This window comes from Streptomyces sp. NPDC091271 (assembly GCF_044757505.1).
Taxonomy (GTDB): Bacteria; Actinomycetota; Actinomycetes; order Streptomycetales; family Streptomycetaceae; genus Streptomyces.
Genome location: NZ_JBIVVD010000005.1, coordinates 328,352 through 386,022 on the forward strand (window position 1 = coordinate 328,352; position 57,671 = coordinate 386,022).

The 57,671-nt window shown below is 71.2% G+C and carries 47 protein-coding genes and 1 riboswitch (1 of these 48 cut by a window edge); of the genes, 16 read left to right on the forward strand and 31 right to left on the reverse strand.

Features of this window, described 5'->3' with window-relative positions; translation table 11 throughout:
- Positions 1-162 precede the first annotated feature (162 nt).
- A complete protein-coding gene (gene dnaE, locus ACIQM3_RS22645) occupies positions 163-3,699 on the reverse strand; it encodes a DNA polymerase III subunit alpha (RefSeq protein ID WP_401626994.1) in 3,537 nt (1,178 codons plus the stop codon).
- Between the two features lie 169 nt (positions 3,700-3,868).
- Here dnaE and ACIQM3_RS22650 point away from each other — a divergent pair, with 169 nt between their 5' ends.
- The 4 genes from ACIQM3_RS22650 (at position 3,869) to ACIQM3_RS22665 (ending at position 8,654) form a co-directional block, all read left to right on the forward strand.
- On the forward strand, positions 3,869-5,194 hold the full coding sequence (locus ACIQM3_RS22650) for a DUF2252 domain-containing protein (RefSeq protein ID WP_401626996.1): 1,326 nt from the start codon (positions 3,869-3,871) through the stop codon (positions 5,192-5,194).
- A gap of 83 nt (positions 5,195-5,277) precedes the next feature.
- The gene (locus tag ACIQM3_RS22655) at positions 5,278-6,003 is read left to right on the forward strand and encodes a hypothetical protein (protein WP_401627439.1); all 726 of its coding nucleotides are present in this window, start codon (positions 5,278-5,280) and stop codon (positions 6,001-6,003) included.
- Positions 6,004-6,050: 47 nt separating this feature from the next.
- A complete protein-coding gene (locus ACIQM3_RS22660; protein ID WP_401626998.1) occupies positions 6,051-6,866 on the forward strand; it encodes a thioredoxin domain-containing protein in 816 nt (271 codons plus the stop codon).
- A gap of 123 nt (positions 6,867-6,989) precedes the next feature.
- Positions 6,990-8,654, forward strand: a complete 1,665-nt coding sequence (locus ACIQM3_RS22665) for an alkaline phosphatase D family protein (RefSeq protein WP_401626999.1) — start codon at positions 6,990-6,992, stop codon at positions 8,652-8,654.
- 55 nt (positions 8,655-8,709) lie between these two features.
- Here ACIQM3_RS22665 and ACIQM3_RS22670 read toward each other — a convergent pair whose 3' ends face one another.
- Positions 8,710-9,288 carry a dienelactone hydrolase family protein gene (locus ACIQM3_RS22670; RefSeq protein ID WP_401627001.1) on the reverse strand — a complete coding sequence of 193 codons (579 nt, stop codon included), beginning with the start codon at positions 9,286-9,288 and terminating at the stop codon, positions 8,710-8,712.
- 37 nt (positions 9,289-9,325) lie between these two features.
- On the opposite strand from ACIQM3_RS22670, the gene ACIQM3_RS22675 reads away from it, so the two are divergent.
- The gene (locus tag ACIQM3_RS22675; RefSeq protein ID WP_401627003.1) at positions 9,326-10,468 is read left to right on the forward strand and encodes a mechanosensitive ion channel family protein; all 1,143 of its coding nucleotides are present in this window, start codon (positions 9,326-9,328) and stop codon (positions 10,466-10,468) included.
- Between the two features lie 24 nt (positions 10,469-10,492).
- Here the strand turns inward: ACIQM3_RS22675 and ACIQM3_RS22680 are convergent, their stop codons facing one another.
- The 5 genes from ACIQM3_RS22680 to ACIQM3_RS22700 all read right to left on the reverse strand — a co-directional run bounded on the left by ACIQM3_RS22680 (position 10,493) and on the right by ACIQM3_RS22700 (position 15,218).
- Complete coding sequence (locus ACIQM3_RS22680) at positions 10,493-12,079, reverse strand: Na+/H+ antiporter (RefSeq protein WP_401627005.1); 1,587 nt, start codon at positions 12,077-12,079, stop codon at positions 10,493-10,495.
- Positions 12,080-12,196: 117 nt separating this feature from the next.
- A complete protein-coding gene (locus ACIQM3_RS22685) occupies positions 12,197-12,673 on the reverse strand; it encodes a GNAT family N-acetyltransferase (RefSeq protein ID WP_401627007.1) in 477 nt (158 codons plus the stop codon).
- The gene (locus tag ACIQM3_RS22690; protein ID WP_401627009.1) at positions 12,670-13,611 is read right to left on the reverse strand and encodes an RluA family pseudouridine synthase; all 942 of its coding nucleotides are present in this window, start codon (positions 13,609-13,611) and stop codon (positions 12,670-12,672) included. Before ACIQM3_RS22690 ends, ACIQM3_RS22685 begins: the two co-directional genes overlap by 4 nt.
- Positions 13,612-13,634: 23 nt before the next feature.
- Positions 13,635-14,249, reverse strand: a complete 615-nt coding sequence (gene lspA / locus ACIQM3_RS22695) for a signal peptidase II (RefSeq protein WP_401627011.1) — start codon at positions 14,247-14,249, stop codon at positions 13,635-13,637.
- A gap of 204 nt (positions 14,250-14,453) precedes the next feature.
- The gene (locus tag ACIQM3_RS22700; RefSeq protein ID WP_401627012.1) at positions 14,454-15,218 is read right to left on the reverse strand and encodes a TraR/DksA family transcriptional regulator; all 765 of its coding nucleotides are present in this window, start codon (positions 15,216-15,218) and stop codon (positions 14,454-14,456) included.
- 576 nt (positions 15,219-15,794) lie between these two features.
- Here ACIQM3_RS22700 and ileS point away from each other — a divergent pair.
- On the forward strand, positions 15,795-18,944 hold the full coding sequence (gene ileS / locus ACIQM3_RS22705) for an isoleucine--tRNA ligase (RefSeq protein WP_401627014.1): 3,150 nt from the start codon (positions 15,795-15,797) through the stop codon (positions 18,942-18,944).
- Positions 18,945-19,249: 305 nt separating this feature from the next.
- Here the strand turns inward: ileS and ACIQM3_RS22710 are convergent, their stop codons facing one another.
- The 16 genes from ACIQM3_RS22710 to rsmH all read right to left on the reverse strand — a co-directional run bounded on the left by ACIQM3_RS22710 (position 19,250) and on the right by rsmH (position 37,252).
- On the reverse strand, positions 19,250-20,407 hold the full coding sequence (locus ACIQM3_RS22710; RefSeq protein ID WP_401627015.1) for a DivIVA domain-containing protein: 1,158 nt from the start codon (positions 20,405-20,407) through the stop codon (positions 19,250-19,252).
- 49 nt (positions 20,408-20,456) lie between these two features.
- A complete protein-coding gene (locus ACIQM3_RS22715; RefSeq protein WP_104789816.1) occupies positions 20,457-20,753 on the reverse strand; it encodes a YggT family protein in 297 nt (98 codons plus the stop codon).
- A gap of 68 nt (positions 20,754-20,821) precedes the next feature.
- Complete coding sequence (locus ACIQM3_RS22720; protein WP_401627016.1) at positions 20,822-21,433, reverse strand: cell division protein SepF; 612 nt, start codon at positions 21,431-21,433, stop codon at positions 20,822-20,824.
- 127 nt (positions 21,434-21,560) lie between these two features.
- Complete coding sequence (locus ACIQM3_RS22725; protein WP_401627017.1) at positions 21,561-22,280, reverse strand: YggS family pyridoxal phosphate-dependent enzyme; 720 nt, start codon at positions 22,278-22,280, stop codon at positions 21,561-21,563.
- A gap of 6 nt (positions 22,281-22,286) precedes the next feature.
- A complete protein-coding gene (gene pgeF / locus ACIQM3_RS22730) occupies positions 22,287-23,018 on the reverse strand; it encodes a peptidoglycan editing factor PgeF (RefSeq protein ID WP_401627018.1) in 732 nt (243 codons plus the stop codon).
- A gap of 17 nt (positions 23,019-23,035) precedes the next feature.
- Positions 23,036-24,250: a cell division protein FtsZ gene (ftsZ, locus tag ACIQM3_RS22735; protein ID WP_401627019.1), complete on the reverse strand. Its 1,215-nt coding sequence runs from the start codon at positions 24,248-24,250 to the stop codon at positions 23,036-23,038.
- A 276-nt stretch (positions 24,251-24,526) separates the two neighbouring features.
- The gene (locus tag ACIQM3_RS22740) at positions 24,527-25,321 is read right to left on the reverse strand and encodes a cell division protein FtsQ/DivIB (protein WP_401627021.1); all 795 of its coding nucleotides are present in this window, start codon (positions 25,319-25,321) and stop codon (positions 24,527-24,529) included.
- Between the two features lie 49 nt (positions 25,322-25,370).
- On the reverse strand, positions 25,371-26,465 hold the full coding sequence (murG, locus tag ACIQM3_RS22745; RefSeq protein WP_401510424.1) for an undecaprenyldiphospho-muramoylpentapeptide beta-N-acetylglucosaminyltransferase: 1,095 nt from the start codon (positions 26,463-26,465) through the stop codon (positions 25,371-25,373).
- Between the two features lie 6 nt (positions 26,466-26,471).
- Positions 26,472-27,938: a putative lipid II flippase FtsW gene (gene ftsW / locus ACIQM3_RS22750; protein ID WP_401627023.1), complete on the reverse strand. Its 1,467-nt coding sequence runs from the start codon at positions 27,936-27,938 to the stop codon at positions 26,472-26,474.
- 129 nt (positions 27,939-28,067) lie between these two features.
- Positions 28,068-29,501, reverse strand: coding sequence for a UDP-N-acetylmuramoyl-L-alanine--D-glutamate ligase (murD, locus tag ACIQM3_RS22755; protein WP_401627025.1), 1,434 nt, complete (start codon positions 29,499-29,501; stop codon positions 28,068-28,070).
- Complete coding sequence (mraY, locus tag ACIQM3_RS22760; RefSeq protein WP_401627026.1) at positions 29,483-30,553, reverse strand: phospho-N-acetylmuramoyl-pentapeptide-transferase; 1,071 nt, start codon at positions 30,551-30,553, stop codon at positions 29,483-29,485. The genes murD and mraY overlap by 19 nt, the downstream gene beginning before the upstream one ends.
- Positions 30,550-31,968, reverse strand: a complete 1,419-nt coding sequence (murF, locus tag ACIQM3_RS22765) for a UDP-N-acetylmuramoyl-tripeptide--D-alanyl-D-alanine ligase (protein ID WP_401627028.1) — start codon at positions 31,966-31,968, stop codon at positions 30,550-30,552. The genes mraY and murF overlap by 4 nt, the downstream gene beginning before the upstream one ends.
- A 4-nt stretch (positions 31,969-31,972) precedes the next feature.
- A complete protein-coding gene (locus ACIQM3_RS22770; RefSeq protein WP_401627029.1) occupies positions 31,973-33,703 on the reverse strand; it encodes a UDP-N-acetylmuramoyl-L-alanyl-D-glutamate--2,6-diaminopimelate ligase in 1,731 nt (576 codons plus the stop codon).
- 16 nt (positions 33,704-33,719) lie between these two features.
- Positions 33,720-35,711 (reverse strand): penicillin-binding transpeptidase domain-containing protein, encoded by a 1,992-nt coding sequence (locus tag ACIQM3_RS22775; protein WP_401627030.1) that lies wholly within the window; start codon positions 35,709-35,711, stop codon positions 33,720-33,722.
- Between the two features lie 4 nt (positions 35,712-35,715).
- Positions 35,716-36,237 (reverse strand): septum formation initiator family protein, encoded by a 522-nt coding sequence (locus ACIQM3_RS22780; protein WP_401627031.1) that lies wholly within the window; start codon positions 36,235-36,237, stop codon positions 35,716-35,718.
- A 49-nt stretch (positions 36,238-36,286) separates the two neighbouring features.
- Positions 36,287-37,252, reverse strand: coding sequence for a 16S rRNA (cytosine(1402)-N(4))-methyltransferase RsmH (rsmH, locus tag ACIQM3_RS22785; protein WP_401627033.1), 966 nt, complete (start codon positions 37,250-37,252; stop codon positions 36,287-36,289).
- Positions 37,253-37,661: 409 nt separating this feature from the next.
- On the opposite strand from rsmH, the gene ACIQM3_RS22790 reads away from it, so the two are divergent.
- The 4 genes from ACIQM3_RS22790 (at position 37,662) to ACIQM3_RS22805 (ending at position 43,248) form a co-directional block, all read left to right on the forward strand.
- Entirely contained in the window at positions 37,662-38,225 is a 564-nt protein-coding gene (locus ACIQM3_RS22790) for a beta-class carbonic anhydrase (RefSeq protein WP_401627035.1), read from the forward strand.
- A gap of 189 nt (positions 38,226-38,414) precedes the next feature.
- Positions 38,415-39,458, forward strand: coding sequence for an AAA family ATPase (locus ACIQM3_RS22795; RefSeq protein WP_401627037.1), 1,044 nt, complete (start codon positions 38,415-38,417; stop codon positions 39,456-39,458).
- Positions 39,458-40,831, forward strand: coding sequence for a DUF58 domain-containing protein (locus ACIQM3_RS22800; protein ID WP_401627039.1), 1,374 nt, complete (start codon positions 39,458-39,460; stop codon positions 40,829-40,831). The genes ACIQM3_RS22795 and ACIQM3_RS22800 overlap by 1 nt, the downstream gene beginning before the upstream one ends.
- Positions 40,828-43,248 (forward strand): DUF3488 and DUF4129 domain-containing transglutaminase family protein, encoded by a 2,421-nt coding sequence (locus tag ACIQM3_RS22805; protein ID WP_401627040.1) that lies wholly within the window; start codon positions 40,828-40,830, stop codon positions 43,246-43,248. Before ACIQM3_RS22800 ends, ACIQM3_RS22805 begins: the two co-directional genes overlap by 4 nt.
- Before the next feature lie 205 nt (positions 43,249-43,453).
- Here the strand turns inward: ACIQM3_RS22805 and ACIQM3_RS22810 are convergent, their stop codons facing one another.
- From ACIQM3_RS22810 to ACIQM3_RS22820, 3 genes are all read right to left on the reverse strand, one after another.
- On the reverse strand, positions 43,454-43,858 hold the full coding sequence (locus ACIQM3_RS22810) for a DUF3040 domain-containing protein (protein WP_033303312.1): 405 nt from the start codon (positions 43,856-43,858) through the stop codon (positions 43,454-43,456).
- 302 nt (positions 43,859-44,160) lie between these two features.
- Positions 44,161-44,919 carry a class I SAM-dependent methyltransferase gene (locus ACIQM3_RS22815; protein WP_401627042.1) on the reverse strand — a complete coding sequence of 253 codons (759 nt, stop codon included), beginning with the start codon at positions 44,917-44,919 and terminating at the stop codon, positions 44,161-44,163.
- Positions 44,920-45,021: 102 nt separating this feature from the next.
- The gene (locus tag ACIQM3_RS22820) at positions 45,022-45,561 is read right to left on the reverse strand and encodes an SAV_6107 family HEPN domain-containing protein (protein WP_393755675.1); all 540 of its coding nucleotides are present in this window, start codon (positions 45,559-45,561) and stop codon (positions 45,022-45,024) included.
- Positions 45,562-45,728: 167 nt separating this feature from the next.
- On the opposite strand from ACIQM3_RS22820, the gene ACIQM3_RS22825 reads away from it, so the two are divergent.
- The 5 genes from ACIQM3_RS22825 to ACIQM3_RS22845 all read left to right on the forward strand — a co-directional run bounded on the left by ACIQM3_RS22825 (position 45,729) and on the right by ACIQM3_RS22845 (position 51,697).
- The gene (locus tag ACIQM3_RS22825; RefSeq protein WP_401627044.1) at positions 45,729-46,502 is read left to right on the forward strand and encodes an ATP-binding cassette domain-containing protein; all 774 of its coding nucleotides are present in this window, start codon (positions 45,729-45,731) and stop codon (positions 46,500-46,502) included.
- Complete coding sequence (locus ACIQM3_RS22830; RefSeq protein WP_401627046.1) at positions 46,474-48,561, forward strand: YhgE/Pip family protein; 2,088 nt, start codon at positions 46,474-46,476, stop codon at positions 48,559-48,561. The genes ACIQM3_RS22825 and ACIQM3_RS22830 overlap by 29 nt, the downstream gene beginning before the upstream one ends.
- A gap of 29 nt (positions 48,562-48,590) precedes the next feature.
- Positions 48,591-49,202, forward strand: coding sequence for a TetR/AcrR family transcriptional regulator (locus tag ACIQM3_RS22835; protein WP_401627048.1), 612 nt, complete (start codon positions 48,591-48,593; stop codon positions 49,200-49,202).
- 349 nt (positions 49,203-49,551) lie between these two features.
- A complete protein-coding gene (locus ACIQM3_RS22840; RefSeq protein ID WP_401627049.1) occupies positions 49,552-50,169 on the forward strand; it encodes a DUF4126 domain-containing protein in 618 nt (205 codons plus the stop codon).
- A 31-nt stretch (positions 50,170-50,200) separates the two neighbouring features.
- Entirely contained in the window at positions 50,201-51,697 is a 1,497-nt protein-coding gene (locus tag ACIQM3_RS22845) for a phytoene desaturase family protein (protein ID WP_401627050.1), read from the forward strand.
- A 52-nt stretch (positions 51,698-51,749) separates the two neighbouring features.
- On the opposite strand, the gene ACIQM3_RS22850 is transcribed toward ACIQM3_RS22845, so the two are convergent.
- The 5 genes from ACIQM3_RS22850 to ACIQM3_RS22870 form a co-directional block, all read right to left on the reverse strand.
- Positions 51,750-52,661, reverse strand: coding sequence for a hypothetical protein (locus ACIQM3_RS22850; protein ID WP_401627051.1), 912 nt, complete (start codon positions 52,659-52,661; stop codon positions 51,750-51,752).
- Between the two features lie 50 nt (positions 52,662-52,711).
- On the reverse strand, positions 52,712-53,629 hold the full coding sequence (metF, locus tag ACIQM3_RS22855) for a methylenetetrahydrofolate reductase [NAD(P)H] (protein WP_401627052.1): 918 nt from the start codon (positions 53,627-53,629) through the stop codon (positions 52,712-52,714).
- A 119-nt stretch (positions 53,630-53,748) separates the two neighbouring features.
- Complete coding sequence (gene thiE / locus ACIQM3_RS22860; protein WP_401627053.1) at positions 53,749-54,399, reverse strand: thiamine phosphate synthase; 651 nt, start codon at positions 54,397-54,399, stop codon at positions 53,749-53,751.
- A 148-nt stretch (positions 54,400-54,547) separates the two neighbouring features.
- Positions 54,548-54,913 carry an Rv2175c family DNA-binding protein gene (locus ACIQM3_RS22865; protein ID WP_103513527.1) on the reverse strand — a complete coding sequence of 122 codons (366 nt, stop codon included), beginning with the start codon at positions 54,911-54,913 and terminating at the stop codon, positions 54,548-54,550.
- A 62-nt stretch (positions 54,914-54,975) separates the two neighbouring features.
- Positions 54,976-56,214 carry an NAD(P)/FAD-dependent oxidoreductase gene (locus ACIQM3_RS22870; RefSeq protein ID WP_401627054.1) on the reverse strand — a complete coding sequence of 413 codons (1,239 nt, stop codon included), beginning with the start codon at positions 56,212-56,214 and terminating at the stop codon, positions 54,976-54,978.
- Between the two features lie 145 nt (positions 56,215-56,359).
- Positions 56,360-56,472: riboswitch (TPP riboswitch) on the forward strand.
- Between ACIQM3_RS22870 and thiO the strand changes: the two genes are divergently transcribed.
- Positions 56,470-57,671, forward strand: partial view of a glycine oxidase ThiO gene (gene thiO, locus ACIQM3_RS22875; protein WP_401627055.1) — the 5' portion only. Its footprint extends 13 nt past the window's final position; the window shows 1,202 of its 1,215 coding nt (coding positions 1-1,202); it begins with the start codon at positions 56,470-56,472; its stop codon lies beyond the right edge, outside the window. It overlaps the preceding riboswitch by 3 nt.

The window sequence follows — 57,671 nt, forward strand, 5'->3', positions numbered from 1 at the left end:
CCCCACCCCCCCCCCCTGCCCCGGGCGCCGGCCACCCCGGCGGCGGGCGCGCCCACCCACCTCACGGGCTGCCCCCCCCCCGCCCGGGGGCCGGGGGGGGGGGGGGGGGGGGGCCCCCCCCCCGGGGGGGGGCCGCCCCTCTCGTGGGTGCGGGGAGGACCGTCAGCCGGCCAGGCAGGACGGGCCGAGCAGCACCTTCAGGTCGCCGAAGAGGGCGGGGTCCGGCTTGACGCGGTGCCGGTCGAGCCGGAGCACGGTGGTCTTGCGGGGGCCCTGGAGCCTGATGCGCACCTCGGTGTCGCCGCGGTGGTTGCTGAGGACCTCGCCGAGCCGGCTGACCATGGGCGGGGTGACCCGCACCGTGGGGATCGTCAGGACGACGGGCGCGTTGGACCCGGCGTTGGAGATGTCGGGGACCTGCATCTCCATGGCGACGAGGCGCGGCACGTCCTCACGCTTGTCGAGGCGTCCCTTGACGAAGACGACGGTGTCCTCGACGAGCTGGGTGGAGACCAGCTGGTAGGTCGCGGGGAAGAACATGCACTCGATGGAGCCCGCGAGGTCCTCCACGGTCGCGATGGCCCAGGCGTTGCCCTGCTTGGTCATCTTGCGCTGGAGGCCGGAGATGATGCCTCCCACGGTGACGATCGCACCGTCGGAGTGCTCACCGCCCGTGAGCTGCGAGATCGCCGCGTCCGACTTGTCGGACAGGACGTGCTCAAGGCCGAAGAGCGGGTGGTCGGAGACGTACAGCCCGAGCATCTCGCGCTCCTGCGCGAGCAGGTAGGACTTCTCCCACTCGATGTCCGAGAACTCCACGTCGAGACCGAAGCCAGGCTCGTCGCTCGTCTCGTCCCCTCCGCCGAAGAGGTCGAACTGTCCCTCGGCCTCCTTGCGCTTGACCTGCACCACGTTGTCGATCATCGGCTCGTGGTGGGCGACGAGCCCCTTACGGGTGTGCCCCATCTCGTCGAAGGCGCCGGCCTTGATGAGCGACTCGACGGTGCGCTTGTTGCAGACGACCGCTTCGACCTTGTCGAGGAAGTCGGGGAACGTGGAGTACTTCCCCTTCGCCTTGCGGCACCTGATGATCGAGTCGACCACGTTCGTCCCGACGTTGCGGACGGCGGTCAGGCCGAAGAGGATCACGTCGTCGCCCTGGGCGGCGAAGTTCGGCTCGGACTCGTTGACGTTCGGCGGGAGCACCTTGATGCCCATGCGCCGGCACTCGTTGAGGTAGACCGCGGACTTGTCCTTGTCGTCCTTGACGGAGGTCAGAAGGGCCGCCATGTACTCGGCGGGGTAGTTCGCCTTGAGGTAGGCGGTCCAGTAGGTGACCAGGCCGTACGCGGAGGAGTGCGCCTTGTTGAACGCGTATCCGGCGAAGGGCACCAGGACGTCCCACAGGGCCTTGATCGCCGCGTCGGAGAAGCCGTTCTTCTTGGCGCCCGCCTCGAAGAGGACGAAGTTCTTCGCCAGCTCGTCGGCCTTCTTCTTGCCCATCACGCGGCGCAGGATGTCGGCCTCGCCGAGCGAGTACCCGGCGACGATCTGGGCGGCCTTCTGCACCTGCTCCTGGTAGACGATCAGGCCGTAGGTGAGGCCGAGGACCTCCTTGAGGGGCTCCTCCAGCTCCGGGTGGATCGGGGTGATCTCCTGCCGGGCGTTCTTGCGCTCGGCGTAGTTCGTGTGCGAGTTCATTCCCATCGGGCCCGGCCGGTAGAGGGCCGAGACTGCGGAGATGTCCTCGAAGTTGTCGGGCTGCATCTGGCGCAGGAGCGAGCGCATCGGGCCGCCGTCGAACTGGAACACCCCGAGCGTGTCGCCGCGGCAGAGCAGTTCGTACGTCTTGGGGTCGTCCAGCGGCAGGGAGAGCATCTCCAGGTCGACGCCCTTGTTGGCCTTCACCATCTTGATGGCGTCGTCCATGATCGTCAGGTTGCGCAGGCCGAGGAAGTCCATCTTCAGCAGGCCGAGCGACTCGCACTGGGGGTAGTCCCACTGCGTGATGGTGACGCCGTCGGTGTGCCTCACCCAGACCGGGGCGTGGTCGACGATGGGCTCGCTGGACATGATCACGCCCGCTGCGTGCACACCCATCTGCCGGACGAGGCCCTCGACGCCCTTGGCGGTGTCGATGACCTTCTGGACGTCCGGCTCGTTCTCGTACATCCCCCGGATCTCGCCCGCCTCGCTGTAGCGCGGGTGCTTGGGGTCGGTGATGCCGCTGAGGTCGATGCCCTTGCCGAGGACGTCGGCGGGCATGGCCTTGGTGAGGCGGTCGCCCATCGCGTAGGGGTAGCCGAGGACGCGCGCGGAGTCCTTGATGGCGTTCTTGGCCTTGATCTTGCCGTAGGTGCCGATCATGGCGACCTTGTCGGCGCCGTACTTCTCGGTGACGTACCGGATCACCTCGACGCGCCTGCGCTCGTCGAAGTCGATGTCGACGTCGGGCATGGAGACGCGCTCCGGGTTGAGGAAGCGCTCGAAGATCAGCCCGTGGGTGATCGGGTCGAGGTCGGTGATGCCCATGGCGTACGCGACGATCGAACCGGCGGCGGAACCACGGCCGGGGCCGACCGCGATGCCGTTGTTCTTGGCCCACATGATGAAGTCTGCGACGACCAGGAAGTACCCCGGGAACCCCATCTGGATGATGATGTCCATCTCGTACTCGGCCTGCTTCTGCCGGTCCTCGGGGACGCCTCCGGGGTAGCGGCGATCCATGCCGACCCGGACCTCCTCCTGGAACCAGGTGACCTCGGTGAAGCCCTCCGGGATGTCGAACTTCGGCATCAGGTCGCGCTTCTCGAACATGCCGGTGGTGTCGATCTGCTGCGCGACCAGCAGGGTGTTGGCGCAGCCCTCCTGCCAGGCGTCCGAGGAGTCGACGGCGTACATCTCGTCCGTCGTCTTCAGGTAGTAGCCCGTGCCGTCGAAGCGGAAGCGGTCCGGGTCGGAGAGGTTCTTGCCGGTCTGGATGCAGAGCAGCGCGTCGTGCGCCGTCGCCTCGTTGGCGTAGGTGTAGTGCGAGTCGTTCGTCACGAGCGGCGGGATGCCGAGCTTCTTGCCGACCCGCAGCAGGTCGTCGCGGACCCGGCGCTCGATGTCGATGCCGTGGTCCATCAGCTCCAGGAAGTACCGGTCCTTGCCGAAGATGTCCTGGTACTCGGAGGCCGCCTTGACCGCCTCGTCGAACTGGCCGAGGCGCAGGCGGGTCTGCAGCTCACCCGAGGGGCACCCCGTGGAGGCGATCAGGCCCTCGGACCACTGGGAGATGGTCTCCTTGTCCATGCGCGGCCACTTCTGCAGCCAGCCCTCGGCGTACGCGTCCGAGGAGAGCTTGAAGAGGTTGTGCAGTCCCGTGCTGTTTGCCGCCCAGATCGTCTTGTGGGTGTAACCACCGGAGCCCGAGACGTCGTCCCGCTTCTGGTGCGGCTGGCCCCACTGGATCTTGCGCTTGTGCTTGCGGGACGCGGGGGCGACGTACGCCTCGATCCCGATGATCGGCGTCACGTCCGCCTTCTTGGCCGAGTGGAAGAAGTCGTAGGCGCCGTGGAGGTTGCCGTGGTCGGTCATCGCGATGTGCGACATGCCCATCGTGTTCGCCGCCTCGAACATGTCCTTGAGCCGCGCGGCACCGTCCAGCAGCGAGTACTGGGTGTGGACGTGCAGGTGCGTGAAGGGCGGCTTGGTCACGGCGCTGTGCCTCCGGAAAAACTCGGGATGACGGCTGAGGGGGACAGCGTGGAAGTCTACGTCTCCGAGGTGACAAGCGACGGGCACTCCGGGGTACGGTCGCGCGTTGGAAGACCGGGGACGCCCGTCCCATTTGTCATGAACGCCATGTACCAGGAGGCACCCAGCGATGTCGGACACGCAGACCGGCGCAGAGCAGCGCGGGGAGCAGATTCTCGCAGTTTTCGACACCGCGTTCGGGCAGCTCCTGGCCGCCGACCCCGCAGCCTTCCGGGTCAAGTTCCGCAAGATGGCGGGCTCTGCCTTCGCGTTCTACCGGGGCTCGGCCGGCCTCTTCTACGCCGATCTGGACCGTGAGCAGCACACCGGCGCCTATCTGGACGAGCGCACGAGCAGGGTGTGGATCCACGGCGATCTGCACGCCGAGAATTTCGGCACGTACATGGACGCCAACGGCCGGCTCGTGTTCAACGTCAACGACTTCGACGAGGCCTACGTGGGCCCCTTCACCTGGGACCTCAAGCGCTTCGCCGCCTCCGTCGCCCTGATCGGTTACGCGAAGGCGCTGGGCGACGACCAGATCACCGAGCTCGTCCGGGTCTACGCCGCCGCGTACCGGGAGCGGATCCACGCCCTGGCGACGGGCGCCAAGAACGACGAGGTGCCGCCCTTCACCCTGGACACCGCCGACGGTCCGCTGCTCGGCGCGCTGCGCGACGCCCGGGCGCTGACCCGGTTCGGTCTGCTGGACTCGATGACGGAGATCCGGGACTTCGAGCGCCGGTTCACCGCCGACGGCGGCGCGATCGATCTGGACGCGGCGACGCGGTACAAGGTGCTCGCGGCGTTCGACGGCTATCTGGAGACGCTGCCGGAGTCGAGCCTCACGCGCCCCGACTCGTACCGGGTGAAGGACGTCGTCGGCCGCCGGGGCATCGGCATCGGGTCGGCCGGCCTGCCCTCGTACAACATCCTTCTGGAGGGCAACAGCGACGCCCTGGAGAACGATGTGGTGATCTACCTCAAGCAGGCGCAGACCCCGGCCGTGTCCCGGCACATCACGGACGCGGCCGTGCGGGACTACTTCCAGCACGAGGGGCACCGCACGGTGATCTCGCAGCGCGCCCTCCAGGCGCACGCCGACCCGTGGCTGGGCTGGACCGAGCTGGACGGGTCCGGGCAGCTGGTCGCCGAGGTCTCCCCGTACGCGGTCGATCTGGACTGGTCCGACATCGACGAGCCGGAGGAGATCGCGGCGGTGGTCGCCGATCTCGGCCGGGCCACGGCGACGATGCACTCGGCGGCGGACGACGAGAGCGGACACTCGCTCGTGCCGTTCTCCACGGAGCGTGCGATCGACGCGGCCATCGCCGCCGACGAGGAGGGCTTCGCCGACCTGCTGGTGGACTTCGCGCACAGCTACGGGGCGCGCGCCCGTGCCGATCACCAGATCTTCGTCGACCTCTTCCGCAACGGCCGCATCCCGGGCCTCTAGGTCGGACACGGCCCAGGGCCCCCGGTCCCGGCCCGCAGATCCTTAGGGCTCCCATACAGGAACGCATGGCAAACTCTCCGGCGATGGACGTATCAGGGACACCGATCAGAGCGGTACGCGCGGCGCTGTTCACCGCGCTCGTCGTCACGCTCTCGTCCGCGTCCCATGTGCTGCTCTCCCGGGTCCCGCTGCCGCTCGCCGCCGTGGCGCTGCTGGCCGGGGCCGTCTTCGCCGTGTCGTTCGCGCTGGCGGGCCGGGAGCGCGGCTTCGGCGCGATCGCCGGGCTGCTGGTCCCGCTGGAGCTGGCCGCCGACACGGTCTTCACCACCGGCCAGCACCTCTGTTACGGGGCGGCGGGCGGCCCGATCGCGGGCCCGCTGCGCTCCGTGGGCGTCGACGTGCTCTGCGGCGGCGAGTCGGGGCGCGGCGCCGACGGCCTGTCCGAGGTGGCCTCGGTCGGCACACCGCTGGCCGGGGTGACGGGCGAGGGCGGCCAGGCCGCCGCCCTGCTGGCCTCGCCCGGTCCCGCTGTCCCCTGGCTGCTGCTGGCCGCGCACGTGGCGGTCGGCCTGCTGGCCGCCGCCTGGCTGCGTCGCGGCGAGTCCGCGCTCGCGGGGCTGCTGCGCGCGGCCGCCGCCGTCGCCTTCCGGCCGCTGCTCACCGCGGTCGCCGTGGTGGGCACGGCCCGCCGCCGCGTGCGGTCCGACGCCCGGCGCGCCGGGCGCCCGCACCCGCTCGCCCCGGCCCGCTTCCTGGTGCACTCCGTGGGCCGGAGGGGCCCACCGCGTCCGGCTCCCACCCCTGCCTGAGTACGCGGTAAGTCCCCCGAGCCACCCCACCTCCACGGAGCACCCCCATGAGCAAGCGCAACACCCAGGCCAACAAGTCCGCCGCCCGCGAGCGGCTGCGCGCGGAGCGCGAGCGCCAGGCCAAGAAGGACAAGACTCGCAAGCAGATCGTCGTCGGCGTCTCGGTCGTCGCCGTGCTCGCGATCGCCGGCGGTGTCAGCTACGGCGTGATGCAGCTGAACAAGCCCTCCGCCTGGGAGGCGGCAGCGGACGCGAAGAACGTCACCGCCCCCAAGAACACCTCGGGTGACGACGGCACGACCGTCGTGATCGGCGAGTCGAGCGCCAAGAAGACGTTGGAGCTGTACGAGGACTCGCGCTGCCCGATCTGCGCCACGTTCGAGCAGACGGTCGGCGAGACCGTGGCCAAGGACGTCGACGCCGGCAAGTACAAGATCAAGTACGTCGGTGCGACCTTCATCGACAACTCGGACAACGGCGAGGGCTCGAAGAACGCCCTGAGCGCGCTCGGCGCGGCGCTGAACGTGAGCCCCGACGCCTTCCTGGAGTACAAGACCGCCCTGTACTCCGCGAAGTACCACCCCGAGGAGACCTCCGACAAGTTCGCCAAGGACAGCTACCTGATCGAGGTGGCGGACACGGTGGACGCGCTGAAGGGCAACAAGGCGTTCCAGAAGGACGTCGAGGACGGCACGTACGACGCCTGGGCGATCAAGATGTCCAAGGCATTCGACAAGAGCGGGGTCGAGGGCACGCCGACCCTCAAGATGGACGGCAAGACGCTCACCGCCGAGGGCAGCAAGAACGCGCCCATGACGGTGGCCGACTTCAACGCGGCTGTCACCAAGGCGCTGAAGGGCTGACAGGAGAACCCGCGGCCCGACGGGTACCGCGGGCACAACTCCGGGTGTCATCCGGCCAACAGGCGGGCGAACTTCCTTTGTTCGCCCGCCTGTTCGCTCTACCCGCCAGTAGGGTGATCCTCCGTGACCAGACGACTCCTCTCCGCCTCACCCAGCCGCCGCACGGTCGTGAAGGCCGCCGCCGCCACCGCGGTCGCCGGCACCGTGCTCACCGCCACCGGCGCCCACGCCGCCGACGGCCCCGCCTTCCTGCACGGTGTCGCCTCCGGCGACCCGCTGCCCGACGGCATACTCCTGTGGACCCGCGTCACCCCCTCCCCGGACGCCGTGCCCGGCTCGGGCCTCGGCGCCGATACGCCGGTGGTCTGGGAGATCGCCGAGGACAAGGCCTTCTCCAGGGTCGCCGCCCGCGGCACGGCCGTCGCGCGGGCCGGCGCGGACCACACCGTCAAGGCCGATGTCCGGGGGCTGCGCCCGGCCACGACCTACTGGTTCCGCTTCTCGGCTCCCCCGGGCGGGTCCGAGGGCGGGCAGGGCGTCCTCTCCCCCGTGGGCCGCACCCGCACCGCGCCCGCCGCCGGGGCCGCCGTCGCCGGGATCCGGTTCGGGGTGGTCTCCTGCGCCAACTGGGAGGCCGGCTGGTTCTCCCCGTACCGCCACCTCGCGGACCGCGCCGACCTCGACGCCGTGCTGCACCTGGGCGACTACATCTACGAGTACGCGTCGGGCAGTTACCCGACCCAGGACACCGTCGTACGCCCCCACGCCCCGCTGCACGAGATCCTCACCCTCGGCGACTACCGCCTCCGGCACGCCACGTACAAGACGGACACGGATCTCCAGGCGCTGCACGCCGCCCACCCGGTGATCGCGATCTGGGACGACCACGAGTTCGCCAACGACGCCTGGGCGGGGGGAGCCGAGAACCACACCCCCGGCACGGAGGGTTCCTGGGCCGCCCGGGTGGCCGCCGCGAAGCAGGCGTACTTCGAGTGGATGCCGGTCCGTGCGTCCACCGAGGGCACCGTGTACCGGCGTCTGAGCTTCGGCGCTCTCGCCGAGCTGCACCTGCTCGACCTGCGCAGCTTCCGTTCCGAGCAGGCGTCGATCGGCGACGGCGCGGTCGACGACCCCGGGCGCTCGATCACGGGGCGGGCGCAGCTGGACTGGCTGAAGGCCGGGCTGGCCGCGTCGGATGCCCGCTGGAAGCTCGTCGGCACCTCGGTGATGATCTCGCCGGTCGCCTTCGGGGCGCTGCCGGCGCATCTGCTCGCGCCGCTCGCGGAGCTGCTGGGGCTGCCCGCGGAGGGGCTGGCGGTCAACGTCGACCAGTGGGACGGCTACACGGACGACCGCAAGGAGCTGATCTCCCATCTGCGGGACCAGGGCGTCCGCGACACGGTCTTCCTGACCGGCGACATCCACATGGCGTGGGCCAACGACGTACCCGTGAAGGCCGCGACCTATCCGCTCTCCGCCTCCGCGGCCACCGAGTTCGTGGTGACGTCGGTGACCTCGGACAACCTGGACGACATCCTGAGGGTGGCCCCCCAGACGGTGTCGCTCGTCGCCGCGGCGGCGGTGAGGACCGCCAACCGCCATGTGAAGTGGGTCGATCTGGACTCGCACGGCTACGGCGTCCTCGACGTGACGGCCGAGCGTTCACAGATGGACTACTACGCGGTCTCCGACAAGACCGCGAAGGACGCGACGTCGTCCTGGGTCCGTTCCTACCGCACGCTCAGCGGCACCCAGCGGATCGAGCGGGTGAACGCGCCGGTGCGCTGACCGGCGGAGGCCCACGCAGGGGCCGCGCACCGGGGTGCGCGGCCCCTGCGTGTGACTACAGCGTGGCGAGGAAGCCGAGCGCCACCTTCCAGGTCAGGTCGGCGGCGTCCTGGTCGAAGTCGGGCAGATCGGGGTCGGTGTAGAGGTGCCCGGCCCCGGGATAGCGGTAGATCTCGACGTCGGCCCCGGTCCGCTGCATCTGGAGGTACCAGCTGTTCAGCCAGTCCGGCGACTCGTACACGTCGGGGTCGGCGACGTGCAGCTGTACGGGCAGCTCGTCCACCGAGGCGTTCTCGGCGATGTCCGACGTGCCGTGGAGCAGCAGCAGGCCGCGGGCCTTGGCGTCGCCGAGCGAGAGGGTCTGCGCCACGGACGCACCGAACGAGAATCCCGCGTACACGAGGCCCTGGTCGGAGTAGGGCGCTGCGGCCAGGACGGCGCGCTTGAGCAGCTCCTCCTTGCCCACCTGTTCCTTGAAGGCCATTCCGTCCTCGACCGTTTCGAAGGTGTGCCCCTCGAAGAGATCGGGCACGCGCACCTCGTGCCCTGCTGCGCGCAGCCGTTCGGCGGAAGCGTGCACGGCCGGCCTCAGACCGTAGATCGAGTGGAAAAGCATGATGTTCATGCGGTCCATGGTGCCAGGCCTGCCCCGACTCTTGGAGGACGACCGAATGGAGAACGTACTGCGGCCGGTGCTCGTGCTGGGCGGGTCGCTGCTGATCACCCTGCTGGTGGGGTGGCTGGTCGATCTGCTGCTGCGCCGCGCCGACAGCCGCCATCACGAGACCCCGCTCTGGGGCCTGCTGCGGCTCTGCCGTCCGCCCATGCAGGTGGTCCTCTGCACGGCGTTGCTGAGGGCCAGCTTCGACCAGCTCCGGCTCGACGTCGTGCGGGACAACCGGGACGCGCTCGGGCAGGTCCTGACCCTGGTGCTGATCGCGGCGTCGGCCTGGCTGGTGATCCGCGTCGCCGCCACGATCGTCCAGTCCTCGTACGCCCGTTACGCGACCTCCACCCGCGACCCCGCCCGTGTCCGCCGGGTCCGGACCCAGGTCACGCTGATCCAGCGTGTGGTCACCGCGGTGGTGGCGACGGTCGCGGTCGCCGCGATGCTGCTCACCTTCCCCGCGATGCAGACGGTCGGCACGTCGATGCTGGCCTCGGCCGGTGTGCTCGGCATCGTCGCCGGTGTCGCGGCCCAGTCGACGCTCGGCAACCTCTTCGCCGGGTTCCAGATCGCCTTCGGCGACATGGTGCGGCTCGGCGACACCGTGGTGGTGGACGGGGAATGGGGCACGGTGGAGGAGATCACCCTGACCTTCCTCACCGTGCGGACCTGGGACGAGCGGCGGTTCACGATGCCCGTGTCCTACTTCACGAGCAACCCGTTCGAGAACTGGTCGCGGGGCGGCGTGCAGATGACCGGCACCGTCTTCTTCCAGCTCGACCACTCGGCCCCGGTCGCGGCGATGCGTGACCGGCTGCGCGACATCCTCGGCGAGTGCGCGGCCTGGGACGGCCGCGACTGGTCCCTGGCGGTCACGGACACCACCCCGACCACGATCGAGGTGCGGGCGGTGGTCACCGCGAAGGACGCGGACGACATCTGGACGGTGCGCTGCGCGGTGCGGGAGCAGATGATCGGCTGGCTCCGGGACAACCACCCGTACGCGCTGCCCCGGGTCGTGACGTCGCCGGCGGCGCTGCCGCCGGGCGACCACTGGCGGGAGCTGACGGGTGCGGACGCCGGCCTGACGTCGTCCAACGGTCATGTGCCGACCCCGGACAAGGCGCCCCGCACTGGACGTGGCTGAGCGGCCCCCGGGCGGGTGGGCCGGTCAGCGCAGGCTGCGTACGTCCAGGTAGCGCAGCACCCGGTCCACCACCTCGGGGTCCGCCCCGGGCTCGCTGCGCGCGGCGAGCACCGCGTGACGGGCGGCGGACATCATCTCGCGCTGGATCCGGGCGACCTCCTTGAAGCGCTCGGCGCGCTGCGCGTACGCCTCGCGCCGCTCCTCGTCGACCATGTCAGGGCTGATCCTCGCCCCGATGTCGTACGCGGCGCGCTGCAGCCGCTCCAGGACCTCCTCGGGGAGTCCCTCGGTGTCCTGGACCTCCTTGAGGCGGGTCTTGGCCGCCCTGGCCGCCCGGATCGCGAGGTCGCGCTCCAGTGCCTGCTCGGCCTCGGTGTCCGCCCGGACGCCTAGCTTGCGCACGAGCCACGGCAGGGTCAGGCCCTGGAGGACGAGGGTCACCATGATGACGACGAAGGCGATGAAGACGATCTCGTCCCGGCCGGGGAACGGCTTGCCGTCGTCCGTCTCCAGCGGGATCGCCAGCGCCAGCGCGACGGAGGCGACTCCCCGCATCCCCGCCCACCACATGATGACGGTCTCGCGCACGCCGGTGGGGATCTCCTCGCTGACGTCACGCCGGGTGTGCAGCCGCTTGGCGAGCCAGGCGGCGGGCAGCAGCCACAGGAGCCGGACGCCGATGACGACCGCGGCGACGGCGAGGCCCCAGCCCAGCAGCCGCAGTTCGTGTCCGTCGGCGGTACCGAAGACGTTGTGGAGTTCGAGGCCGATCAGGCCGAAGGCCACGCCGGTGATGAGGGTGTCGACGATCTCCCAGAAGGACCGGCCGGTGAGCCGCCCGAGGACGTCGTCGGCGTCCGCGGTGTGTTCGGCGAGGAAGAGCGCGGTGGTGAGGACGGCGAGCACGCCCGAACCCATCAGCTCCTCGGCGAGTACGTAACTGACGAACGGCACGAGGAGGGTCAGGCCGACCTGGAGGGTGGTGTCTCCCAGGTACCCCATGAGTTTGATGGTGAGCCAGCCGAGCACCAGGCCGACCACCACGGCGACGACGGCGGAGAGGACGAGCAGTCCGAACGCGGCCGGCAGCGAGAAGGTGCCGCTGACGGCGGCGGCGATCGCCACGTGGTAGAGGACGATGGCCGTGACGTCGTTGAACAGCCCCTCGCCCTCCAGGATCGACACGAGCCGGCGCGGCAGCCCGACCGATCCGGCCACGGCCGTCGCGGCGACCGGATCGGGCGGGGCGACGAGCGCCCCCAGGGCCACGGCGGCGGCGATCGGCAGACCCGGTACGAGCGCGTTCGCGACGGCCGCGACGGCTGCCGTGGTGACGAAGACGAGGGCGACGGCCAGCAGGAAGATCGGCCGCCGGTTGGCCGCGAACTGCCGCCAGGAGGTGCGCTGCACGGAGGCGTAGAGCAGCGGCGGCAGGAGGGCGGGGAGGATGAACTCCGGCGGGATGTCCACGTCGGGGACGAAGCTGGCGAAGGCCATGACGATCCCGGCGAGGGTCATCAGGATGGGTGCCGGGAGACGCAGGCGCTCCCCGAGCGGCACCGTGACCACCGCTCCGAGCAGGAGCAGGAGCAGGAGCGCCATCTGGTCCACGTTGTGCCTTCCGCAGCGCGCGCGGGCCTCCGGGCCCGTGTTGATCAGCCGGTCAGAGCTCCCAGCCTGTCACGAGCACCCCGCGGACCTGCGGCAGCCCCCTGCGGGCCACGTGGGTCAGAGCGCGCGGCGCATGGCCCGGTGCGGAATCCCGGCGTCCGGGAACTCGGGGCCGTACGCCGCGTAGCCGAGCCGCTCGTAGAAGCCGAGCGCGTGCGTCTGGGCGTGCAGGTCCACGGCGGCCAGGCCGAGCGTGCGGGCCTGTTCCTCTATGGCGCGGACCAGCGCGGCCCCGACGCCCAGTCCGCGGGCCTCGCGCGTCACGGCGAGCCGGCCGAGCGAACCGACGGCCAGGTCGCCGCCGGTCCTGTCCGCCGCGTCCTCGCCGTGCAGCAGCCGTCCCGTGCCGAGCGCGGAGCCGTCGGCGGCCACGGCGATGACGTGCACCGCGGAAGCGTCGTGGGCGTCGTACTCGATCTCCTCGGGGACCTGCTGCTCGCCGACGAAGACGTCCTTGCGGACCTGGAAGCACGCCGCGAGATCGCTCTCGCCGAGGGCCCTGCGGGTGCTGTACGGGGCGGGCCCGGGGTTCATTCGCTCTCCGCTGCGATCGTGTCGAGGGCATGGCGCAGGTCGTCCGGGTAGCCGCTCTCGAATTCGACCCAGCCGCCGTCGGCCGGGTGCTCGAAGCCGAGCCGGACCGCGTGCAGCCACTGCCGGGTCAGGCCGAGGCGCTTGGCCAGCGTGGGGTCGGCGCCGTAGGTCAGGTCTCCGACGCAGGGGTGGCGGTGCGCGGACATGTGCACGCGGATCTGGTGCGTGCGCCCGGTCTCCAGCTTGATGTCGAGCAGGCTGGCCGCGCGGTAGGCCTCGATGAGGTCGTAGTGCGTCACGGAGGGCTTGCCCTCGGCGGTGACGGCCCACTTGTAGTCGTGCTGCGGGTGACGGCCGATGGGGGCGTCGATGGTGCCGCTCATCGGGTCGGGGTGGCCCTGCACGAGGGCGTGGTACTTCTTCTCGACGACCCGGTCGCGGAACTGCGCCTTGAGCAGGGTGTACGCCCGCTCGGACTTGGCCACGACCATCAGGCCGGAGGTGCCGACGTCCAGCCGGTGCACGATGCCCTGGCGCTCGGCGGCGCCCGACGTCGAGATGCGGTAGCCGGCCGCGGCGAGGCCACCGATGACGGTGGTGCCGGTCCAGCCGGGGCTGGGGTGGGCGGCGACGCCGACCGGCTTCATGATGACGACTATGTCGTCGTCGTCATGGACGATCTCCATGCCCGCGACGGGCTCGGCGACGACCTGGACCGGAGCGGGTGCCTGGGGCATCTCCACTTCCAGCCAGGCACCGCCGTGCACCCGCTCGGACTTCCCGGCCACCGCGCCGTCCACCTGGACCTTCCCGGCAGCGGCCAGCTCGGCGGCCTTGGTGCGGGAGAAACCGAACATCCGGGAGATGGCGGCGTCGACACGCTCGCCCTCCAGGCCGTCGGGTACGGGCAGGGTGCGGACCTCGGGATACGTACTCACCAGTCGAGTATGCCTTGCGCCCGCTAGTCCTTGTGCACGGTGCCGTCGGGGTCCAGGCCCTTGAAGGAGAGGATCACGATGAGGATTCCGCCGCAGACGATCGCCGAGTCGGCGAGGTTGAAGACGGCGAAGTGCGCGGGGGCGATGAAGTCGACCACCGCGCCCTCGAAGACGCCGGGCGCGCGGAAGATGCGGTCGGTGAGGTTGCCCAGCGCTCCGCCGAGCAGCAGTCCCAGGGCGATGGCCCAGGGCAGGCTGTAGAGCTTGCGGGCGAGCCTGATGATCACGATGATCACGACGGCCGCGATGGCGGTGAAGATCACGGTGAACGCCTCGCCGATCCCGAAGGCGGCGCCCGCGTTGCGGATCGCGTCGAGCTTCAGCCAGTCGCCGAAGATCTCGATCGGCTCCTCGTGCTCCAGCTTCGCGACCACGATCATCTTGCTGATCAGGTCCAGGAGGTAGGCCAGGACGGCCACACCGAGCAGTACCAGGATCTTCTTCCTGCCCCGGCCGCTGCCGGGCTCGTCGCTCCCTGCCGGGGTCGAGCCCCCGGCGGGCTGCTGGGGCTCAGCCCCGTCGGCCCCCTCGGCATCAGGGATGTCCGGCGTACCGATGATGCGCTCCGCCTCTGCCACGTGAGTCCCTCAACCTAGGTGCCTGACTGAGGACGAGGGTACGACACACCCGGGGGATCAGGGGCGCCAGGACCCGGTCCTCCCGGCTTCCGCGGGCCTTGTGGTTTTCCGTCCGGGTCCGGCCCGGCCCTGGAGACTCTTCCATCGGGGCCCGGCCCCTGAGGTCTTCCGTCCGGGCCGGACCCCGGCCCGGACGGAAGGCGCCTAGCCGCGCCGCTCCTGCTTCTGCTTGTCCTCGACGCAGAGCGTGGCCCGGGGGAAGGCCTGCATCCGCGCCTTGCCGATCGGCTTGCCGCAGACCTCGCAGAGCCCGTAGGTGCCCGCGTCGAGCCTGGCGAGCGCCCGCTCGGTCTGGTCCAGGGTCTCCTGGGCGTGGGCCGCCAGGGAGAGCTCGTGCTCCCGGGTGATGTTCTTCGTGCCGGTGTCCGCGTCGTCGTCCCCCGCTCCGTCCCCGGAGTCTCGCATCAGACCGGCGAGCGCCGCGCCCGACGCCTCCAGCTCGGTGCGCAGCCGCAGGACCTCGCCGGTCAGCCCGGTCCGCGCCGCGTCGACCTCCTCCGGGGTCCAGGGGTCCTCCCCCGGCCTGACCGCCAGGTCTCCGGGCGCCGTCGCGGCGCCGGCCCTGGCCGGGGGGACCGCGGTCGCGGTGCCCTCTCCTACAGCCGTGGTCCGGGCCGCGCTCTTCTTGGCTACCACCGTGTGGGCTCCTGTCTGCTCGGCGGCCTGGGCCGCCCCCGTGGCCTTCTTCGACGCCTTCTTGGCTGCGCTCTTCTTCGCCGTGCTCTTCTTCGCCGCGCTTTTCCTCGCCGTGCTCTTCTTCGCCGGCTCGTGGTGCGCCGGGTCCTTGCCGGCCTGTTCCGGTTCCGGCGGATGCTCCGCCGTCTTCTCCCCGGCGGCCTTCTCCTCGGCAGCCGCAGCCGTGGATCTCCCGGACGCCGAACTCGATGCGGCGGTCTTCTTCGCCACCATGGCCGCGGCCCCTTCACATATTGTGATCTTGCACGCGAATCGTGCTGGGACGATAAATCGACCCCAGCTCCGCGGCAACGGGGCACGCCGCCGGTTCGCCCCCTCCCGCTGCCGGTCGGTGGCGCGCCTGCAACCGTTGTGCCCAGCTCCCCGCCCGGTAATCCGCCCCCGCGCGCTCTCCGGAGACTCCGTCCGCACCGACTGGCCATTCGGGTGCAAGCGCCTTCCACGTACCCGTCGGTCGAAAACCGGTCGGCCGTCGCCCGCGAGGGCCCGTACACTGGCCGCAGCGAGAGGCATGGACGGGACGAGTAGCGTCGTACGCAGCCAGGAGCGACCCGGGGACGGTGGGAGCCCGGGGGTGAGCGCGCCGTGAAGATCAGCCCGGAGCCGCCGGAAGAAAGCTTTGGACAGTGGGCCAGCCCACGGACACAGGGCGACTAGACCCGGCATCGCGACCCCAATGAGGGGGCCACGGGTGCATGCCCGGGGCCAAGGAGGGTGGTACCGCGGGAGCTGATCAGGCTCTCGTCCCTCCGACGGAAGTGGAAGACGTCCGCCGGAGGAAGCCCGCACATGACATCGCCGCAGTACCGCCAGGTACCCGCCCAGGTCGACCTGCCCGCCCTCGAGCACGCCGTGCTCGACTTCTGGCGCGACAACAAGGTCTTCGACAAGAGCCTCGAACAGTCCGAGGGCCGCCCCGAGTGGGTCTTCTACGAGGGCCCCCCGACGGCCAACGGCATGCCCGGGGCCCACCACATCGAGGCCCGCGTCTTCAAGGACGTCTTCCCGCGCTTCCGCACCATGCAGGGCTACCACGTCGGCCGCAAGGCCGGCTGGGACTGCCACGGCCTGCCGGTCGAGCTCGCGGTGGAGAAGGAGCTGGGCTTCAACGGCAAGAAGGACATCGAGGCCTACGGCATCGCCGAGTTCAACGCGAAGTGCCGTGAGTCCGTGACCCGCCACACCGACGCGTTCAGCGAGCTCACGACCCGCATGGGTTACTGGGTCGACCTGGACGACGCCTACCGCACGATGGACCCCGAGTACGTCGACTCCGTGTGGTGGTCGCTGAAGGAGATCTTCAACAAGGACCTGCTGGTCCAGGACCACCGCGTCGCCCCCTGGTGCCCCCGCTGCGGCACCGGCCTCTCGGACCACGAGCTGGCCCAGGGTTACGAGACGGTCGTCGACCCCTCGGTCTTCGTACGCTTCCCGCTCACGTCCGGACCGCTGGCCGGCGAGGCCGCGCTGCTGGTCTGGACGACCACGCCGTGGACCCTGGTCTCCAACACCGCCGTCGCCGCGCACCCCGACGTCACCTACGTCGTCGCGACGAACGGCGAGGAGAAGCTCGTGGTGGCCCGGCCGCTGGTCGAGAAGGCGCTCGGCGAGGGCTGGGAGCTCACCGGCGAGTCCTTCACCGGCCGCGAGATGGAGCGGTGGACGTACGAACGCCCGTTCCAGTTCGTCGAGTTCCCGAGCGAGGCGCACTACGTCGTCAACGCCGAGTACGTCACGACCGAGGACGGCACGGGTCTGGTCCACCAGTCCCCCGCCTTCGGCGCCGACGACCTCCTCGTCTGCCGCGCGTACGGCCTGCCGGTCGTCAACCCGGTCCGGCCCGACGGCACCTTCGAGGAGGACCTCCCGCTGGTCGGCGGCGTCTTCTTCAAGAAGGCCGACGAAGCTCTCACCGAGGATCTGGCCGCGCGCGGCAAGCTCTTCCGCCACGTCCCGTACGAGCACAGCTACCCGCACTGCTGGCGCTGCCACACCGCCTTGCTGTACTACGCGCAGCCGTCCTGGTACATCCGCACGACGGCGGTCAAGGACCGGCTGCTCCAGGAGAACGAGAAGACCAACTGGTTCCCGGACTCGGTCAAGAACGGCCGCTTCGGCGACTGGCTGACCAACAACGTCGACTGGGCACTGTCGCGTAACCGCTACTGGGGCACCCCGCTGCCGATCTGGCGCTGCGAGGACGAGCACCTGACCTGCGTGGGCTCCCGCGCCGAGCTGTCGGAGCTCACCGGCGCCGACCAGACGGGGCTGGACCCGCACCGGCCGTTCGTCGACGAGATCACGTTCACCTGCTCCCACGAGAACTGCCAGCTGGAGGCGTACCGCGTCCCGGAGGTCATCGACGCCTGGTACGACTCGGGTTCGATGCCGTTCGCGCAGTGGGGCTACCCGTACAAGAACAAGGAGGTCTTCGAGTCCCGCTATCCGGCGCAGTTCATCTCGGAGGCCATCGACCAGACCCGCGGCTGGTTCTACACGCTGATGGCGGTCGGCACGCTCGTCTTCGACAAGTCCAGTTACGAGAACGTGGTCTGCCTGGGCCACATCCTCGCCGAGGACGGCCGGAAGATGTCCAAGCACCTGGGCAACACCCTCGACCCGATCCCGCTGATGGACCAGCACGGCGCCGACGCGGTCCGCTGGTTCATGGCGGCGGGCGGCTCCCCCTGGGCCGCGCGCAGGGTGGGCCACGGCACGATCCAGGAGGTCGTCCGCAAGACGCTCCTCACGTACTGGAACACGGTGGCCTTCCAGGCGCTGTACGCCCGTACGTCGAACTGGGCGCCGTCGGCGGCAGACCCCGCCCCCGCCGACCGCACGGTCCTGGACCGCTGGCTGCTGAGCGAACTCGGCGCCCTGGTGGACGGGGTCACCAAGGCTCTGGAGGGTTACGACACCCAGCGCGCCGGCAAGCTGCTCTCGGCGTTCGTCGACGACCTGTCCAACTGGTACGTCCGCCGCTCGCGCCGCCGCTTCTGGCAGGGCGACAAGGCGGCGCTGCGCACGCTGCACGAGGTCGTGGAGACAATCACCCGGCTGCTGGCCCCGCTGACGCCGTTCATCAGTGAGCGGGTCTGGCAGGACCTGATCGTTCCCGTCACCCCGGACGCCCCTGAGTCGGTGCACCTGTCCGACTGGCCGAAGGCGGACCCGGCGGCGATCGACCCGGCGCTCTCCTCGCAGATGGCGCTGGTGCGCCGCCTGGTGGAGCTCGGCCGTGCCACGCGTGCCGAGTCGGGGGTCAAGACCCGGCAGCCGCTGTCGCGGGCCCTGGTCGCGGCCTCGGGCTTCGAGTCGCTCACACCGGAGCTGCGGGCCCAGATCACGGAGGAGCTGAACGTCTCCTCCCTGGCCTCGCTCTCGGAGGTCGGCGGCTCACTGGTCGACACCACGGCGAAGGCGAACTTCCGCGCGCTGGGCAAGCGGTTCGGCAAGGGTGTCCAGGCGGTGGCCAAGGCCGTCGCGAACGCCGACGCGGCAGCGCTGTCGCTGGCTCTGAGGGAGGGCACGGCCTCGGTGGAGGTCGAGGGTGAGCAGATCACTCTCGCCCCCGACGAGGTCATCATCACGGAGACCCCCCGGGAGGGCTGGTCGGTGGCCTCCGACTCGGGCGCGACGGTCGCCCTGGACCTGGAGATCACCCCGGAGCTGCGGGCCGCAGGACTCGCCCGTGACGCGATCCGGCTGATCCAGGAGGCACGCAAGAACAGCGGCCTGGACGTGGCGGACCGGATCGCGGTCCGCTGGACGTCCGCGTCCCCCGCGACGGCCGAGGCCCTGACCGCCCACGCGACGCTGATCGCGGACGAGGTCCTGGCCCTGGACTACGCGCAGGGCGAGGCGGACGACACGTACGGCACCCCGTTCGAGGACGAGGGCCTGTCCCTCACGTTCCGCCTCCGCAGGACGGAGCGGTAACCAGCAACACGCAGAGGGCCCGGCCGGACACGCTCCGGCCGGGCCCTCTGCTGTTCCCCTACCCGCCCCTTCCCGAACCCGGGGCTCCGCCCCGGACCCCGCGCCTCAAACGCCGGCGAGGCTGGAATTGCGGCCCTGGGAATCGAACCGAGCAGGGCAGAATCAAGCCCCTCCGGCGATTGAGGAGCGGGGGTCCGGGGGCGGAGCCCCCGGGAACAGGGCACACAAAAGGGCCGGGCCCCGGGAAAACCCGGGGCCCGGCCCTCAGCCTGCCGACGGCTACGCGCTCAGCGAGCGCGAACCGCTCAGTTGTCGTCCTCGTCGATCAGGAACCCACGCATCGGCGACGGCGCCTGCTGCATCGGCTGCGGCGCCTGCGGCCGCACCGGTGCCATCGGCTGCGTCATCGCGGGCGACATCTGCTGCTGGCCGCCGCCGTAGGACGGGCCACCGCCCATCGACTGGTTGCCGCCACCCATCTGCTGGTTGCCGTGACCACCGTGGTTGCCACCCATGGTGTGCCCCATCGCACCCGCACCGGCCGGAGCCAGCGAAGGCGACGGCGGCAGCGAGGCGGCGGCGGGCGTCCGCGGCGGAGCCAGCGAGTCGTCGGCCTGGGTCTCCAGCTGACGCAGCTGGCTCTCCAGGTAGGACTTCAGACGGGTCCGGTACTCGCGCTCGAAGCCACGCAGGTCCTCGACCTTGCGCTCCAGCGTCGCGCGGGCAGACTCCAGCGAGCCCATCGCCACGCGGTGCTTCTCCTGCGCGTCCCGCTCCAGGGCGTCCGCCTTGGCACGGGCGTCACGCTCGAGGCCCTCGGCACGGCTACGCGCCTCGCCGACGATCTTGTTGGCCTCGGAACGGGCCTCCGCGATCGCCTGGTCGGCGGTCTGCTGAGCAAGGGAGAGGACACGGGCGGCGCTGTCGCCACCGGGACCGCCCTGACCGGGCTGCTGCATCTGCTGCTGCTGCTGCTGCATCTGCTGCATCTGCTGCTGTGGTGCGTGACCGCCCATGGGGCCGCCCATCGGGCCACCCATCGGACCGCCCTGCATCGGGCCGGGGCCGTGCGGGCCCTGCGGACCGGGACCGTGGCCACCCTGGGGGCCATGGCCGCTGGGACCGGCAGGCAGCTGCGGAGCTCCACCGGGCAGCTGGGGGGGACCCATCTGCGGGGGCTGCTGCTGCTGTACCGGCGGACCAGATATGGCGGCGGGCACCGGGGCCCCTGGCCGGTCCTGCTGCTCCGGCGGTTTACGCATTCCCTGCTGCTGCTGGTTCTGCGCGGCGGCACGCGTGGCCGCGGCCAGCTTGGCGCGCAGGTCCTCGTTCTCACGGAGCAGTCGGGTCAGTTCCGATTCGACCTCGTCGAGGAAGGCATCGACCTCGTCCTCGTCATAGCCTTCTCGGAGGCGGACGGTCGTGAACTGCTTGTTCCGCACGTCCTCGGGGGTCAGCGGCATCTCTTCTTCACCTCTACGTAGTCGTCGGCAGTCGGCAAGACCGTATCGTTCACACGCTGCTCGCAAGCTTGCCCACGAGATTGAGCAGAATGTAGACGATGATCATCAGAACGAAGAAGGACAGGTCAAGTGCCACGCCCCCGAGACGCAACGGCGGTATGAACCGCCGCAGAAGCTTCAGTGGTGGATCCGTGACAGTGTAAGTGCCCTCGAGAACGACCACCATCGCCTTGCCTGGCTGCCATGAACGTGCGAACTGGAAGACATAGTCCATGACCAGCCGGAAGATCAGCACGATGAGGAAACACATCAGCGCGATATAGACCACATCCAGTGCGATGCCCATGTCCCGCGCTTCCCTCTCCCCTGGCTCTCGTAGCCCCGGCCACCCGGCCGAGTTTGTTCCCGGTGTTCTCAGCTCTGGTTGAAGAACCCGCCCTCTGCGATGCGGGCCTTGTCCTCCGCCGTGACATCGACGTTAGCAGGCGACAACAGGAACACCTTCTGCGTCACACGCTCAATGCTGCCATGGAGACCGAAGACAAGTCCCGCGGCAAAGTCGACAAGTCGCTTCGCATCCGTGTCGTCCATCTCCGTGAGGTTCATGATCACCGGAGTGCCTTCGCGGAAGTGTTCCCCGATGGTACGGGCCTCGTTGTAGGTCCTGGGGTGCAGCGTGGTGATCCTGTAGGGCTCCCGCTCGGACACGACCTTGGGCATGATCACCGGTGCGTTCTTCTCCATGTTCGGGCGGTCAGGTGTGATGGATGCCACGGGGGCGATTCGGGCGGGTCGTCCGTTTTCCGCCGGGAGCTGAACCGGTTCCCGTGGCGCGGGCGGCTGTACCGATCGCACCGGTTCGTCCCGTTCCCGCTCCACAGGATGCGCGGGCTGGTGCCGCCGCCGGTCCCGCTCGGGCTCCGGCTCGGGTTCGAATTCGTCGTCGGGGTCGAACCCCGGACCGTCGTACCCATCGTCCTCCACGAGGCCGAGGTAGACCGCCATCTTGCGCATCGCGCCGGCCATGCTCCGAGTCCTCCGCTCTGTGGTGGATCGGCATTCGTGTCACCAAGTGCCCGAGATCCACTCCGGCCTGCCCGCTTCAAGCGGGAATGACCATATTTTCTGCTGTGGTCCGACTTGCTTCGCGACGTTACCCGAGCCGGGGTCGGACTCCGAGTACCGCCGTACCGACGCGTACATGTGTCGCCCCGGCCGCGACCGCGTCCTCAAGATCCGCGCTCATCCCAGCAGAGACCATGTTCGCAGCCGGATGGTTCCCGCGCAGGCGGGATGAGAATTCCATCAGGCGGTCGAACGCGGCCCGTTGCCGGCCCGCGTAGGGGCCGGCGAGCGGGGCGACGGTCATCAGGCCGTCGAGTCTGAGGCCTTCCGCCGCTTCCACCGCGGCCGCCAACTCCTCGATCGCGTCCGGCGCGACCCCGCCCCGGTCCCCTCGCTCACCGCTCTCGGCGTCGAGGGCGACCTGGATGAGGCAGCCGAGCTCACGCTCACCCCGGACCGCCGCCGCCGAGAGTGCGGTGACCAGCTTCACGCGGTCCACCGACTGCACCACGTCGGCATAACCGGCCACGGACCGGACCTTGTTGGTCTGCAACTGTCCGACAAAGTGCCATGTGAGCGACAGATCCGCACAAGCCTCGGCTTTTGGCGCCGCGTCCTGATCGCGATTCTCCGCGACCTGCCGCACACCGAGTTCGTGGAGAATGCGCACATCGCTCGCGGGGTAGGTCTTGGTGACCACGATGAGGGTCACTTCCTCCCGCTTGCGGCCGGCCGAGACGCAGGCGGAAGCAATACGTTCCTCCACCTGTGCCAGGTTTGCCGCGAGTTGAGCCCTGCGATCCGTCATGTCCTATCAGTCCAACCAGACATATCCGGCGAGCCGTCCTGTGGTGCGGTCGCGGCGGTACGAGAAATGGTCGCCGGATTCCAGGGTGCAGAACGGCGAGCTGTGGAGGTCACCGACGCCCAGCTCCGCGAGCTGGGCGCGGACCCCGGCCGTGACGTCCACCGCGGGTGTTCCCCAAGCGGTCTCCGACCACGACGCCGGGACGGCTTCGGCGACCTCCGCGCGCATCTGCTCCGGAACCTCGTAACACCGTCCGCAGACGGCCGGGCCGGTGTGCGCGATGATCCGGGACGGTTCCGCCCCGAGCGCGATCATGGCCTCGACCGCGGCGGGTACGACTCCCGCGACCAGGCCGGGCCTTCCCGCGTGGGCGGCGGCGACGACACCGGCCGCCGGATCGGCGAGCAGCACGGGTGTGCAGTCGGCGGTGAGCACCGCGAGCGGGAGTCCGCGCCGCGCCGTCACCACCGCGTCCACCGCGGGGATGTCCGCGGTGTCGCCCCAGGGGCCGTCGACCACGGCCACGTCACGCCCGTGCACCTGGTTCATCCAGACCACCCGGTCCGGGTCGAGACCGAGGGAGCGGGCCGCGCGCGCACGGTTCGCGCCGACGGCGGCGGGATCGTCGCCGACCGCACCGCCGAGGTTGAGCTCCTCGTACGGAACGGCGCTCACTCCGCCCCACCTGTCGGTGAAGGCGAAATGGGCGCCGCCCGCCGAAGACTCCGCGGCTTTCACCGCGTGCTGCGGACCTATCACTTCAAGAAGTCCGGTACGTCCAGCTCTTCGGCCTGGTTGTCCTGGTAGGGACGGGCCGTCGGGACGTGCGGCGGGGTGACCGGCGGCAGCGAGGTCTCGTTCGCCACCGGCGCCGGCTCGGCCGGCGTCTGGGGCTCCTCGCGCGGGGGCACGGAGCCCAGTCCGCCGGTCTGACGGGCCGGCTCGGCGGTCCGGGCCGGCGGAGTCGACTCCTCGCGCTTGCCGGCACTGGATCCGAGGACGTTCTCCCGGCGGGCCGGCGGCTGTCCGCCGTCGAAGCCCGCGGCGATGACGGTGACCCGCACCTCGTCGCCCAGCGCGTCGTCGATGACCGCGCCGAAGATGATGTTCGCCTCGGGGTGGGCCGCCTCGCTCACCAGCTGGGCGGCCTCGTTGATCTCGAAGAGACCGAGGTCGCTGCCGCCGGAGATCGAGAGCAGGACGCCGCGGGCGCCGTCGATGGACGCCTCCAGGAGCGGCGAGGAGATCGCCATCTCCGCGGCGGCCACCGCGCGGTCGTCGCCGCGGGCGGAGCCGATACCCATGAGCGCCGATCCGGCCTCGGACATGACCGACTTGACGTCGGCGAAGTCGAGGTTGATCAGGCCCGGGGTGGTGATGAGGTCGGTGATGCCCTGGACACCCGAGAGCAGCACCTGGTCGGCCGACTTGAACGCGTCGAGCACGCTGACCTGGCGGTCCGAGATGGACAGCAGCCGGTCGTTGGGGATGACGATGAGGGTGTCGACCTCTTCGCGGAGCTCGGCGATGCCGTCCTCCGCCTGGTTCGCGCGCCGCCGGCCCTCGAATGTGAACGGGCGGGTGACCACGCCGATCGTCAGGGCGCCCAGCGAGCGCGCGATGTTGGCGACGACGGGTGCGCCGCCGGTGCCGGTGCCGCCGCCTTCTCCGGCGGTGACGAAGACCATGTCGGCCCCCTTGAGGACCTCCTCGATCTCCTCACGGTGGTCCTCTGCCGCCTTACGACCGACGGCCGGGTTCGCCCCGGCGCCGAGGCCACGGGTGAGTTCACGGCCGACGTCGAGCTTGACGTCGGCGTCGCTCATCAACAGTGCTTGCGCATCGGTGTTGATCGCGATGAACTCGACGCCCTTGAGACCGACCTCGATCATTCGGTTGATGGCATTGACACCACCGCCGCCGACACCGATGACCTTGATGACTGCGAGGTAGTTCTGCGGTGCTGCCACGTCGAAGGCCTCTCGCCTCGAGTTACGTGTCGTCGCTTCGCGGTAGTCCCGCCGCGACGACGGATGCCGATTGGGTCGGTCCGGACGCCGACCCAAACCCTAACCTTGAAGTTTAGGGTTACCAGTGTGTCTGCTTCTTGGACTCTTCCGAACAGGACACTAAGTCGACAAGTGGCGCACGTTCAACGAACACGCCGAACCTCCCGTTTTTCTTTTCACCCTATGTGATCACCCGTAGCGCTGACCAACCAGGGGGCTGGCCAGGCCAAACGTGCGTCAACTCTTCGACACCGCAGGGGCGGTGGGAGCGCTCACGTCGAAGTGTCCCGCTTTGGGAGACGCTTTCATGAGAGCGCTGAGCACCCGCGCCTTCACGAGCCCTTCCTCACTGCTGCCCCACATCACGGTCCGCCCCCGGGTCAGTTCGAGGACGGTGGAGTCGTACGAGGTGACCCGCACCGTCCTGGCCTCCCTGGCCACCTGCCCCGGAAGGTCCCCCGCGACACGGACCGCTTCGCGCAGCAGACGGTCACTGCCGAAGCGGCGCAGGCTCGCCGACTGATCAGGTGTCAATTCGAGCAGCGGAACACGCGGCGGCGCTTTGTCCACGGTTGCGAAGCGCACGCCTTTTGCGTCCACTTCAATGAACTTTGCGCCCTTTTCGACCAACAGGACCGGTTTCCGTTCGGTCACCTTAAGGCCGACACCGTGTGGCCATGACCGTACGACATCCACGGAGTCGATACGAGGCAACTTCTGGCGCAACCGGTCCGCGATCGCCCCGGTGTCCACGGAAATGAGCGGGGATCCGACCGGGGCCGCCGCGGCGGCCTCCACCTCGCTCCGCGTGAGCACGTCCGTGCCGGTGGTCGTGACCCGCTCCAGCCTCAGCCAGGACGAGCCGTAGAGCACCCAGACCGTGGCGGCGGCGGTCAGCACGAGGCCGACAGCGGCCAGGACGAGCCGCGTACGGCCCGTCAGTCTTCGCCCCTGGGGGCCGATGTGCGGCGGGCGGGCCGGGGTGTCGGCCCGCTCGGCCTCACCGCGCTGGGCGGTCGTCGGTCCGGCCACGCTCGCTCCTTCGCCGGACCCGGGGCGCGCGCCCCGGGTCCGCACCGCCTCACGCCTTGCGGCGTGCGGCAATCGCTTCGTACACCATGCCGACGAGCAGGTCGTCGGCGTCCCGTCGCCCGAACTCCGCGGCGGCACGGGACATCTCGTACAGCCGGTGCGGGTCCGAGAGCACCGGAAGGACGTTGCCCTGCACCCATTCCGGGGTGAGCGCCGCGTCGTCCACCAGCAGACCACCACCGGCGTTGACCACCGGCTGGGCGTTGAGCCGCTGTTCGCCGTTGCCGATCGGCAACGGGACGTAGGCGGCGGGCAGCCCGACGGCGGAGAGCTCGGCGACGGTCATCGCGCCCGCGCGGCAGAGCATCATGTCGGCCGCGGCGTAGGCGAGATCCATCCGGTCCACGTACGGTACCGGGATGTAGGGCGGCATCCCCGGCATGTTGTCGATGCGCGGCATTTCGTTCTTCGGGCCGACCACGTGCAGGATCTGGATCCCGGACCGCTGGAGCAGCGGTGCGATTCGTGTCACCACCTCGTTGAGGTGGCGGGCGCCCTGCGAGCCGCCGGAGACGAGCAGCGTCGGCAGGTTGGGGTCGAGGCCGAAGGCGGCACGCGCCTCCGGGCGGACCCGGGCCCGGTCGAGGGTGGCGATGGTGCGGCGCAGCGGGATGCCGATGTAGCGGGCACCGCGCAGCTTGCTGTCCGGGGTGGAGACGGCGACGCCGTGGGCGTACCGCGAACCGATCTTGTTGGCCAGGCCCGGCCGGGCGTTGGCCTCGTGGACGACGATCGGCACCCCGGCGCGCTTGGCCGCGAGGTAGCCGGGCAGGGCGACGTAGCCGCCGAAGCCGACCACGCAGTCCGCCTTGGTGCGCTCCAGGATCTGCTCGGCGGCCTTGATGGTGCCGCGCAGCCGCCCCGGGACGGTGATCAGCTCGGGTGTGGGCTTACGCGGCAGCGGTACGGCAGGGATCAGTGCCAGTTCGTACCCCCGCTCGGGTACGAGCCTGGTCTCGAGTCCGCGCTCCGTGCCGAGGGCAGTGATTCCCACGGTCGGGTCCTGCCTCCGCAGGGCGTCTGCGAGGGCAAGCGCGGGCTCGATGTGCCCGGCGGTCCCCCCGCCGGCGAGTACGACATGCACCGAAATTCACCGCTCTCCGGACGGACGCTTCATGACGCGCCGTCTCATCGTCTTCCATCTGACCCCGGGCCTCCGCATGGCCAGGGCCGCTCTCGCCGCCGGGTCCTCTCGCGCGAAGGCGATCAGGAGCCCGACAGCGAACATGGTCGGCAGCAGGGCGGACCCCCCGTAGGAGAACAGCGGCAACGGGACACCGGCGATCGGCAACAGGCCGAGCACCGCACCGATGTTGATCACGGCCTGCGCCGTGATCCAGGTGGTCACGCCTCCCGCTGCGTACCTCACGAAGGGGTCCTCCGTGCGTCCGGCCACGCGGATACCCGCATAGCCTAGAGCCGCGAAGAGGGCCAGTACCGACAGCGTCCCCGCCAGGCCCAGTTCCTCCCCGGTGATGGCGAAGATGAAGTCGGTGTGCGGTTCGGGAAGTTGACCCCATTTTTCCACACTCGCACCGAGGCCGGAACCGAACCACCCGCCGGAGGCGAGAGCATAGATTCCGTGCACCGCCTGCCAGCACGAGTCGCCGGGACCGGGTTCGGACGCTCCGATGCAGCCGAGCCGGGACATCCGGTTGGGGCTGGTCTTGATGAGCAGGAAGCCGATGAGACACGCGAAGGCGAGCACACCGGCGAAGAGCCTGGTGGGAGCGCCCGCCAGCCAGAGCAGGCCGAAGAGGATCGCGGTGAGGATGATCGCGGTGCCCATGTCGCCGCCGAGCATGATCAGTCCGAGCAGCATGAAGGCGACCGGCACGAGCGGCACGAGCATGTGCTTCCACTGGGCCAGCAGCCGCTTGTCCTGTTTGCGGGCGAGCAGGTCCGCGCCCCAGAGGATGAGGGCGAGCTTGCCGAACTCGCTGGGCTGGAGCTGGAAGGGGCCGCCGAGATAGATCCAGTTCTGGTTGCCGTTGACCGACATCCCTATCCCCGGCACCTGGACCAGCACCATCAGGAAGACCGTGCCCATGAGCAGCGGGTAGGCCAGCGCCCGGTGGAGTTTGACGGGCATCCTGGACGCCAGCAGCATCAGTCCGGCCCCGATCACGGCGGCGAGGAACTGCTTGCGGAAGAAGTAGGTGCCGGGCCGTGCCAGCTCCAGCGCCTTGATCATCGAGGCGGAGTAGACCATGACGAGGCCGAGCACGGTGATGAGCATGCCGGCACCGAGGATCAGGTAGTACGCGGTCAGAGGCCGGTCCCAGGCCCGTCGTGCCCGCTCGTACGTCCGCCGCACCCCCGCACCCCGGCGCGGCCGGGGCTGCCCGCCGCCGGACCTCGACGGTCCCCCGCCACGCGGTGAGGGGGGCCGCCGGGGGCCTGTGGCGGGCCGGCTCCGCAGGGCGAGCCCGGTCAGCGACCCGGGGCCCGCGGGCAGCGGTCCGGCGAGCAGGGGCGGGATGAGCACCCGGCTGATCGCGGCGGTGGCCCGTGAACGGCCGGCTCCGCGCGCGGCTGAGCTCTCGTCGGCCGGCATTGTCGCTGTCCCCTCCACTGCTCGTGCCCGGGGCTGTCGCCCGGGGCCCCGGCCCCGGCGGTGCTGCTCGTGCCGGGTCCCGGGACCCTCCCGGTCCTCCGGGACAGTACGACGCGGAGACCGGGCCCGTCAGGCGCTCTCGTCGGCGAGTTGGCGGACCGCGTCCGCGAACGCCTCGCCCCGCTTGTTGTAGTTGACGAACATGTCCATCGAGGCACAGGCCGGAGCCAGCAGGACGGTGTCACCGTGCCGGGCCAGCCGTGCCGCTTCGCGGACCGCTGCGGACATCGCCCCAGTGTCGGTCCGGTCGAGGTCGACCACGGGTACCTCGGGGGCGTGTCGCGCCAGGGCTTCGCGGATCAGCGCCCGGTCGGCGCCCATCAGCACGACGCCCCTCAGCCGCTTCGCGGCCCCCCTGACCAGCTCGTCGAAGGTGGCGCCCTTGGCGAGGCCGCCGGCGATCCAGACGATCGGCTCGTAGGCCGCGAGGGAGGCCTCGGCGGCATGGGTGTTGGTGGCCTTGGAGTCGTCGATGTACGCGACCCCGGAGACGTCGGCGACGTGCTCGATGCGGTGGGCGTCGGGACGGAAGGCCCGCAGCCCGTCGCGCACGGCCGTCGGCGGTACGCCGAAGGCGCGGGCGAGGGCCGCCGCCGCCAGGGCGTTGGCGATGTTGTGCGGGGCCGGCGGATTGACGTCGCCGACCTCGGCGAGCTCCTGGGCCTGCTTCTGCCGGTTGGCCACGAAGGCCCGGTCGACCAGGATGCCGTCGACCACCCCGAGCTGCGAGGGGCCCGGCGTACCGAGGGTGAACCCGATGGCCCGGCAGCCCTCCTCGACGTCGGCCTCGCGCACGAGGTCCTCCGTCGCCGCGTCCTGCGCGTTGTAGACGCAGGCGACGCTGTTGCCCTCGTAGATCCGGCCCTTGTCGGCGGCGTAATCGGCCATGGAGCCGTGCCAGTCGAGGTGGTCCGGAGCCAGGTTGAGCACGGCCCCCGAGTGGGCGCGCAGCGAGGGCGCCCAGTGGAGCTGGTAGCTGGAGAGCTCGACGGCGAGTACGTCGTACGTCTCGTCGCCGAGCACGGCGTCCAGCAGGGAGACCCCGATGTTGCCGACCGCGGCCGTGCGCAGGCCGGCGGCCTCGAGGATCGAGGCGAGCATCCGCACGGTCGTGGTCTTGCCGTTGGTCCCGGTGACCGCGAGCCAGGGCGCGGCGTCGGGGCCCCGCAGCCGCCAGGCGAGTTCGACGTCGCCCCAGACGGGGACGCCGGCCTCGGCGGCCGCCCGGAAGAGCGGCTTGCCGGGCTTCCAGCCGGGGGCCGTGACCACGAGCTCGGTGGACTCCGGCAGGGTGTCTCCGTCGCCGAGGCGCACGGTGACTCCGAGCGCCTCCAGCTCGGCGGCCTGGGCGCGGGAGCGCTCGTCGTCGCCGTCGTTGACGACGGTGACGAGAGCTCCCCGCTCGTGCAGGGCGCGGGCCGCGGGGATACCGCTGACGCCGAGCCCGGCCACCGTGACGTGCTTGCCCTGCCAGTCCACGTCGTTCACTTCTTGGCTGCCCATCCCGCGTAGAAGAGGCCGAGTCCGACGATCACGCACATGCCCTGGATGATCCAGAAGCGGACCACGACAAGGACTTCGGACCACCCCTTGAGTTCGAAGTGGTGCTGGAGCGGCGCCATGCGGAAGACCCGCTTGCCGGTCATCTTGAACGAGCCGACCTGGATGACCACCGACATCGTGATCATCACGAAGAGACCGCCGAGGATGGCCATCAGGAACTCGGTGCGGGAGCAGATCGCGAGACCGGCAAGCGCTCCGCCGAGGGCGAGCGAACCGGTGTCACCCATGAAGATCTTGGCGGGCGAGGTGTTCCACCACAGGAAGCCGAAGCAGGCGCCCATCAGGGCCGAGGCGACGACGGCCAGGTCGAGTGGGTCCCGTACCTCGAAACACGCCTCCGGGTTGGTGAGGGTCGTCGCGTTGGCGCAGGACTCCTGGAACTGCCACAGCCCGATGAAGGTGTACGCGCCGAAGACCATCACCGACGCGCCGGTGGCCAGGCCGTCCAGACCGTCCGTCAGGTTCACGCCGTTGGACATGGCGAGAATCATGAACAGGGCCCAGACGACGAACAGCACCGGTCCGATGGACCAGCCGAAGTCCTCGACGAAGGAGAGCCGGGTCGATGCGGGGGTGTTGCCGCGGAGGTCGGCGAACTGGAGCGAGAGCACCGCGAAGGCGATGCCGACGATCAGCTGGCCGGCCATCTTCGCCTTGGCGCGCAGGCCCAGCGAACGCTGCTTGACGATCTTGATGTAGTCGTCGAGGAAGCCGACGAGGCCCATCCCGGCCATCAGGAACAGGACGAGGACGCCTGAGAAGCGCATCTCCTCGCCGGTGATCACCTTCGCCAGGACGTACGCGATGATCGTGGCCAGGATGAAGGCGATGCCACCCATGGTGGGCGTGCCCTGTTTACTGCCGTGGGTACGCGGGCCGTCGTCCCGGATGAACTGCCCGTAGCCCTTGCGGGCCAGAAGTTTGATCAGCAGCGGGGTACCGACCAGGGTCAGGAAGAGCCCTATGGCTCCCGCGAAGAGGATCTGCCTCATCGGACGGCGACCTCGCCCTCGGTCGTCTCCAGCAGTGCCAGGGCGACCTTCTCCAGGCCGACCGACCGGGACGCCTTCACCAGCACGACGTCTCCCGGGCGCAGTTCACTGCGCAACAGGTCGACGGCCGCCTGTGCGTCGGACACGTGCACCGACTCCTCACCCCACGAACCCTCGTTATATGCGCCCAGTTGCAGCCAGGAGGCTTCTGTCCCCCCGACAGCGACGAGCTTGCTGACGTTGAGCCGGACGGCGAGCCGTCCGACCGCGTCGTGCTCGGCGAGCGACGCGTCACCGAGCTCGGCCATCTGACCGAGCACCGCCCACGTGCGCCCCCCGGCTGCCTGTCGGGCCTTGCCCATGGCGGCCAGCGCACGGAGTGCGGCCTTCATGGATTCGGGGTTCGCGTTGTAGGCGTCATTGACGACCGTCACACCGTCCGGACGCTCGGTGACCTCCATGCGCCAGCGGGAGAGGGTGCCCGCCCCGGAGAGCGCATCGGCGATCTCGGTCACGGACATGCCCAACTCATGGGCGACGGCGGCCGCGGCGAGCGCGTTCGACACGTGGTGCTCACCGTACAGGCGCAAGGTCACGTCGCTGCACCCGGTCGGGGTGTGGAGCGCGAAAGCGGGGCGGCCGTCGTCCGTGAGCCGCACGTTCTCTCCCCGTACGTCCGCATCCGGGGCCTCTCCGAAGAGGAGCACCCGCGCTTTTGTGCGGGACGCCATGGCCCGCACGAGCGGGTCGTCGGCGTTGAGGATCGCGGCGCCGTCCTCCGGGAGGACCTCGACGAGCTCGCCCTTGGCCTGGGCGATCGCCTCGCGGCTGCCGAACTCCCCGATGTGGGCGCTGCCCACGTTGAGGACCAGGCCGATCTTCGGCGGGGTCAGGCCGGCGAGGTAGTGGATGTGGCCGATGCCCCGCGCGCCCATCTCCAGCACGAGATGGCGGGTTTCCGCCGTCGCGCGCAGCGCGGTGAGCGGCAGACCGATCTCGTTGTTGAGGGAGCCCGGCGTCCAGACCGTGGGCGCCCTGCGCTCCAGCAGCTGGGCGATCAGGTCCTTCGTGGACGTCTTGCCGGCCGAGCCGGTCAGCGCGACGACGGTGGTGCCGAGGCGTTCCACGACGGCGCGGGCGAGGGCGCCGAGGGCGGCCACGACGTCGTCGACGACGATCGCCGGGGCACCGACGGGGCGGGCGGCCAGCACGGCCACCGCGCCCGCCTCGACGGCACGCTGCGCGTAGTCGTGGCCGTCGACACGCTCGCCCGCGAACGCGGCGAACAGGGAGCCCTGCAGCACCTCCCGCGAGTCGATGACGACGGGGCCGGTGACGACGGCGGAGCCGTCCGGTACGTCGTGCGGCTGCCCGCCGACGATTCCGGCGATCTCGGCGAGGGAAAGGGCGATCACTTGGTCATCCCTGACTGTTGTTCTCATGGGTGTGTACGCGGTCCTCGGGGGCGTGCGCGACGCCCGTGCGCCCCAGGGAGCGTTCGATGGCCTCGCGCAGGACCTTCCGGTCGTCGAAGGGGCGCACCACTCCGTGGATGTCCTGGCCCTGCTCGTGTCCCTTTCCGGCCACGAGCACGGTGTCGTCGGGCTCGGCCCGGGCGACCGCGGCGGCGATGGCCGCGGCCCGGTCGGCCTCGACGAGCACGTCGCCGCGCTCGTGGACGGGCACCTCGGCCGCGCCGGAGAGCATCGCGGCGAGGATCGCGAGCGGGTCCTCGGAGCGGGGGTTGTCGGAGGTCAGTACGGCGGTGTCGGCGAGCCGTGCCGCGGCGGCGCCCATCGCGCCGCGCTTCGTCGTGTCGCGGTCACCGCCGCAGCCGAGCACGATGTGCACCCGGCCCTCGGTGACCTTCCGCAGGGAGCGCAGGACGGATTCGACGGCATCGGTCTTGTGCGCGTAGTCGACGACCGCGAGGTACGGCTGTCCGGCGTCGACGCGTTCCAGCCGGCCCGGTACGCCGGGGACGGCCGCGATGCCGTCGGCCGCGGTCTGCGGGTCGACGCCCGCGACGGCCAGGGTGACGATCGCGGCGAGGGTGTTGGCGACGTTGAACGGGCCGGGCAGCGGGGCCCTGGCGGTGATGCGCTCGTCCTTGGGGCCGATCACGGTGAAGCTGCTGTCCCGGGGGCCGACTTCGACGTCCTCGGCCCGCCACTCGGCGTCCGGGTGGCCCTCCGCCGAGAAGGTGACGACCGGGACGGACGCCTCCTCGACCAGCCGGCGGCCGTACTCGTCGTCGAAGTTGACGACGCCGAGCTTGCTGCGCTCCGGGGTGAACAGCTGCGCCTTGGCCTGGAAGTAGTCCTCCATGCCGGAGTGGAACTCCATGTGCTCCGGGCTGAGGTTGTTGAACACGGCGACGTCGAAGACGCAGCCGTCGACCCGGCCGAGCACCAGGGCGTGGCTGGAGACCTCCATGGCGACCGCCTCGACCCCGCGTTCGCGCATGACGGCGAACAGCGCCTGCAGGTCGGTGGCTTCGGGGGTGGTGCGCTCCGACTTGATGCGTTCGTCGCCGATCCGCATCTCGACGGTGCCGATCAGTCCGGTGCTGCGTCCGGCGCCGCGCAGCCCGCCCTCGACGAGGTACGCCGTGGTGGTCTTGCCGGACGTTCCGGTGATGCCGATCTGGAGGAGGCCGACGCCAGGCCGTCCGTAGATCTCGGCCGCGATGTCGCCCATCCGGCCGCGCGGGTCCTCGGTGACGAGGACCGGGAGGCCGGTGGCGGCGGCGCGCTCGGCGCCCGCCGGGTCGGTGAGGATCGCGGCCGCGCCGAGGCCCGCGGCCTGGGCGGCGAAGTCTGCACCGTGGAAACGGGCACCGGGCAGGGCCGCGTACACGTCTCCGGGGCGCACGGCCCGGGAGTCGTGGGTGATTCCGGTGACCTCACCGGAATCCTGCGGTCCGGCACCGAGCCTGGCGGCCAGCTCTCCGAGGGACGTGGGCCGGAGCCTGTCCGGTCGGGGCGCTCCCGGGTAGGTCACAGGCGCGTCCTTCTGAGTGGTTTGACACTGATCAGCGTGGGGCACGGCGGTGAGCGTACCGGGCGGACCCGGCCTCTCGCGAAGTGAGGGGCCGGGGTTGCGGTACTTCTCGTTCCGGTTCCCGGGATCAGGGGTGATGGTCGTCACTGAGGGTTCCCCCGAGTTACTCGCCGGGCTTGAAGGACACCGGCAGCCGGGCGGGATCGCTGCCGGAGGGAGGGGTCTGGAGGGTCTTCAGGGCGAACTCCATGACCTTCTTGTAGATCGGGCCACAGATCTGGCCGCCGAAGTAGCTGCCCTTGGTGGGGTTCTGGATGGCGCAGTAGACGGCGATCTGCGGATCGTCGGCGGGGGCGAACCCCGCGAAGGACGCGGTGTAGCCCTTGTAGACGCCGCGTACGGGGTCGACACGGTTGGCCGTGCCGGTCTTGCCCGCGACCCGGTAGCCCTCGATGTGGGCCTTGGCCCCGGTGCCTTCCTCGTCGTCCACCACGGACTCCAGCATCTTCGCCAGCGTCCTGGCCGTCTTCTCGCTGACCACCCGGGTGCGTTCCGGGGCTTCGGACGCCGTGTAGCGGTCGTCCGCGTCCTTGGTCCCGCGGACCAGGGTCGGCTCGATCCGGACCCCGCCGTTGGCGATGGTCTGGTAGACCGAGGCGGCCTGCATGGCGTTGAGGGAGAGTCCCTGGCCGAACGGGATCGTGTACTGCTGCGAGGTCGACCAGTCCTTGGGGTGGGCGATGATGCCGGGCGACTCGCCCGGGTAGTCGAGCCCCGTGGTGCTGCCGATGCCGAACTTGCGCAGGTAGGAGTACAGGACCTTGTTGGCCTCGGCCTGGGTCTTGCCGAGCTGCCCGGTGGCCAGGATGGTGCCGATGTTGCTCGACTTGGCGAGTACGCCGTTGAGCGTGAGGTACCAGGTGGGGTGGTCGATGTCGTCCCGGAAGAGCCGGTCGCCCCGGTGCAGCCGGTTCGGCACGGTGACGTGCGTACCGGGCGTGGCCGCCCCCTCCTCCAGCACTGCGGCCATGGACATGACCTTGCTGGTGGAGCCGGGTTCGTACACGTCCTGGAGTGCGGCGTTGCCCAGGGCGGCCGCGTTGCTCTGCGCGAGGTCGTTGGGGTCGTAGCCGGGGGCGTTGGCCATGGCCAGCACCTCGCCGGTCTTCGTGTTCTGGACGACCACGTAGCCGCGGTCCGCCTTGGACTCCTCGACCTGGTCGGCGATGGCGCGCTGGGCCGCCCACTGGATGTCGCGGTCGATCGTCAGCTCGACGTCGGTGCCGGCGACGGCCGGGATCTCCGTGGAGCCTGCGGTCGGCACGGGCCGGCCGCCCGCCTGGGCGTAGCGGATCTTGCCGTCCTCGCCCTGGAGCTGCTTGTTCAGCTGTGCTTCCAGTCCGCCGCCGCCCTTGCCCTCGGCGTTGACAAATCCCAGTATCCCGGCGGCAAGGTCGCCGTTGGGGTACACGCGCTTGGTGGTGGGCTCCTGAAGGACTCCGGCCAGCACGTTGGCGCCGGGGCCGCCCTTCGCCTTGTCCTCGGCCGCCTTCTCCGCGAAGACGGACTTGAGGTCCTTGATCTGCTTCCAGACCTGCGGGGTCTGGCGCCGTGCCAGCACCGTGTAGCGGCTCTTGGGTGTGGAGAGCTTCTTGGCCAGGTCCGCCTCTTCCTTGCCGAGGATCGGGGCGAGCAGGGCCGCCGCCTGCTGCGGCGCGTCCGGGGCCTTGCTGTCCTCGGGTGTGAAGAGCTTCGGGTCGGCCGTGATGTCGTGCGCGTCGACGCTGGTGGCCAGGGCGATGCCGCTGCGGTCGGTGATCTCACCGCGTTCGGCGGCGATCGTGTACTCCAGATAGCGGTTCTTCTCGGCCTTGGCGGAGTACGTGTCGGCGTCGACGGCCTGGACCTGGAGGAGCCGGACGACGAACGCCAGCATGACGAGGGTCAGGCAGAGGCTGATCAGGCGCAGCCGGGGGCGCGGGCTGCCCAGCCGGATGGACCGGGGGGAGCCGCCGCGTCGCTTCCTGGCCGCCGGGCTCCGTGGACGCCGGGCGTCAGGGCGGTCGGCGGGCCGGGGACGCCCCGGTCCGCCGGCCGCGTTACGGGAGCGCGCGGGGCCGGGGACACGGCGGCGCGGCGGTTCCTTGGACGGCACTGCGTCACCTGCCGGGGCTCGTCGGGGGCGGGGTCGGGGTGTTCGGGGCCGGTGCGGCGGGGGCCGTCGACGGCGTCGCGGGGGACGCGGAGCCGGAGGGCGCGGCCGCTCCGGCCGCGCCCGCCTCCGGCTCGGGGACCGTCGTGGGGGAAGGCTGCGCGGTGGCCCGCTCGGGCTCTCCGCGAACGGTGCCGTCCGGGTCCAGGAAGGCGGGGCTGCCGCCGGGCACCATGCCGAGCTCCCTGGCCCGGCGCTCCAGCGCGTCGGGTTCGGAGTAGCTGTCGACGTCCCTCTGGAGAGCCTGCTGCTCGTCGGTGAGCTCGGTGGTCTCCCGCTTCAGCTTGCTCAGCCTGAACGATCCTTCATTGAGCGCCGAGTTCAGCAGCAGGAGCGAGATCAGGCCACCCGCCAGCAGCAGCACGACCAGCAGGACGAAGGGGGTGCGGGCAGCGTTGCTCGGCCCCGACGGCATCAGCCGGGCGAGCCGGCCGGCTCGCCCCTTCATCTGCTCGGCCGTCCCGGTCACCGCGGTGCCACCGCCCTCGTGCGTGCCCGGCCGGCCCGGCGGGGTCCGCTCATCGCTCCTCCTCGCGGATCCGCTGGGCGCCGCGCAGCCTGGCGGGGGCGGCACGCCGGTTCTCGGCGACCTCTTCCTCGGTGGGCAGTTCGGCGCCGCGGGTCAGCAGCTTCAGCCTGGGCTGGTAGCGCTCGGGGACCACGGGCAGTCCGGGCGGCGCCGTGTTGGCGGCGCCGGCGGCGAAGACCTGCTTGACGAGGCGGTCCTCCAGCGAGTGGTACGAGAGGACGGCGATCCGGCCGCCGACGGCGAGGCTCTGCACCGCCGCCGGGATCGCCCGCTCCAGGACGGTGAGTTCACCGTTCACCTCGATGCGCAGGGCCTGGAAGGTGCGCTTGGCCGGATTGCCGCCGGTGCGCTTGGCGGCCTGCGGCAGGGAGTCGCGGATCAGATCGACGAGGCGGGCGCTGTTGCTGAAGGGTTCCTTCTCGCGTTCGCGGACGACGGCGGAGACGATGCGCTTGGCCTGCTTCTCCTCGCCGTACGCGCGCAGGATCCGCACGAGTTCACCCGGCGGGTAGGTGTTGAGCACCTCGGCCGCGCCGATGCCGGTCGTCTGGTCCATGCGCATGTCGAGCGGCGCGTCCTGGGCGTACGCGAAGCCGCGGTCCGCCTCGTCCAGCTGCATGGAGGAGACACCGAGGTCGAACAGCACGCCCTGGACCTTGGCGATCCCCAGCCGGTCGAGGACCTCGGGGAGTTCGTCGTAGACCGCGTGCACCAGCGTGGCGCGGTCGCCGTACGGGGCGAGGCGCTCGCCGGAGAGCCGCAGCGCTTCCTTGTCCCGGTCGAGGGCGACCAGCCGGACCTCGGGGAAGGCGGCGAGCAGGGCCTCGCTGTGCCCACCGAGCCCGAGGGTGCAGTCGACGACGACCGGGGGCCGCGGTCCCGTCGCCTCCAGAGCCGGGGCCAACAGGTCCAGGCATCGCTGGAGCATCACCGGGACGTGTCGGGTCTGGCTCAAAGCGCCCTCTCAGGCTATGTCCCGTGTGGCCGCACATACGGCCTGGTCCCCACCCGCCCGGAAGGGGAGGTCGGCCGGCGCCGGGGAAGGAGGCGTCGGCCGGCCGACGGGCGGGAGAGGGCCGGACCGCATGTACGCCGCACATCACGGGGAACTCGAAACATGTAAAAATATGCAGAATGTGCAGGCGTGTCGGTAACTTCGCGTCACTTTAGTCCACCCTGCCATTCGATCCATTCCCGATCAACGAACCGCGCAGCGCGTCGCACCGCCGCGACGGACCGGGAACCTCACCCGGCCGGGTGCCTGACGGTGAGGCTTGTGGGTTACCTCACAACAAGCCACGTTGACGTTTTTTGTCCCCTTCCTCAGCACGCCATGCGCAGTCTCGAACGCTAACGTCATAGCTATGTCGACTTCTGCGCAGTCTTCCGCCCAGACCGATTCCCCTTCATCCTCCGCCGCCCGTTCCGGAGGGACAGTCACCGACCGCCTGGTCGAACTGAACACGCGTTACGCGGAGGAGTTCAGCGACCCGGGCATGGACGCGCGGCCCGTACTGCAGGTCGCCGTGGTCGCCTGCATGGACGCCCGCCTCGACCTCCACGCCGCGCTGGGCCTGGAACTGGGCGACTGCCACACCATCCGTAACGCGGGCGGCGTCGTCACCGACGACGTCATCCGGTCGCTGACGATCAGCCAGCGAGCGCTCGGCACCCGTAGCGTCGTGCTCATCCACCACACGAACTGCGGCATGGAGTCGATCACCGAGGAGTTCCGGAAGGATCTGGAGTTCGAGGTCGGACAGCGCCCGGCCTGGGCGGTGGAGGCCTACACGGACGCCGACCAGGACGTACGGCAGTCGATGCAGCGCGTGCGCACCTCTCCGTTCCTCCTGCACACGGACGACGTCCGCGGCTTCGTCTTCGACGTGACCACCGGCTCGCTGCGCGAGATCCTCCCCGCCTCCTGAACGCCTCGACATACGGACCACATCCGGCATTTCACCCCCACTTGTCCACAGGCGAGTGACACGAAGCGGTAACGGCAACAAGAATGCGGGTGTGACATCTCTCCGGGTCCTCCGGAGAGTGTCCGTATTTCGGGGTGGGCCGGGCAGCTTTGTGCGTCGGCCCGTGCACAAAGGGCCGAGGAGGGCCGGGTGACGACCTATGACGATCGAGCGAGCCTCACAGATCTGACCACCACAGCGGAAGCGGTACGCAGGTCGGTCGAGGGTGTGATCGAGGGCAAGCCTGAGGTCGTACGGCTCTCTCTGACCGTGCTGCTCGCCGAGGGGCATCTCCTGATCGAGGATGTGCCCGGGGTCGGCAAGACGATGCTGGCCAAGGCCCTGGCACGGTCCATCGACTGTTCGGTGCGGCGTATCCAGTTCACGCCGGACCTGCTGCCCTCGGACATCACCGGGGTCTCGATCTTCGATCAGCAGCGTCGGGACTTCGAGTTCAAGCCGGGCGCGATCTTCGCCCAGATCGTGATCGGCGACGAGATCAACCGCGCGTCGCCCAAGACCCAGTCGGCCCTGCTGGAGTCGATGGAGGAACGCCAGGTCACGATCGACGGGCACACCTACGAGCTGCCCGACCCCTTCATGGTCGTGGCCACCCAGAACCCGGTGGAGATGGAGGGGACCTACCCCCTGCCCGAGGCGCAGCGCGACCGCTTCATGGCCCGGGTGTCGATCGGTTACCCGAGCGCCGAGGCCGAGCTCCAGATGCTCGACGTGCACGGCGGGGCCTCCCCGCTGGACGACCTGCAGCCGGTGGCCCATGCCCACGACATCGTGAAGCTGATCGACGCGGTGCGCACGGTCCATGTGGCCGAATCCGTCCGGCGCTACGCCGTGCAGCTGGTGGCGGCCACCCGCCAGCACCCGGACCTCAGACTCGGGGCCTCGCCGCGCGCGACCCTGCATCTGCTGCGCGCCGCCAAGGCGTCGGCCGCGCTGAGCGGGCGGGACTACGCCCTGCCGGACGACGTCCAGGCCCTCGCGGTCGCGGTGCTCGCCCACCGGCTGCTGCCGACCGCCCAGGCGCAGCTCAACCGCCGTACGGCCGAGCAGGTCGTGCTCGACATCCTGCAGCGCACCCCGGTGCCGACCTCGGGCGGCACGGCAGCCCCCGCGCAGCCCCAGCACCATCCGGGCACCCCGGTGTACGGCCAGCCCGGCGCACGGCGGCTGTGATGACGTCCGGGGCGCCCGGCCCCGTGGACGACAGCGACGACAAGGGCGGCCTGCGGGCGGCTCTCGGCGGACTCACGACGCGGGGGCGGTCCTTCCTGGCCGCCGGCGTGGCGGCGGCGGTCTGCGCCTATGTGCTGGGTCAGGGCGACCTGCTCCGGGTGGGCCTGCTGCTGGCGGTGCTGCCGCTGGTCTGCGTCACCGTCCTCTACCGCACCCGCTACCGGGTGGCCGGCAGCCGCCGGCTGTCCCCGTCCCGGGTGCCGGCGGGATCGGAGACGCGGGTCCATCTGCGCATGGACAACGTGTCCCGCCTGCACACGGGCCTGCTCATGCTCCAGGACCGCGTTCCGTACGTCCTCGGCCCCCGGCCCCGCTTCGTGCTGGACCGGGTGGAGCCGGGCGGCGTGCGGGAGGTGTCCTACCGGGTCCGCTCCGACCTGCGCGGGCGCTACCCGCTGGGGCCGCTGCAGCTGCAGCTGAGCGATCCGTTCGGGATGTGCGAGCTGACGCGCTCCTTCAGCGCCTACGACACCCTCGTGGTCATCCCCCGCACGGAGCCTCTTCCGCCGCTCCGGCTGGCCGGGGCGACCTCCGGGTACGGCGACGGCAGGCAGCGTTCGCTGGCGCTGGCCGGCGAGGACGACATCATTCCGCGCGGCTACCGCCACGGCGACGACCTGCGCCGGGTGCACTGGCGCTCCACCGCACGCTACGGCGAGCTGATGGTGCGGCGCGAGGAACAGCCGCAGCGCGCGAGGTGCACGGTGCTGCTGGACACCCGGCGGATCGCCTATCAAGGGGCCGGCCCCGGATCGGCCTTCGAATGGGCGGTGTCCGGGGCGGCGTCCGCGCTGGTGCACATGCTGGAGCGGGGCTACGCGGTGCGGCTGCTCACGGATGAGGGGAGCTCCGTGCCGGGTGAGAGCGCGGACGGCTTCGCCGGATCGACCCAGGAGTCAGCGGACTCGGCGGGTCTGATGATGGACACCCTCGCGGTCGTCGACCACTCCGACGGGGGCGGTCTCTCCCGGGCGTACGACGTGCTGCGCGGGGGCAACGAAGGGCTGCTGGTGGCGTTCTTCGGCGATCTCGACGAGGAGCAGACGGCGGTGGCGGCCAGGATGCGTCAGCGCAGCCGGGGGGCCGTCGCATTCGTGCTGGACGGCGACGACTGGGCGCGCGGCACGGAAGCCGTGCCGCCGGCACCGGTCTCCGAGCGCTTGCGGCTGCTGCGCGAGGCGGGATGGACGGCGATGGTGGTGCCACCCGGTGCGGAGCTCGCCCAGCTGTGGCAGCAGGCGGGCCAGGAGGGCTCGGGCGACCGGTCGCCCGCGGCCGGAAAGACGACGGGGCTCCCCGGGAGTTGGTCATGAGCGGGCGTACCCGGCTGGCGCTGTGCGCCTTCGCCGCCACGATGCTGGCGGCGGGCTCTTTGCTGCCGCTGGTCGAGACGTCGAAGTGGGTCCTGCAGGCCGCGTTCATGCTGGCCCTCCAGAGCGGTGTGGGCGTGCTCGCCCGGCGGATGCGCGTGGCTCCGATCCTCACGGTCTCCCTCCAGGCGCTCGTGACCCTGCTGGCCCTGACCGTGGCGTTCGCCAGGGAAATCGCCCTGTTCGGCGTGGTGCCCGGGCCCCAGGCGGTCCAGCGGCTCGCCGAGCTGCTGACCCTGGGCGCCGACGACGTCAACAGGTACGCCATTCCCGCCCCGGCGACGGACGGCATCCGGCTGATGCTGATCGGCGGCGTGCTGCTGATCGGGCTCACCGTGGACATCCTCGCGGTGACCGTCCGCGCCGCGGCGCCGGCCGGTCTGCCGCTGCTCGCCCTCTACTCGGTCGCGGCCGGGCTCTCCGACGGCGGGGCGGGCTGGCTCTGGTTCCTGCTCGCGGCGTGCGGCTATCTGCTTCTCCTGCTGGCCGAGGGCCGGGACCGGCTGTCCCGGTGGGGACGGGTGTTCGGCGGTGTGTCCCGGACGTCGGGCGGTCTGGCGGCCGGCCTGGACGGATCCGGGCGTGCCGTGGCGTCGGTCCGTACGGGGCGGCGGATCGGCGTGGTGGCGCTGGGCATCGCGCTGGCCGTGCCCGCGGCCCTGCCCGCGCTCGACGGCGGGCTCCTGGGCGGCACGGGCGGCGGGTCGGGCAGCGGGAGCGGCGGCGGCACGATCTCCGCGGTGAACCCGCTGGTCTCGCTGCAGAACAATCTCAATCAGCCGGAGAACCGGGAGGTGATGTCGTACCGCACCAACTCGGAGGACCCGCAGGACTTCTATCTGCGCATCCTGGCTCTGGACCAGTTCAACGGCAGTGAGTGGCGTCCGTCGACCCGCCGGCTGAGGGACGTCCCGGCCAGGCTGCCGCAGCCGGCCGGTCTGGACGGGGGTGTCGCCGTCACCGAGATCCGGACGAACATCTCGGCGTCGCGCTCGTACCAGCAGACGTATCTGCCGCTCCCCTACCCGGCGAGCGAGGTGGACATCCAGGGCCGCTGGCGGTACGAGCCCGAGGGGCGCACCCTCGTCGGCGACGACGGCCAGACGACGCGCGGCGCCCGGTACGAGGTCAGCAGTCTGGTGGTGGAGCCGACGGCCACGCAGCTCGCCTCGGCGATGGAACCGCGTTCGGACCTGGCCCGTGAGTACACGCGGGTACCCGCGTCGTTGCCCGATGTGGTCGAGGAGACCGCCCAGCGGGTGACCGCGGGCGCCGCCAACGACTACGAGCGGGCGGTGAAGCTGCAGGACTGGTTCGCCTCGGAGGGCGGTTTCCGCTACGACACGACGGTGGCCTCGGGTACCGGAAACGCGGCGATCGAGCGCTTCCTGAAGGACAAGGAGGGCTTCTGCGTCCACTTCTCCTTCACGATGGCCGCCATGGCCAGGACCCTGGGCATCCCGGCCCGGGTCGCGGTGGGATTCACGCCCGGCACGGTCCAGGCCGACGGTTCGGTCTCGGTCGGGCTGCGGGACGCGCACGCCTGGCCCGAGCTGTATTTCGAGGGCGTGGGCTGGACCCGCTTCGAGCCGACACCGTCCCGCGGCACCACCCCGGCGTACACCCTGCCGGACGCTCCTTCGCAGGATCCCAGCGATCCGGCGCTGCCCACGGATGGTGCCTCCACGGCGCCCACGGCAGCCCCCTCCGCCACGGAGTCCTGCCCCGCGCAGATGCGTCAGCAGGGTGAGTGCGGTGCGTCCACGGCCCCCGGCGCGATGGACTCCGCCGGCCCCGGGACCCCGGCCGGCACGGTGGCGCTGTGGGTGATCGGCGCCCTGGTGGCGCTGACCCTCCCGCTGCTGCCGATGCTCTGGCGGATTCGGGCTCGTGGCCGGAGGCTCGGCTCGTCAGGAGGGCGTACGGCCGCTGACGCGGCGGCCAGGGTGATGGCCGCCTGGTGGGAGATCACCGATTCGGCCTGGGACCACGGCATTCCGCCGGACGAGTCGCAGACCCCTCGGAAGGCTGCGGCGCGCGTCGTACGGCTGGGGCACCTCGACGGGCAGGCGGCCGCCGCGGTCCACCGGGTGGCGGGGGCGGTGGAGCAGGTGCTGTACGCGCCCGAGCCGGGCGCCACCTCCGCGCCGGCCGAGGATGTGCGGGCCGTCCGGGCCGGGCTGTGGGCCTCGGCCGGCCGGTGGGCGAAGGTGCGGGCGACGCTCGCGCCCCGTTCCGCCGTCCGGGTGATCTGGGCGCTCTCGGAACGCCGGACGGAGTTCGGCCGCCGGTGGTCGGAGCGCGCGGGACGCGACCGCTGGGCGGCGCGGCTGCGCCGCCCGTCGCGGCAGCAGGGCTGATCCCCTGGAGCCGGGGCCGGCGGCCAGCCGGCCCCGGCTCCAGGGCCGGGGACCGTTGTGGGCCCCGGCACAGCGGGAAACGCGTGAGGGGCGGTCGCTGCGAAGCGACCGCCCCTCACGTGTGAGGTCCAGCGTCAAGTTCTCGGTGTGCGCGGACCGCGTCCGGTGCCGGTGGCTGCCCGCCGCCGGCCGGGAAGCGGAAAGCTCACTGGCCCTGTTCGTCGCGGCGGCGCTGCCACCTCTGTTCGATCCGGTTCATCATCGACCGGCGCTGCCTGGGATGTCGGCGTTCGCCTCCGCCCCCGCTCGCGCTTCCCGCCGGCTGCTGCTCACCGGGCTTCGGCGCCTTGCGCCATCCGGTGACCGCCAGCACGGCACAGCCCAGCATGACGAGGAACCCCGCCACGCTGACCCAGGTCTGCTGGAAAACCATTCCGGCCATGAGGAGCGCGATACCCACCAGAAAACCGGCTACCGCCTGGTAGACCCGTCGCCGGGTGTACCTGCGCAGCCCGCTTCCCTCAAGCGCTGTAGCGAACTTGGGATCTTCGGCGTACAGCGCTCGCTCCATCTGCTCGAGCATTCGCTGCTCGTGCTCCGAGAGCGGCACGGAGTCCTCCTCGTCGTCGGCCGCGGGGGCGACCGGTATGCGGCCCTTCCAGGATAGGCAGGGATTCGCCCCCGTGAAACCCGCCCTCTAGCCATAGCCAGTCCGGACCGCCATTTCGGCTCGGCTGCTGAGGCGTAGATTCCCCGACCTCCGATCCGTCATGCCGGATGGTGTCACCCGATCATACGGGGCTCGCGGCCCGATCGGGTGTTCCCGGCAGTACTCCGTCTGCAGCTGCGTTGCTGATCAGCCGTGCTCCCGCCGCTTTCGCGGCTGTACTCCGGCAGTGTCACCGTCGCTGCTCAGGCGCGCTTCTCCCCCAGAACGTGCAGCTGGGTCGCCACCGAGTGGAAGGCCGGCAGTTCCGCGACGGCCGCCTCCAGCCTGAGGAGCTCCTCCATCGCGCCCGGTTCGGTGTCCACGAGGACGCCCGGCACGAGGTCGCCGAAGACCCGTACGCCGTGGACCGCGCCGACCTCGACGCCTGCGGCGGCGACCAGTCCGGTCAGCTGGTCGGCGGTGAACCTGCGGGGCACGGGGTCGCCGTCGCCCCAGCGCCCGGCGGGGTCCGTCAGCGCCTGCCGGGCCTCGGCGAAGTGGCCCGCGAGCGCCCGGGCCAGGACGGCACCGCCGAGGCCGGCGCCGAGCAGGCTGAGGGCGCCGGACGGGCGGAGCGCGTCGACCGCGTTGCGGACGCCCTCGGCGGGGTCGTCCACGTACTCCAGGACGCCGTGGCAGAGGACCGCGTCGTAACCGGCACGGTCCACCACCTCGAAGAGGCCGAGGATGTCGCCCTGGACGCCTCGGACGCGGTCGGCGACACCGGCCTCGTCGGCACGGCGCTCCAGCGCGAAGAGGGCGTTCGGGCTGGGGTCGACGACGGTGACGCGGTGGCCGAGGCGGGCGACGGGCACGGCGAAATTGCCGGTGCCGCCGCCGGTGTCCAGCACGTCCAGGGCTTCCCTGCCGGTCGCCTTGACCCGGCGCTCAAGGGCGTCCTTGAGGACCTCCCAGACCACGGCGGTACGGAGGGAGGCGCGGGGGCGCAGCTGGTCCGACACGGCAGTTGACTCCTCGGCACGGTGCCGCCACGGACGGCGGAGCGTGAACAGTGCAGGTGGTACGGGTGCTCTCCACCCTATTGCCTCGCACCGCCGGCGCGGTCATCCCGCGTCGGGCCGCTGATCGGAGCCGTCCCGCCGGGGCTGCGGCAGGACGGGCTGGAGGACCAGCATCCGCTCGACCAGGCGCAGGAACATGGCCGCGTCGCGCAGTAGGTCGTCGGCGTCGCGGCTGGTGGCCGCGCCGGGTATGCCCGCCTCCGCCCGGGCCCTGCGCGGGGCTCCGGAGGCGAACAGGGCGCTCCACTCGGTGAGTTCCGGCGCGATGTCCGGAAGGACCTCCCAGGCGCTGCGGATCCGCTCCCTGCGGCGCCTGCCGGTCTCGGGCCGCCCGCGAGCGGCGAGCACGGCGGCCGCGGTGCGCAGCGCGGCGAGGTGGGCGGTGGCGTACCGCTCGTTGGGCACGTCGAGTACGGCGGCCTCGTCCAGGCCGGCGTGGGCCTGGGCGAGCAGATCGAGAGCGGCGGGTGGCGCCGTGGTGCGGCGCAGAACGGGGTGGACGTCGGTTGCCGGACCGGTCAGTGAGGGGGCAGGGCTGCCTGCGCGGCGCCGCGGGGCGGCGGCTGCGGACGAGCTGGCCATGACGAACCTCCTGTCGTCGTGTGACGGCTCCGTGGCCGTATGTACCCATCGTGACGGCCCCCACTGACAACCCCTCAGATCGCACCTCTGACCAGGCACTTTGCTTCGCGCACGAGTTCGGGCTAGTTTTTTGCACTGACCAGTCAGTGCAAAATGGGGGTGAGGTCGTGGACAGCCCGCACGGGGCGTCTCTGAACGCCGAGGACTTCGGGCTGAAGGGTCCGCGCGGCTGGGCCTTCCGGGGAGTGGAGTTCACCGCCGGTCCCGGATCGCTCGTCGCGGTGGAAGGGCCCTCCGGCTCCGGCCGTACCTGTCTCCTGCTGGCCCTCACCGGCCGGATGCGTTCCACGCGGGGGCACGCCGAGGTCGGGGGTGAACGTCTGCCCGGACGGCTCGCCGCCGTGCGGCGCTTCAGTGCCCTCGGCCCGGTCCCCGGGGTCAACGACCTGGACCCTTCCCTCACCGTGGCCGAGCACCTGCGGGAACGGGCCCTGCTGCGGCGCCGCTTCGGCGGTTCGCCGCGCGCCCTGCTGCGGCCCCGCGCCGATCGCGCCGCCACGGCGCGGGCGTCGATCGACTCCGCACTCGAGGCCGCGGGGCTCGACCTCGCGGTGCTGCCCAAGGCCGAACGGACCTCCGTGCGCGACCTGGAGCGCCTGGAGGCCCTGCGCCTGTCCGTCGCCCTCGCCCTGATGAGCCGCCCGCGGCTCCTCGCCGTCGACGACACGGACCTCAAACTCTCCGCCACGGACCGCGCCCTGGCCTGGGAGCTGCTGCGCACTCTCGCGGCCGGCGGAACCACCGTGCTGGCCGTGTGCAGCGAGTCCCCGGAGGACGCGCTCACCGTGCGCACCCGCCCGGAGGCCGGAGCGGACATGCCCGACGACACGACGACCGGGAAGGACACGGCCGATGCGATCGCCGAGACTGGCCGCGCTTGAGCTGCGGCGGTTCGGGAGGGGCCGGATGCCGCGCGCCGCACTCGTGGCGCTGCTCCTGCTGCCCCTGCTGTACGGAGCGCTCTACCTCTGGTCGTTCTGGGACCCGTACGGGCGGCTCGACCGCATCCCCGTGGCGCTCGTCAACGAGGACAAGGGGACGGACACCGGCGGCGAACATCTCGCGGCCGGTGACGAGATCACCGGCAGGCTGCTCGACTCGAAGGTCTTCGACTGGCACCGGGTCGGCTCCGCCCAGGCGGAGAGGGGCGTCGAGGACGGGACGTACTACCTCTCACTGACGATGCCGTCGGACTTCAGCGAGCGGATCGCCTCGAGCTCCGGGGACTCCCCCGGCACCGGCGCCCTGCGGGTGCGCACGAACGACGCCAACAACTACATCGTCGGGCAGATCTCCAGGACGGTCTTCGCCGAGGTCCGCAGCGCCGCGTCGGCCAAGGCCTCGCGCGGCTTCCTGGACCGGATCTTCATCAACTTCTCGGGTCTGCACGACGCGACCGCGAAGGCGGCCAAGGGGGCCGACGACCTCGAGAGCGGCCTCACGAAGGCGAAGAAGGGCTCCAAGGACCTCGCCGACGGCCTCAAGGACGCCAAGTCGGGCAGCGGCACGCTCTCCACAGGTGTCACCAAGCTGGACAAGGGCGCCGACGACCTCGAGACGGGGTCCCGGCAGGTCGCCGGAGGCACGCAGCTGCTCGCCGACAAGGCCAACGCGGTCGCCGAGGACGTACGCCCCTTCCTGAAGGACAACGGCAAGGCCATCGGCGACGCCGCCCGGCTGGTCGCCGACTCCTCAAAGGCAGTGCGCGACAACCTCGACCTGCTGGCCGAAGCGGCGCCCACCGCCTCGGCCGCCGCCCACACGGCCTCCGACGACCTGACCGAGGTCTACCGCGACCGCTGCGAGGACCAGCCGCTGCCCGACCCCGGGGTCTGCCCGCAGCTGAAGCGCGCCAAGACCGCGGCCGAGGACGTCGCGAAGGTCTCCGACGACGTGAACGCCCTGGTCAAGAACCAGAAGGGCGACCTGGCGAAGCTGCGGAAACAACTGACCACCCTGGAGAAGCAGGCGGAGGCCCTGGCGAAGCGCTCGCCGAACCTGGACTCGGACCTGGAGTCCGCCGTGAAGAAGATCAACGCGCTCAACACGGGAGCGCACAAGGTCGCCAAGGGCGCCGACACGCTCCACACGGGTCTCGGGACCGCCCGGAAGGGCGCCGGGGACCTGGACGCCGGCGTCAAGAAGCTCAAGACGGGCGCCACGACCCTGGACAGCGGGCTGTACCGGCTGGGTGACGGATCCTCGACGCTCGCCCAGGGGCTGAACGACGGCGTGGGCAAGATCCCCGACTACGACAAGAAGGACCGCGACGCCCGTACCGGGGTCATGGCCGACCCCGTGCAGCTGGCCTCCTCCTCGCTGCACGCGGCGCCCAACTACGGCACCGGCTTCGCCCCGTACTTCATCCCGCTCTCGCTGTGGGTGGGCGCGATGGTGGCGTACATGCTGATCCAGCCGCTCAACCGGCGGGCGCTCGCGGCCGGGGCGCCGGCCTGGCGGATCGCCTTCGCGGGCTGGCTGCCCGTCGCCGCGACAGGCCTGCTCCAGGTCGCCGCCCTGATGTCGGTGCTGCACTGGCAGCTCGGTCTCCAGATGGCGCACGCGGCCGGGACGATCGGCTTCCTGGCCCTGGTGACCTGCTGCTTCGCAGCGATCGTGCAGTGGCTCAACGCCCGCTTCGGCGCGGCGGGCCGGATCCTCGTCCTGGCGGTGCTGATGCTGCAGCTGACCTCGGCCGGGGGCACTTATCCCGTCCAGACCAGTCCTGGGTTCTTCGGGGCGATCCACCCCTACCTGCCGATGACCTACGTCGTGGACGGGCTGCGCCGGCTGATCACGGGCGGCGGGCTCGGCCCCGTCTGGCAGGGCTGCGCCGTGCTGCTGGCCTTCACCGCGGGTGCTCTGGCGCTGACCGCCCTGTCCGCCCGCCGCAAGCAGGTGTGGACCCTGGACCGGCTGCACCCGGAACTGAGTCTGTGACCACGCCGGGACCTGTGAGAATCAAGGGCATGGACAGCAGTGGCACCACGCGCCGACAGGTCACCCGGCAGAAGCTCTACGAGGCGGCGGTGACCCTCATCGCGGAAAAGGGGTTCTCCGCGACGACGGTCGACGAGATCGCCGAGCGCGCCGGGGTGGCCAAGGGCACGGTCTACTACAACTTCAAGAGCAAGACCGAGCTCTTCGAGGAGCTGCTGCGGCACGGCGTCGGCCTGCTCACCCAGTCGCTGCGTTCGGCCGCCGACTCGGCGGAGGCGGAGGGCGGCACCCGTGTGGAGGCGCTGGACGCGATGATCAGGGCCGGTCTGGTCTTCATCGACCGCTACCCGGCCTTCACCCAGCTGTACGTCGCCGAGCTCTGGCGCACCAACCGTGCCTGGCAGTCGACCCTCCTGGTGGTGCGCCAGGAGGCCGTGGCCGTCGTCGAGCAGGTGCTCCGCGACGGCGTCGCGGGCGGCGAGCTCAGCGAGGAGATCGACATCCAGCTGACGGCCGCCGCACTGGTCGGGATGGTCCTGGTGGCGGCTCTCGACTGGCAGGCGTTCCAGCCCGAGCGGACGATCGACGACGTGCACTCCGCGTTGTCCCTGCTGCTGCACGGCCGGGTCAGCGGCCGCTGAGGCGGCCCGCGCACAGAAAAAACGCCGGTCCGGTGGAATTCGATCCCCCCGAATTCCACCGGACCGGCGTCCCGTTCCGCCGCGAAGCCCTCCCCCGTGACCCCCGTGCTGTCCCCCGTGGTCCCGGAGCTCCGCGTCGTGCGCCCCCGTTACGTCCGGGGTGCCACGCCGTTCCGCCGCCCCGTGCCGGCGGTCCTGGCGCCGCGCCCCTTCCGTGGTCTCCACTCTTCCGTCCGCGCAGGTGGGAGCCCATCCGCATCCCTACTCATCTACCGCACTAGGTAGAGATACTCAGGCCTGTGCGGCAAGGCCCACCCTGGCCTCCCCCCGACTGGTTACGATCGCGTCCGTGTCCGTACTCCCCCTGGTGTTCACGAGCGGCTGGGCGAGCGGGATCAACGCCTACGCGGTGGTCCTCCTCTTCGGCATCTTCGGCGCGACCGGTCTCACGGACGAGGTGCCCGAGTCCCTGCAGCGCACCGATGTGCTCGTGACCGCCGGTGTGCTGTTCCTGTGCGAGGCGGTGGCCGACAAGATCCCGTACGTGGACTCGGCCTGGGACACGGCGCACACGGTGATCCGGCCCGTGGCGGGTGCGGTCGTCGCGGCGCTGCTGGCCGGCGAGAGCGGGTCGCTGCCGGAGCTCGCGGCGGGAGCCGTGGGTGGCTCCACCGCGCTGATGAGCCACCTGGTGAAGGCCGGCACCAGGATGGCGGTCAACACCTCGCCCGAACCGTTCAGCAATGTCGGCGTCAGCCTCGCGGAGGATCTCGGCGTCGCCGGGGTCATCACCTTCGCGGTCTTCAACCCGGTGGCGGCGGCCGTCGTCGCCGGCGTCCTGCTCCTGCTCGGCCTGCTGACGCTCGTCTTCCTCGCCTCCCGGATCCGCCGGTTCCTTCGCCGCAGGGCCCAGCGCGGCGAGGAGAGACGTCTGGCCGGAGCGGGCAGGCACTGGCCTCACGAATGAGCTGTCGGTGGCACCCCTTAGGGTCACTGACATGGCACGAATTGCGGTGATCGGCGCCGGGACCGGCGCGATGGCGGCGGCTGCCCGGCTCTCCGTGGCAGGCCACCGGGTGACGGTGTACGAGCGGTCGGAGACCTACGGCGGCTCGCTCGGCCGGTACACGCGTGACGGTTTCGTCTTCGACACCGGCCCCGGACTGCTGCATCTCCCCGCGGTCTACCGCGACCTGTTCGTGAAGACGGGCAAGGAGAGCCTGGAGCAGTGCGTCACGCTCACCCAGGTCGACCCGGCGAGCCGCCATCTCTTCGCGGACGGCACGGCGGTGTCCCTGCCCAACGCCTCACGGGCGGGGGTGGTCGGCGCGCTGGACCGTGCACTCGGTGAGGGGGCCGGGACCCGTTGGGGGGACTTCCTCGGCCGGGCCGGGACCGCCTGGGACCGGTCGCGCAGGCCGCTGCTGGAGGAGCCGCTGCCCGAGGACCCGCGACCACTGGGCCGCGACCCCTACCCCGCGGTGCGCCGGCGCAGGCTGCTGCGCGCCGCCCGGGAGGCGGGGACGGTGGCGGAGGTGGGCGCCCGGGAGCTGGCGGACCCCCGCCTGGCGGCCCTGCTCGACGGTTACGCCCTGTCGTACGGGCTCGACCCCCGGCGCGCCCCGGCCGCCGCGGCCCTCCTGCCGTACATGGAGGAGACGTTCGGCACCTGGTACGTCGCCGGGGGCATGCGCGCGCTGGCGGACGCGGTGTACGAGCGGTGTCTGGCCCGCAGGGTCGAGTTCGTCTTCGGCGCCGAGGTGGTCCGCGTGTCCGAGAAGGACGGGCGGGCGGCAGGGATCGAGCTGGCGGACGGCACCGGCGTGGAGGCCGATCATGTGGTCCTCGGCGCCCAGCCGGCGCCCGGGCTCCTGCCGGTCGGGGAGGGGTGGCCCGCCAGGGAGCACGGGGGTGCGGTGCCGGGGCGCTTCGTCGTCCTGCTGTCGCTGCGCGGTGCCCGGGAGGCCGGCGCCGTGCACCGGACCGTGGTGCACGCCGCGGACCCGGGCGGGGAGCAGGAGGCGGTGTTCGGCGGCCGGACGGCGGAGCGGCCCACGGTGACGGTGCTGCGCCCGGACGACCCGGCCACCCGCCCCGACGAGGAGCACGAGGCGGTGACCCTGATGGTGACGGTGGCGCCGCACGGTCCGGTCGACTGGACGGACCCCGCGCTGCGCGGGCGGTTCGCGGACGCGGTGATCGGCCGGGCCGCCGAGGCCGTTCCGGACCTCCGCGAGCGGATACTCCACACCGAGGTGCGCACGCCGGCCGAGACGGCCGCCGACACGGGAGCCGAGGGCGGCTCGGTGCCGGCTCCGGCCCTGGCCGGGGCGGGCGGCGCCTATCTGCACTCCGGGAACCGCACCCCGCTGCCGGGCCTGTATCTGGCGGGCGGCTGGTCGCATCCGGGCGGCGGGCCGGCCCACGCCGGGATGTCGGGTGCCCTGGTGGCCGGCCTGCTCGTGGAGGGTGACGGCTTCCGCGGCTCGCAGTGAGCCCCCGGGCCCACCGGGGCCGGCCGCCGCGTGCGGGCGGCCGGTCCGCGGGTCAGTAGCGGTACTGCTCGTTCTGGCCGGTGTCGTATCCGTTGCCGTACGGAGCGGGCTGGACGGGTGCTTCCGGCGGCAGCGGGGGGTACTGGTCGCTCTCGCGCTGCTGCGGGACCCAGACGCCGCCCGGCGGGGTGTCGGTGTACTGCCCGGTGTACGGGTCCGCGGGCTGCTGCCCGGCGCCGTAGGAGGGGTCGTAGCCGCTGTCGTACGCCGCGTACTGCCCGGTGCCCGTGGTGGTGCCCGTGCCGATGTAGGGGTCGGAGTAGGCGGCGTAGCCCGCCTGGTCCGTCCCGTAGTCGTACTGGCCCGCGTAGGTGCCCTGGTCCTGGTGGGTGTCCTGGCTCCCGTAGCCGCCCTGACCGCCGTAGAGGTCCTGGTCGGCAGGCCGGCCGTAGCCGTTGTACGGGTCGTAGCCGGCGTGCTGGGGCTGCGGTCCGCCGTGCTGGTCCTGGCCGTCGCGGCCCGCTGGGGCGGGGTCGGTGTAGATGCCGTACTGCCCGGTGTCGTCCGGCAGCGGCTCCGGTGCGTAGACCGCGGCGGGGACCGCCCCTGTCTGCTGGTCGTCCCCCTCGTACTCCAGGCCGGAGACCTCGAGCGTGGGCTTCCGGCTTCCCGCGCCGCCCGCCCGGCGCCGGCGGCGGCTCTCACCCGGGCTGCCGCCGATGGCCCATCCCGTCGAGAAGCCGCGCCTGAAGGAGAGCGTCACATACGTCTGGCCCGTCGCGAAGGCGATCGCCCCGAGGGCGATCACCGGCACGGAGGGGATCAGGACACCGAGGACCACACCGAGGAAGCCGGCGAAGGCGAGCAGCCGCCAGCGCAGGCGTGCCTTGTACTGCAGGAGCACCTCGCCCAGCAGCCACAACGCCACGATGCCGAATGCGATGTAGAGGACCGTCCAGCCCACGCCCGCCCCCTCCTACGGCCACCGCCCCGGTTGGTGGCGGGTACGGCCGGTCAGGACTGCTTGTGCAGTCCGAGATTCTCGTAGATCTCGAGTGTCGCCGTCGAGTTGTTGAGCGTGATGAAGTGCAGCCCCGGGACACCCTCGGAGAGCAGTTTCGCGCAGAACTCCGTGGCGAACTCGATGCCAATGGAGCGTACAGCCGCCGGGTCGTCCTTCGCGGCGAGGATGCGCTCTTTCAGCGAGGAAGGCAGGGACGCGTTGCTGAGCTGCGCGAATCTCTCCAGCTGTTTGACGCTGGTGAGCGGCATCACCTCGGGAATGACCGGGGTGTCGCAACCCGCGGCGACCACGCGGTCACGCATCTGCAGATAGCTCTCCGGATGGAAGAACATCTGGGTGATCGCGTAGTCGGCACCGGCGCGGCACTTGTCCACGAAATGACCGATGTCGGTGTCCCAGTCGGCGGATCGCGGGTGCATCTCGGGAAAGGCCGCGACGCCGACGCAGAAATCACCGGCTTCCTTGATCAGCCGGACGAGATCCGCCGCGTACCGCACGCCCTGCGGGTGCTCGACCCACTCACCCATCGGGTCGCCGGGCGGATCTCCGCGCACCGCGAGGATGTTGCGGATACCGGCGTCGGCGTACTGCCCGACCATGTTGCGCAGCTCGGCCACGGAGTGGTCGACGGCGGTGAGGTGTGCGACGGGCGTGAGCGTGGAGTCCGCGGCGATCTGCTGGGTCGCCCGGACCGTCCCGGAGCGGGTCGAACCGCCGGCCCCGTACGTCACGGAGACAAAGCTCGGTCCCACCGCCTCGACCCGGCGCAGGGCGTTCCAGAGGTTCCGTTCGCCCTTCTCTGTCTTGGGCGCCCAGAACTCGAACGAGAACGACGTCTCGCCGGTCGCGAGCAGCTCACGCACGGTGCGCGCGTGATCTGTCCGGGTGGAAGGTGTACCAAGGGCCATACTGGGAGGTTAACCAGGGCCCGGCGGTCCCCCAACCAGAGCGAGGGAATTGCCCGGAATGAGGTGGGTTTTGTCCACCCTTCGGACAGCCGCTCCGACCGGGTGCGAGGCCGCCCGGTTCAGACGGCGCGTGCCCGGATGCGTCGCGCGAGCGATGCCGCCGCCTCGGCCGGGTCCGCCGCCTCGGTGATCGCCCGCACGACGACGACGCGACGGGCCCCGGCGTCCAGCACCTCGTCGAGATTGCCCGCGTCGATCCCGCCGATGGCGAACCACGGCCGCGTCGTGCCGAGCGAGGCGGCGTAGCGCACCAGGCCGAGGCCCGGGGCGTGCCGGCCGGGCTTGGTCGGGGTGGGCCAGCAGGGGCCCGTGCAGAAGTAGTCGACGCCGGCCTCGGCGACGGCGGCGTCGACCTCGGCCTCGGCGTGGGTGGAACGGCCGATCACCACGTCGTCGCCGATGACGGCGCGGGCGGCCGGCACCGGCAGATCGCCCTGCCCGAGGTGCAGCACGTCGGAGCCGATGGCATGGGCGACATCGGCCCGGTCGTTCACCGCGAGGAGCGCTCCGTGGCGCTTGCAGGCGTCGGCGAACACCGCGAGGTGTTCGAGCTCCTCGGCCGCCTCCATGCCCTTGTCCCGCAACTGCACGATGTCCACGCCGCCGGCCAGCACGGCGTCGAGGAACTCGGGGAGGTCCCCCTGCCGCTTGCGGGCGTCCGTGCACAGATAGAGCCGGGCGCCGGAAAGCTGGTCGCGAGGCGTGGACATGAAGATTTCCCCCGTCGGTACGTCGTTCGGATCACTGGTGCGGCGACAACTCACCGTACGTCGATGGATCGCCGTGCCGTCAGGACCGGTTACGGCGGGGTGCGGGCCGCGATGTGCCACGGCCCGCACCCCGCTCACGGTCCTCCGGTCAGACGGCGAGCGCCTGGGCCCGGCGCTTCACCTCCGTACCGCGATTCTCGCTCAGGGCCTGCGCGGGGGTGCCGGGCAGGGTCGGGTCGGGGGTGAAGAGCCAGTCCAGCATCTCTTCGTCGTTGTAGCCGTCGTCCCTCAGGAGCGTCAGGGTCCCTGCGAGACCCTTGACCACCTTGTCGCCGTCGATGAAGGCGGCAGGCACCTGGAGCGCCCGGTTCTCACCACGTCGTACGGCGATCAGCTGGCCTTCCTTGACCAGCTGCCGTACACGCGTCACCTCGACATCGAGCATTTCCGCGATGTCGGGAAGGTGGAGCCAGGCGGGGACGAGAGCATCGATCTTTGCGTCAATCTCGGTCACAGGGACAAGCGTGCCATCCCGGACCGACAGTCGGTACCCGGGCCGGGCGTACGAGGCCGCGCCTACCCCTGGAGCACCGTCGATTTCAGCGGTACGGAGGAGTCGGCGGCCCGCGCCGGGTCGATCCGCGCCCCCGCTTCGACGAGCCTGCGCCCCTGCGCCAGGTCGCGGGGCCTGCTGACGGCCAGAACGGCGACCAGGACCCCCTGCCGCAGCCAGCAGACCGTCCAGGACGGGTCACCGGGGTCGCCGCGCCACAGCAGCGTGTCGGCACCCGCGTGATGGCCTGCGTACTGCACGAAGCGGCCGAACTGCTCGGACCAGAAGTAGGGCACCGGGTCGTACGTCCTGACCGCACCGTCCGCGAGGGCGGCGGCGACCGTCCGCGGCCCCTGGAGCGCGTTGTCCCAGTGGTGGACCAGCAGCCGCTCCCCGTAGCGGGCGGACGGGAAGGAGGCGCAGTCGCCCACGGCGTAGACATCGGGCAGCGAGGTGCGGAGCGAGCTGTCCGCGGTGACCGAGCCGTCGGGGCCGAGCGCGATGCCCGAGCCCGCGAGCCACGCGGTGGCGGGCCTCGCGCCGATGCCGACGACCACCGCCCCGGCGGGGATCACCCGTCCGTCCGCGAGGTGGACGGCACCCTGTTCGACGCCGGCGACCCGGGCGCCGGTGAGGAGTTCGGCTCCGCTCTCGGCATACCAGGCGGCCATGGGCTCGGCGACCTCGGCGGGCATCGTGCCCGCGAGGGGGCGGCCTGCGGCCTCCACGACGGTGACCGCGCACCCGGCCGCGCGGGCCGCCGTGGCGAACTCGGCGCCGATCCAGCCCGCTCCGACGACGACCACGTCGTGCTGCCGCTCCAGGACGGGCCGCAGCCGTGCCGCGTCGTCGAGGGTGCGCAGCAGATGGACGCCGGGCACGCCCTCGGAACCGGGCAGTCCGACGGGTTCCGCTCCGGTGGCGAGAACCAGCACGTCGTAGGCGACGGGCCCCTCCGGGGTGTCCAGCTCGTGCGCCCCTGCACGCAGTCCGGCCACGTCGAGCCCCAGGCGCAAGGTGATGTCCAGGGCCTCGAAGTCGACGTCGAAGGCGGAGTCCTCCGCCTTGCCGAGCAGGACCGCCTTGGACAGGGGCGGCCTGTCGTAGGGCTGGTGGGGTTCGGCGCCGATCAGGGTGACGGGGCCGGTGAAGCCCTGTTCGCGCAGGGCCACGGCCGTCTGCACTCCGGCCATGCCGGCACCCACGATCACGACTCCGCTGCCCCGCTGCCCCGCTGCCGGGTCCTGTGTCCGCTCGCTCACCTGTCCACCCTAGGGCCTCCCGTCCGGATCACGCCGGGCTCTTGGGACCTGGCCGGCGACCGCGGGAGGACGGACCGCCGGGTGAACGGGCCACCGGTGCCGGTCCCTTACCGGCTGCGAGGGGCGGGGTCTAGGCTGGCCACCGTAAGGCACTCGCGGGAGTCCGGGCGTACCGGGCTGAGAGGGAGGCTGGCCGGCCTCCGACCGTACGAACCTGATCCGGGTCATGCCGGCGAAGGGAGGGGCTGGACGCCCATGCGTATCTCCGCAGACAGTTCCGACGTCCTGGTCGTCGGAGGCGGCATCATCGGGCTGGTGACCGCCTGGCGGTCGGCCCAGCAGGGCCTGCGCACCACGGTGGCCGATCCCGCGCCGGGCGGCGGCGCCGCCCAGGTCGCGGCCGGGATGCTCGCCGCCGTCACCGAACTCCACTACGGCGAGCAGACGCTGCTCGGCCTCAACGTGGCGTCCGCCGCACGCTATCCGGCGTTCGTGGCCGAGCTGGAGGAGGCGAGCGGGCAGGAGACCGGCTTCCGCGCCTGCGGCACCCTGTCCGTCGCGCTGGACTCGGACGACCGGGCGCATCTGCGGGAGCTGCACGCTCTGCAGCAGCGTTCCGGGCTGGAGTCCGAGTGGCTCAGCGGCCGCGAGTGCCGCCGTCTGGAGCCGATGCTCGCCCCCGGTGTGCGCGGCGGGCTGCGCGTCGACGGCGACCACCAGGTGGATCCCCGGCGGCTGGCCTCGGCCCTGGTCACCGCGTGCGAGCGGGCGGGGGTGGTCTTCCGCCGTGCCTGGGTCCAGCGGCTCTCCGTCCTGGGCGGCCGCGCGACGGGAGCGGTCCTGGCGGACGGCACCGAGCTCGCGGCCGGCCAGGTGGTGCTCGCCGGCGGCAGCCTCAGCGGCCGGTTCCAGGGCGTTCCCGAGGCGGTCCTGCCGCCGGTGCGCCCGGTCAAGGGCCAGGTGCTGCGGCTGACCGTGCCTCCCGCCTACGCCCCCTTCCTCAGCCGGACGGTGCGGGCGGTGGTGCGCGGCAGCCAGGTGTATCTGGTCCCGCGTGCCAACGGTGAGCTGGTGGTCGGCGCGACGACGGAGGAGATGGGCTGGGACACCACGGTCACCGCGGGCGGGGTGTACGAGCTGCTGCGGGACGCCCATGAGCTGATGCCCGGCATCACGGAGCTGCCGCTGACCGAGACCCGGGCCGGTCTGCGGCCCGCCTCGCCGGACAACGCGCCGCTGCTGGGACCCACGGCACTGCCCGGCCTGCATCTCGCCACCGGACACCACCGCAACGGGGTGCTGCTGACCCCTGTCACCGGCGATGTGATGGCCCATGTGCTGACCACCGGCGAGCTGCCCGAGGTGGGCCGCCCCTTCGCGCCGCGCCGCTTCGCCGCCGTCCCCCCGGAGAGCCCACCGGCCTCCGCCCCCGAAGAAACCGCCCCCGCGCCGCAGGA

Coding starts and splice junctions, on each gene's coding strand:
- ACIQM3_RS22700 (WP_401627012.1), bottom strand. CDS start 15,218: ATGGTGGCGAAGAAGACCGCCGCATCGAGTTCGGCGTCCGGGAGATCC.
- ACIQM3_RS22805 (WP_401627040.1), top strand. CDS start 40,828: ATGAGCGGGCGTACCCGGCTGGCGCTGTGCGCCTTCGCCGCCACGATG.
- ACIQM3_RS22660 (WP_401626998.1), top strand. CDS start 6,051: ATGAGCAAGCGCAACACCCAGGCCAACAAGTCCGCCGCCCGCGAGCGG.
- thiE (WP_401627053.1), bottom strand. CDS start 54,399: ATGTCCACGCCTCGCGACCAGCTTTCCGGCGCCCGGCTCTATCTGTGC.
- murD (WP_401627025.1), bottom strand. CDS start 29,501: ATGGGCAGCCAAGAAGTGAACGACGTGGACTGGCAGGGCAAGCACGTC.
- ACIQM3_RS22715 (WP_104789816.1), bottom strand. CDS start 20,753: ATGGGCATCGCACTGGATGTGGTCTATATCGCGCTGATGTGTTTCCTC.
- ACIQM3_RS22835 (WP_401627048.1), top strand. CDS start 48,591: ATGGACAGCAGTGGCACCACGCGCCGACAGGTCACCCGGCAGAAGCTC.
- ftsW (WP_401627023.1), bottom strand. CDS start 27,938: ATGCCGGCCGACGAGAGCTCAGCCGCGCGCGGAGCCGGCCGTTCACGG.
- ileS (WP_401627014.1), top strand. CDS start 15,795: ATGACATCGCCGCAGTACCGCCAGGTACCCGCCCAGGTCGACCTGCCC.
- ACIQM3_RS22845 (WP_401627050.1), top strand. CDS start 50,201: ATGGCACGAATTGCGGTGATCGGCGCCGGGACCGGCGCGATGGCGGCG.
- ACIQM3_RS22830 (WP_401627046.1), top strand. CDS start 46,474: ATGCGATCGCCGAGACTGGCCGCGCTTGAGCTGCGGCGGTTCGGGAGG.
- ACIQM3_RS22800 (WP_401627039.1), top strand. CDS start 39,458: ATGACGTCCGGGGCGCCCGGCCCCGTGGACGACAGCGACGACAAGGGC.
- metF (WP_401627052.1), bottom strand. CDS start 53,629: ATGGCCCTTGGTACACCTTCCACCCGGACAGATCACGCGCGCACCGTG.
- ACIQM3_RS22790 (WP_401627035.1), top strand. CDS start 37,662: ATGTCGACTTCTGCGCAGTCTTCCGCCCAGACCGATTCCCCTTCATCC.
- mraY (WP_401627026.1), bottom strand. CDS start 30,553: ATGAGGCAGATCCTCTTCGCGGGAGCCATAGGGCTCTTCCTGACCCTG.
- ACIQM3_RS22720 (WP_401627016.1), bottom strand. CDS start 21,433: ATGGCCGGCGCGATGCGCAAGATGGCGGTCTACCTCGGCCTCGTGGAG.
- ACIQM3_RS22710 (WP_401627015.1), bottom strand. CDS start 20,407: ATGCCGCTGACCCCCGAGGACGTGCGGAACAAGCAGTTCACGACCGTC.
- ACIQM3_RS22820 (WP_393755675.1), bottom strand. CDS start 45,561: ATGGCCAGCTCGTCCGCAGCCGCCGCCCCGCGGCGCCGCGCAGGCAGC.
- ACIQM3_RS22655 (WP_401627439.1), top strand. CDS start 5,278: ATGGACGTATCAGGGACACCGATCAGAGCGGTACGCGCGGCGCTGTTC.
- ACIQM3_RS22675 (WP_401627003.1), top strand. CDS start 9,326: ATGGAGAACGTACTGCGGCCGGTGCTCGTGCTGGGCGGGTCGCTGCTG.
- ACIQM3_RS22685 (WP_401627007.1), bottom strand. CDS start 12,673: ATGAACCCCGGGCCCGCCCCGTACAGCACCCGCAGGGCCCTCGGCGAG.
- ACIQM3_RS22650 (WP_401626996.1), top strand. CDS start 3,869: ATGTCGGACACGCAGACCGGCGCAGAGCAGCGCGGGGAGCAGATTCTC.
- ACIQM3_RS22670 (WP_401627001.1), bottom strand. CDS start 9,288: ATGGACCGCATGAACATCATGCTTTTCCACTCGATCTACGGTCTGAGG.
- ACIQM3_RS22725 (WP_401627017.1), bottom strand. CDS start 22,280: ATGACGGATCGCAGGGCTCAACTCGCGGCAAACCTGGCACAGGTGGAG.